The 47,574-nt window shown below is 27.0% G+C and carries 36 protein-coding genes, 1 other RNA gene and 2 pseudogenes; 28 read left to right on the forward strand and 11 right to left on the reverse strand.

Annotated elements, in window-relative coordinates; translation table 11 throughout:
• Nucleotides 1-546: 546 nt before the first annotated feature.
• The 8 genes and pseudogenes from R4K56_RS06315 (at nt 547) to R4K56_RS06350 (ending at nt 11,578) form a co-directional block, all read left to right on the forward strand.
• Nucleotides 547-3,579, forward strand: a complete 3,033-nt coding sequence (locus R4K56_RS06315; RefSeq protein ID WP_335772191.1) for an Eco57I restriction-modification methylase domain-containing protein — start codon at nt 547-549, stop codon at nt 3,577-3,579.
• A gap of 2 nt (nt 3,580-3,581) precedes the next feature.
• Nucleotides 3,582-5,030: a DUF2971 domain-containing protein gene (locus R4K56_RS06320; protein WP_047117226.1), complete on the forward strand. Its 1,449-nt coding sequence runs from the start codon at nt 3,582-3,584 to the stop codon at nt 5,028-5,030.
• A gap of 17 nt (nt 5,031-5,047) precedes the next feature.
• Complete coding sequence (locus R4K56_RS06325) at nt 5,048-5,686, forward strand: hypothetical protein (RefSeq protein WP_335772190.1); 639 nt, start codon at nt 5,048-5,050, stop codon at nt 5,684-5,686.
• Nucleotides 5,687-5,772: 86 nt separating this feature from the next.
• Nucleotides 5,773-7,278: pseudogene (locus tag R4K56_RS06330) on the forward strand (Eco57I restriction-modification methylase domain-containing protein); the annotation flags it as partial.
• Nucleotides 7,279-7,345: 67 nt separating this feature from the next.
• Nucleotides 7,346-7,624 carry a hypothetical protein gene (locus tag R4K56_RS06335; RefSeq protein WP_335772188.1) on the forward strand — a complete coding sequence of 93 codons (279 nt, stop codon included), beginning with the start codon at nt 7,346-7,348 and terminating at the stop codon, nt 7,622-7,624.
• 180 nt (nt 7,625-7,804) lie between these two features.
• Nucleotides 7,805-9,514, forward strand: a complete 1,710-nt coding sequence (locus tag R4K56_RS06340; RefSeq protein ID WP_335772187.1) for an ATP-dependent nuclease — start codon at nt 7,805-7,807, stop codon at nt 9,512-9,514.
• Complete coding sequence (locus tag R4K56_RS06345; RefSeq protein WP_157145161.1) at nt 9,501-10,625, forward strand: UvrD-helicase domain-containing protein; 1,125 nt, start codon at nt 9,501-9,503, stop codon at nt 10,623-10,625. Before R4K56_RS06340 ends, R4K56_RS06345 begins: the two co-directional genes overlap by 14 nt.
• Before the next feature lie 776 nt (nt 10,626-11,401).
• Entirely contained in the window at nt 11,402-11,578 is a 177-nt protein-coding gene (locus R4K56_RS06350) for a type II toxin-antitoxin system HicB family antitoxin (protein WP_335772186.1), read from the forward strand.
• On the opposite strand, the gene R4K56_RS06355 is transcribed toward R4K56_RS06350, so the two are convergent.
• On the reverse strand, nt 11,573-12,190 hold the full coding sequence (locus tag R4K56_RS06355) for an HD domain-containing protein (RefSeq protein ID WP_335772185.1): 618 nt from the start codon (nt 12,188-12,190) through the stop codon (nt 11,573-11,575). The two genes, R4K56_RS06350 and R4K56_RS06355, sit on opposite strands and share 6 nt — an antisense overlap.
• Before the next feature lie 121 nt (nt 12,191-12,311).
• Here R4K56_RS06355 and R4K56_RS06360 point away from each other — a divergent pair, with 121 nt between their 5' ends.
• Both R4K56_RS06360 and R4K56_RS06365 read left to right on the forward strand, forming a co-directional pair.
• Nucleotides 12,312-12,575 (forward strand): hypothetical protein, encoded by a 264-nt coding sequence (locus R4K56_RS06360; protein WP_297297251.1) that lies wholly within the window; start codon nt 12,312-12,314, stop codon nt 12,573-12,575.
• Between the two features lie 94 nt (nt 12,576-12,669).
• Nucleotides 12,670-15,787: pseudogene (locus tag R4K56_RS06365) on the forward strand (efflux RND transporter permease subunit).
• A gap of 405 nt (nt 15,788-16,192) precedes the next feature.
• Here R4K56_RS06365 and R4K56_RS06370 read toward each other — a convergent pair.
• From R4K56_RS06370 to R4K56_RS06400, 7 genes are all read right to left on the reverse strand, one after another.
• Nucleotides 16,193-17,884, reverse strand: coding sequence for a phospho-sugar mutase (locus tag R4K56_RS06370; RefSeq protein WP_335772184.1), 1,692 nt, complete (start codon nt 17,882-17,884; stop codon nt 16,193-16,195).
• A gap of 609 nt (nt 17,885-18,493) precedes the next feature.
• On the reverse strand, nt 18,494-20,080 hold the full coding sequence (locus tag R4K56_RS06375; protein ID WP_297297255.1) for a glycoside hydrolase family 57 protein: 1,587 nt from the start codon (nt 20,078-20,080) through the stop codon (nt 18,494-18,496).
• 145 nt (nt 20,081-20,225) lie between these two features.
• Nucleotides 20,226-20,612 carry a Fur family transcriptional regulator gene (locus R4K56_RS06380; RefSeq protein WP_335757318.1) on the reverse strand — a complete coding sequence of 129 codons (387 nt, stop codon included), beginning with the start codon at nt 20,610-20,612 and terminating at the stop codon, nt 20,226-20,228.
• A gap of 138 nt (nt 20,613-20,750) precedes the next feature.
• Nucleotides 20,751-21,302, reverse strand: a complete 552-nt coding sequence (locus R4K56_RS06385) for a hypothetical protein (protein ID WP_335757317.1) — start codon at nt 21,300-21,302, stop codon at nt 20,751-20,753.
• A gap of 59 nt (nt 21,303-21,361) precedes the next feature.
• Nucleotides 21,362-22,042: a late competence development ComFB family protein gene (locus R4K56_RS06390; RefSeq protein WP_335757316.1), complete on the reverse strand. Its 681-nt coding sequence runs from the start codon at nt 22,040-22,042 to the stop codon at nt 21,362-21,364.
• 317 nt (nt 22,043-22,359) lie between these two features.
• Nucleotides 22,360-23,379 (reverse strand): DNA polymerase III subunit delta, encoded by a 1,020-nt coding sequence (gene holA / locus R4K56_RS06395; protein ID WP_335772183.1) that lies wholly within the window; start codon nt 23,377-23,379, stop codon nt 22,360-22,362.
• 40 nt (nt 23,380-23,419) lie between these two features.
• Nucleotides 23,420-23,839: an HIRAN domain-containing protein gene (locus tag R4K56_RS06400; RefSeq protein ID WP_297297265.1), complete on the reverse strand. Its 420-nt coding sequence runs from the start codon at nt 23,837-23,839 to the stop codon at nt 23,420-23,422.
• 376 nt (nt 23,840-24,215) lie between these two features.
• Between R4K56_RS06400 and R4K56_RS06405 the strand changes: the two genes are divergently transcribed.
• The 7 genes from R4K56_RS06405 (at nt 24,216) to R4K56_RS06435 (ending at nt 29,650) form a co-directional block, all read left to right on the forward strand.
• Complete coding sequence (locus R4K56_RS06405) at nt 24,216-24,737, forward strand: hypothetical protein (protein WP_335772182.1); 522 nt, start codon at nt 24,216-24,218, stop codon at nt 24,735-24,737.
• A 17-nt stretch (nt 24,738-24,754) separates the two neighbouring features.
• Nucleotides 24,755-25,702 carry a hypothetical protein gene (locus R4K56_RS06410; protein WP_335757313.1) on the forward strand — a complete coding sequence of 316 codons (948 nt, stop codon included), beginning with the start codon at nt 24,755-24,757 and terminating at the stop codon, nt 25,700-25,702.
• A gap of 13 nt (nt 25,703-25,715) precedes the next feature.
• On the forward strand, nt 25,716-26,471 hold the full coding sequence (locus tag R4K56_RS06415; protein WP_335757312.1) for a hypothetical protein: 756 nt from the start codon (nt 25,716-25,718) through the stop codon (nt 26,469-26,471).
• A gap of 20 nt (nt 26,472-26,491) precedes the next feature.
• Nucleotides 26,492-27,157: an outer membrane protein gene (locus R4K56_RS06420; protein ID WP_335769808.1), complete on the forward strand. Its 666-nt coding sequence runs from the start codon at nt 26,492-26,494 to the stop codon at nt 27,155-27,157.
• A 10-nt stretch (nt 27,158-27,167) separates the two neighbouring features.
• Entirely contained in the window at nt 27,168-27,806 is a 639-nt protein-coding gene (locus R4K56_RS06425) for an invasin (protein WP_335772181.1), read from the forward strand.
• Between the two features lie 158 nt (nt 27,807-27,964).
• Nucleotides 27,965-28,963, forward strand: coding sequence for a leucine-rich repeat domain-containing protein (locus R4K56_RS06430; RefSeq protein ID WP_335772180.1), 999 nt, complete (start codon nt 27,965-27,967; stop codon nt 28,961-28,963).
• Between the two features lie 18 nt (nt 28,964-28,981).
• Nucleotides 28,982-29,650, forward strand: coding sequence for a leucine-rich repeat protein (locus R4K56_RS06435; protein ID WP_335772179.1), 669 nt, complete (start codon nt 28,982-28,984; stop codon nt 29,648-29,650).
• Between the two features lie 384 nt (nt 29,651-30,034).
• Here the strand turns inward: R4K56_RS06435 and ssrA are convergent.
• Nucleotides 30,035-30,387: a transfer-messenger RNA gene (gene ssrA / locus R4K56_RS06440) on the reverse strand.
• 200 nt (nt 30,388-30,587) lie between these two features.
• Here ssrA and R4K56_RS06445 point away from each other — a divergent pair.
• The 9 genes from R4K56_RS06445 (at nt 30,588) to R4K56_RS06485 (ending at nt 41,893) form a co-directional block, all read left to right on the forward strand.
• Entirely contained in the window at nt 30,588-32,390 is a 1,803-nt protein-coding gene (locus R4K56_RS06445) for a methyl-accepting chemotaxis protein (protein WP_335772178.1), read from the forward strand.
• 8 nt (nt 32,391-32,398) lie between these two features.
• Nucleotides 32,399-34,210 carry a methyl-accepting chemotaxis protein gene (locus tag R4K56_RS06450; protein WP_335772177.1) on the forward strand — a complete coding sequence of 604 codons (1,812 nt, stop codon included), beginning with the start codon at nt 32,399-32,401 and terminating at the stop codon, nt 34,208-34,210.
• Between the two features lie 22 nt (nt 34,211-34,232).
• The gene (gene pnuC / locus R4K56_RS06455; RefSeq protein ID WP_335772176.1) at nt 34,233-34,922 is read left to right on the forward strand and encodes a nicotinamide riboside transporter PnuC; all 690 of its coding nucleotides are present in this window, start codon (nt 34,233-34,235) and stop codon (nt 34,920-34,922) included.
• Nucleotides 34,923-34,939: 17 nt separating this feature from the next.
• Nucleotides 34,940-35,944, forward strand: a complete 1,005-nt coding sequence (locus tag R4K56_RS06460; protein ID WP_335772175.1) for an AAA family ATPase — start codon at nt 34,940-34,942, stop codon at nt 35,942-35,944.
• A gap of 476 nt (nt 35,945-36,420) precedes the next feature.
• The gene (locus R4K56_RS06465; RefSeq protein ID WP_335772174.1) at nt 36,421-37,407 is read left to right on the forward strand and encodes a vWA domain-containing protein; all 987 of its coding nucleotides are present in this window, start codon (nt 36,421-36,423) and stop codon (nt 37,405-37,407) included.
• A 151-nt stretch (nt 37,408-37,558) separates the two neighbouring features.
• On the forward strand, nt 37,559-38,743 hold the full coding sequence (gene metK, locus R4K56_RS06470; RefSeq protein WP_335772173.1) for a methionine adenosyltransferase: 1,185 nt from the start codon (nt 37,559-37,561) through the stop codon (nt 38,741-38,743).
• Between the two features lie 220 nt (nt 38,744-38,963).
• Nucleotides 38,964-39,782, forward strand: a complete 819-nt coding sequence (locus tag R4K56_RS06475; protein WP_335772172.1) for a 5'-methylthioadenosine/S-adenosylhomocysteine nucleosidase — start codon at nt 38,964-38,966, stop codon at nt 39,780-39,782.
• Nucleotides 39,783-40,257: 475 nt separating this feature from the next.
• A complete protein-coding gene (locus R4K56_RS06480; RefSeq protein ID WP_335772171.1) occupies nt 40,258-41,379 on the forward strand; it encodes a chorismate mutase in 1,122 nt (373 codons plus the stop codon).
• Nucleotides 41,369-41,893: a shikimate kinase gene (locus R4K56_RS06485; protein ID WP_418233755.1), complete on the forward strand. Its 525-nt coding sequence runs from the start codon at nt 41,369-41,371 to the stop codon at nt 41,891-41,893. Before R4K56_RS06480 ends, R4K56_RS06485 begins: the two co-directional genes overlap by 11 nt.
• Before the next feature lie 79 nt (nt 41,894-41,972).
• Here the strand turns inward: R4K56_RS06485 and R4K56_RS06490 are convergent, their stop codons facing one another.
• On the reverse strand, nt 41,973-42,842 hold the full coding sequence (locus R4K56_RS06490) for a glycine--tRNA ligase subunit alpha (protein WP_335758395.1): 870 nt from the start codon (nt 42,840-42,842) through the stop codon (nt 41,973-41,975).
• Between the two features lie 121 nt (nt 42,843-42,963).
• Nucleotides 42,964-43,491 carry a hypothetical protein gene (locus tag R4K56_RS06495; protein ID WP_335772169.1) on the reverse strand — a complete coding sequence of 176 codons (528 nt, stop codon included), beginning with the start codon at nt 43,489-43,491 and terminating at the stop codon, nt 42,964-42,966.
• A gap of 578 nt (nt 43,492-44,069) precedes the next feature.
• Here R4K56_RS06495 and leuS point away from each other — a divergent pair.
• Nucleotides 44,070-46,631, forward strand: a complete 2,562-nt coding sequence (gene leuS / locus R4K56_RS06500) for a leucine--tRNA ligase (RefSeq protein WP_335772168.1) — start codon at nt 44,070-44,072, stop codon at nt 46,629-46,631.
• A 649-nt stretch (nt 46,632-47,280) separates the two neighbouring features.
• Nucleotides 47,281-47,403: a hypothetical protein gene (locus R4K56_RS06505; RefSeq protein ID WP_335772167.1), complete on the forward strand. Its 123-nt coding sequence runs from the start codon at nt 47,281-47,283 to the stop codon at nt 47,401-47,403.
• Nucleotides 47,404-47,574: the final 171 nt, after the last annotated feature.

Raw genomic sequence — 47,574 nt, forward strand, 5'->3', positions numbered from 1 at the left:
CTTTTTCTGCTTTTCTGTATTTCCTCGCTACGCTCGGTCAGGGAGTGGGTAATAAGGTAAATTTCAAAAAAATTATTTCTGGGGTAGTTTCTGTTTGTGAGGGCGTTTTTATATTTTGGGGTTAGCTTTTTAGTTATTTTCTTTTTGTTTAATATTGGATAATAAACCGCACGTATAGTTGACTGTCTGTAAGGGGAGCGTTACCGTGCGGGGTGGTGCTACAGCTCGTAGTTGTTTGATGTTGGGGTTGATTTTTCTACTTATATTTAGTTGCAAAATGTGCGGTTTGGGTGTATTGCTGTATAAAGTTATAATGGTGGTATTTTATATTATTAAAGGCAATAGGCAGTAATTTCTATAAATTATATTTTTCAAAGATTGTAATATAAAAAATGGTATCTTTCATTGAATATTTAAGTAAAATTTTGTATACTATATAAAAGTGTATATTTATTTTATAGTTTAATGAGAGTATTGCGTTTAAAGTTTATTTTTTATATTTGAACGTTACAAAAATAAAATTATTAAAAGTAATGGGGGTACATTATGTATAGTAAAGAAGAAGTTTATAAAAAAGTTGAAGAGTTAGTTATTAAGTTTAGGAATAACAAGGATCAGTATACAAATAAAAATTATAATGAAACGGAAACTAGAAGGGATTTTTTGGATCCGTTCTTTGAGGCGTTCGGTTGGGACGTATCTAATAGGGCGGGTAAATCACAAACTTATCGTGATGTAATTCATGAGGATAAAGTAAAAGTGGGAAAGGAAACTAAAGCTCCTGATTATGCATTTCGTATTGGGGGAAATAGGGTTTTCTTTGTGGAGGCGAAAAAGCCCGGTGTTAATCTTAAAGAGGACAGTTTGCCTGCTTTTCAGCTTAGGAGGTATGGTTGGAGTGCCAAGCTTGGTATAAGTTTCCTCACTGATTTTGAGGAGCTTGCCGTTTATGACTGCACTAGAAAGCCAAATGTTAATGATAAGGCTTCTACTGCTAGAATTGAGTATATTCATTTTGAAGATTATCTTAATAGATTTGATTTTCTTTATGAGATACTTAATAAAGAGAGGATTGAACAGGGTTCGCTTGAAAAATATATTGCAGGTACTTCAAACAAAAAAGGTACTGAAAGTGTTGATATTGATTTTCTTAATTCGCTTGATAATTTGAGGACTAAGCTTGCATCTAATATTGCGAAGCTTAATAAAAATTTATCTGTACGCGATTTGAATTATGCGGTTCAGCAGATTATTGACAGGATTATATTTTTGAGGGCGGCTGAAGACAGAGGTATTGAGGAGTATGGTGATTTAAAAAGGACTTGCGAAAATAAGGGGGATAATTTTTACAGTAATCTTTTAAAAATTTTTGAACATGCTGACGGCAGGTATAATTCTGGGCTGTTTGATTTTTCTAAAGACAGTATTAGCAGCAGTATTGAGATTGATAATAAAGTAATAAAAGAGATTATTAATGAGCTTTATTATCCTTTGAGTCCTTATGAGTTTTCTGTTATATCGGTTGAGATAATAGGGAATGCTTATGAGCAGTTTTTGGGAAAGACAATCACTATAGGGAAGAATCATAGTGCGAAGATAGAATTAAAACCAGAGGTGCGTAAGGCAGGAGGAGTTTATTATACACCTGAGTATATAGTTGATTATATAGTAGCGAATACAGTTGGGGAGGCTATAAAGGGGAAGAAGCCTGAGGAGATAGCCAATATAAAAATATTGGATCCAGCTTGCGGCAGCGGAAGTTTTTTACTTGGGGCGTATAAATATTTACTTAATTATCATATTGAATATTACAACAAGATAAAGGACATGGCAAAGTTTAAGGGTTCAAAAGAAGATGTAATAAAAGAGAATGGGGATTTAACAATTTGGATAAAGAAGCAGATATTACGCAACAATATATTTGGTGTGGACATAGACAGCAATGCGGTGGAGGTAACGAAATTATCATTACTTATGAAATGTTTAGAGGGGGAGAGTCCGGCGTCAATACAGAACAATCAGGATTTATTTAATGAGCGGGCTTTACCGTCATTGGAGGACAATATCAAATGCGGTAATAGTTTAATAGGCAATGATTTTTACGAGAGCCATCTTGATTTGGACGATGACACTTTATATAAAATTAACTGTTTCGATTGGAATTCTAAGTTTAGGGATATAATGAGAGCAGGGGGATTTGATGTAGTAATTGGAAACCCTCCTTATGTAAAAATTCAAACTATGATGGAATCAAGTCCGTTATCTGTTGAAACATTGAAACAAAATTATAAAAGTGCAAGCAGCGGTAATATAGATATTTATTTATGTTTTGTTGAAAAAGCTCTCCAATTATTAAAGTCTACAGGTGAAATGGGATATATTTTACCTCATAAATTTTTTGAAGGAGATATGGGAGAAAATTTAAGAAATATTATAGCCAATAAAAAGGCTTTGAAAAAAGTTGTATATTTTGGAGCAAATCAAATATTTGATAATGCTACTACATATACATGTTTATTATTTTTAAGCGGAAGCGAAAGAGATAATTTTGAATTGTTTAGATTTTATAAAGATGAAGATATAGAAGAAGCATTGAAAAATGCAAAATTTGTACAGCTTCCAATTTCATTAACTAATGAAGAAAAATGGAATTTCCATAGTGAAGATATACTCAATATATTAAATAAATTAAAATCTATGCCTGTAAAATTAGAGGATTTGACTAGAAAAATATTTGTAGGAATTCAAACTAGTGCAGATGATATTTATATTTTGCATGGAGGAGAAGAAATTAACGGAGTTGTAAAAACTTATTCTAAGTCATTAGATAAAGAAATTGAGATAGAAAGAGAAATTATAAAACCGTTTTTATTGGGTAAAGATGCCAAAAGATATGAAACTATTATACCAAGTAAATGGGTTATATTCCCTTATAAACTTGTTAATGGTAATGCAGTTTTGTATACAGAAAATGAAATAAAATCTCAATTTCCAAAGGCTTGGGAATATTTAAAAGAGAATAAAAAAGAATTGGAAAGCAGAGAACATGAAAAATTTAAAAATACATGGTGGCAATATGGAAGAACACAGAATTTAAATGAATTTGAGTGTAAAAAGATTTCAATTCCTTATATGGCTAATAAATCACAGGCTATCTGGGATAATGATTTTACATATCATAATACAAAATTATATAGTATTTCTTTTAAAGAAAATGTAGCATATAATCCTTATTATATATTAGCTATAATTAATAGTAAATTATTTTATTATTATGTAGCTAATACAGGCACAGTTTTTAGAGGTTGGTTTTCTGTATTTACTCCAAATTTTATAGGTTCTTTTCCTATAAAAGAGTTAGATTTGGATAATAAGGAAGACAAGGAAATTCATGATAAATTAGTTAATCTCGTTGACAACATCATTGATTTAAACAAAAAACTTTCTTCCGAGAAGAACCCTAACACTATTGAAATGCTTAACACGCGTATTCAGGCGGTGGACAAGGCTATTGATAAGATTGTGTATTCATTATACAATTTGACTGATGAGGAGATTAGAGTTATTGAAAGTGAATAATTATGATTATTTTTAATGAAAATTTGGATAAAGCCCTTGATAATTATGAAAATTATTCTGAAGCTTTACAGTATTTTAATAAATATTTAGAATATTTTGATTCTATAGATGATAAGTCTGATATTGTTTATAAAAAATTTTATATTAGAGCATTATTTGAAAGAGGAAAATTTTATTCATTTCACTATAAATTTAAAAAGGCATTAAAAGATTTTTTTCAAGCTCTTAATATTTTTGAAGCTAATAATATTAATGATAACAATTTGTTATATAAGATATATTGTAAAATTGGTGCAGAATATTCATCTATATATAAAATTAATAAGGCTAATAAATATTGTAATAAAGCAATCGATTTACTATCTAATTTAGCTGAAGCTTATGATTTAAAAGGTAATTTATACTATAAAAAAAAATTATATAGAAAAGCTTTAAAATATTATGATTTAGCAATTAGTAAGGGGTATTCTAAATCATATTATGATAAATCTCTTATATATTTTTTGAAAAAAAATTATAAAAAAGCTTTAGAAATGATAGAAACGTATTTTATGAATAAAATTAATAATAATCAAATAGATTGTTTATGTTATTATCATAGAGGATTATATAAATGTTTTCTTAATAATTTTCAAGATGGATATAATGATTTTTTAGAAGGTTTAAAGATGGATAATTCATCTACAATATTATTGTTTGATATCATTATGATAATTTATGAAAACAGTAATGAAGAATTTAAAAATATGTTTGATGAATTGTTTAAAATAATATTAACAGAAGATTTTAAAGTAAAAAATAATAATTACATTATTGATAATAACTTATTATACAAATACAAAAAAATAGATATTAATTTATTAAAACTAATATCAAATAATAATAATAAAATTAATAATATTAGATTAAGTAATTTTAATTATTTTAATGATCCTGCAGACCCTTTAATAAAATTGAATAAAGAAGCTTTTGAAGCTATAGAAAAATATACAAATGATATTAAGATATACTCTTTAAGTAGTGAATATAATAATTTTCTTATGTGGAGTCATTATGCAAATGAACATAAAGGAATTTGTGTAGCTTATGATATTAGCAATATTAATGAATATGATAATATGATTTTGAAAAAAGTTAGATATACTAATAATGTTATATTAGGTGAGTATAAACATATGTTTGATAATTATGCATTAAATTTAGAAAGTTATTTTATATCATTATTTTATTTAAAGCATAAAAATTGGAAATATGAAAAGGAATATAGGATTATTGCTTATACTAAAGAGGAATATATTTATTTACCTATTAAAGCTATTTATTTTGGTATGAATGCAAGTGATGATGATATTAAATTAATAAAAAGTTTAGTTAAAGATGATACTGTGAAATTTTATAAAATGGAGTCTGATAAAAATAATTTGTTTAACTTAATAGCTGAAATAATATAAAAAGGATTTAATAGATTATGGAACATAATAAAAAAGATGTAAGTAAAATTGTATGGAGTGATATTGCAAAGATTTTGCTATCAAAATTACCTTATGGGGATATTTTATTATACTTTTTGAATTTAAATGATAGATTGAAGAAAAAACAATTAGAAGATTTTATTGAGCTATTTATAGAAAGGTTGCAAGAATTAAATATTTCAGCTGATAATATAGAAGTAAAAGAAGATTTTTTGTATTCTATGGATTTAGTATTTCAAAATGTTGTAAAAAATAAATCTGAATATAAAATGAAAATATTTAGAGATATTCTCGTTAATCAAGTTTATAAGGAAGATTCATTAGATATTGAATTATTAAATACATTTCTTGATATAATATCTAAAACTTCAGAGGTAGAAATAGCTATTTTAAATGAATTTTATTTATTTTATAAAAATATAGAACCTGATAGAAATTATATACATTCTAAAATTAGAGATAAATTTACTCAATTATCTAATGAACAATATATTTTTTATTTGCAGAATTTAACATATAAATGTTTGCTATATGATGATGGTATAAATAGATATGATACTAGACCATTTGAAATTATGAAAATAACAGATTTTGGTAAAAGTTTTATTGATTTTATAATGTCTAGTAATAATTAAATATTAAAAAGTATTCAGCCGCACGTACAGAGGTCTGTCCGTAAGGGGTTGCATTGCCGTGCGGGAAGGTGCTACAGCTCGTAGTAGGTAATGGTTTTTACGAGAGCCAGTCGGTGCTTGATTTTGACGAGGAGACGCAATATAAAATAAATTGTTTTGATTGGGAAGATGAGTTTAAAAGCGTTTTTAAAGCGGGCGGTTTCGATGTGGTGATAGGCAATCCGCCGTATGTAAGAATGCAAACGCTTTCAGATACTAACAAGGAAACTGTTAATTATTATAATAATATTTATATAGATTATGTAAAAGGAAATTATGATTTATATATTATTTTCTTATATAAAGCTTTTTCTATGTTAAATAATTATGGTAAATTAGGATATATTTTACCTCATAAATTTTTTCAATCAGAAAGCGGAGAAAAAATAAGAAAATATTTATATAATAATAATGCAGTTGATACTATAGTCAATTTTACTACAAATCAAATTTTTAGTAATGCTACAACATATACTTGTTTGCTATTTTTATCTAAAAAAGAAAAAAATAATATTTTATATAAACAATTTAATTTAAATGATGATTATACAAATTTATCTAATATAGAGTATGATAAATTTGATTATTCTATTTTAAATACTAATTCTTGGAATTTTAATAATTCAGATGTTCAAGGTATCTTAAGTAAGATTGATAATCAAGAATTATTGTTTTCAGAAATAACATACAAAATATTTAAAGGTTCTTCTACAGGTAATGATAATATTTATTTGTTTGATATTTTAGAAGAAAATCAAAATACTTGTATAGTAAAATCTAATATTTCAGAAGAAAAAGAAGAATTAGAAAAAGATTTATTAGTTCCTTTTCTTTATGGTGAATCTATAAGAAGATATCAGGATTTAAAAGCAGCTAAATATTTATTATTACCATATGTAAAAAATAAAGATGATAATAATATGTCATTAATAGATATTAAAGAATTAAAAACAAAATATCCATTAACATATAAATATCTAAATAAATATAAATCAGTTTTGTTAACTAGAAAAATCAAAATGAATGATAATGATTATTATAAATATTCTGCTTTAAGAAGCATTAACTATTATGAAAGAAAAAAGATTATGATACCAGATATGTTGGTAAGTTTAAGAATTAGTTATGATTTTGAAGGTTGTTTTTATCATGGTCCAAGTATACATAGCATAATATTTAATGAAAAAATTAATAATCTTAATGAAATGTATTTTTATGCTATTTTAAATTCAAAAATATTTTGGTTTTTTGTATCAAATACTAGTACAGCTTTGAGGGGCAATGCTTATAGATTAACTCCTGAATTTATATCTCCTTTTAAGTTTCCTAATTTAGATTTAAACAATAAACAAGACAAGGAAATGCATGACAAAATGGTTGCTTTAGTTGACAGTATCATTGCGTTAAACAAAAAGTTAGCCGTTGAGAAAAATCCTAATGCTGTTACTATGGTTAGCAGGCAAATCAATGCTGTTGACAAGCAGATTGATGCTTTAGTGTACAAGTTATATAATTTGAGCGATGAGGAAGTGAGAATTATAGAGGGGGAATAAAAGGAACTATAAGAGGTTTAAATAAAATTATTACATTATTATAATTTATATAAATTACAAAGGAGTTATGATGATTACAGTATATAATAAAATAGGAACTTCAAATGAAAATCCACCAAGTGGTTATAATACTTGGAAAGAATATTGGGAAGATAAAAAAGAAAGAAAATTTCAAAAGTGCTCTAATTTAGCTTGTAATAACGATGCTGAGGTTGGAGCTCATGTTTATCCTAATTATTCTCATGATACGACATATATAGTACCTTTATGTAAAGAATGCAATTATATTTATAATCAATCGCCTATGAATGTAGAACAAATAGATTTGCTTAGACTTAATCAGTAAATTATTGCTATATGATTAAATTATTTGTATATTAATTCTTTTATTGATAAAACCGTTTATTCTATTTATAATATATCAGAGGAAGAAAGAAAGATTATAGAAAGCTAGTAATATGAACTATAAATTGTGTAATTTTTATAAATAAGTGTTATGATTAATTATTAATTTTAAGGAAAATATATGTATATTAAAACAGTGAAAATTAAAAATTTTAAATGTTTCGAGGATTTTGAATTAAATTTAAATGAAGATATAAATATAATAGTAGGTAATAATGAAGCTGGAAAATCAACTTTGTTAGAGGCTATATATTTGGCTTTAACAGGTGTTTTAGATGGAAAATATTTAAAAAATGAAATCAATCCATATATATTTAATAAGAAAGCTGTAAAAAACTATTATTCTAATAAAAGTTCTAATTATAAGGAGTTACCAGAAATTATTATAGAATTATATTTTGAAGTTGGAAAAGATGAAGATAATGAATTTAAAGAAATGCGTGGAAACAATAATATGAAATCAGTTGATGAATGTGGTATACAGTTTAAAATATTATTTAATGAAGACTATCAGGAAGAATATAAAGAGTTTTGTGATTCATATAGTTGCAATAACAATGAATTAGAGGTATTACCTATAGAATTTTATAAAATAGAAACTAAATCTTTTGCTAGAAATCATTTAACTCGTAAAAAAATTCCAATTAAATCCGTTTTAATAGATTCATCTATTAATAAATCAAAGAATGGTTCTGATATTTATTTATCATATATAATAGAAAAATCTATAAGTAATGAAGAAAAAATACAAATTCTTAATGCCCATAGAGAAATGAAATATACATTTTCTAATGATAAAAATATAAAAAATATAAATGATAGAATATTTCAAGATAAATATAATATTTCTGAGAAAGAATTAAAATTGTCAGTAGATTTATTACATAATGATTGGCAAAATACACTTCTTACATATATTGATGATATACCATTTCAATATATAGGTAAAGGAGAACAATGTTATATAAAAACTAATTTGGCATTATTAGATAATAAAGCACAAGATGCTAGCTTAATTTTATTAGAAGAACCAGAGAGTCATTTATCACATTCTAAATTAAATAGTTTATTAGACAAGATTAAATATAATATAAGTAATGTGTCTAATAAAAATAAACAGATTATTATAACTACACATAGTAGTTTTGTAGCAAATAAAATGTTATTAAAAAATATAATAATGATAAATTATGAAAATAGTATTCATTTCACTGATTTAAAAGAAAAGACATTTAATTTTTTTGAAAAAGTTTCTGGATATGATACATTGAGATTAGTATTGTCAAAGAAAACAGTGCTAGTAGAAGGTGCTAGTGATGAATTAATTTTTCAAAGGGCATATAAAGATAAATATGGAAAACTACCTATAGAAGATGAGATAGATGTAATATCTGTTGGAACATCTTTTTTAAGATATTTAGAATTATCAGAAAAATTAAATAATAAAGTGATAGTAGTTACTGATAATGATGGAAATGTAAAACAATTAGAGAATAAATATAAAGAATATAAAAATAATAATAATATAAAAATATGTTACGAAAAAAAAGAAAATACTTTTGATGATTTAGATATAAAAATATCTGATAATAAAAATAATAAAAATAATAAAAATATTATTAATAATATTAATACACTAGAACCAAATTTATTAAAATATAACAATATAGATTTATTTAATAAAATTTTTAAAACAAATTGTAAAAATAATATTTCATTATTAGATTATATGTTAAATAATAAAGTAGAATGTGCTTTAAAAATATTTGAATACCACGATGCAATAGAATATCCAGAGTATATAAAAGAGGCTGTAAATGAGTGTGAATAAGTTATTGCTTGCCGCTGCAGGTTGTGGAAAGACTACTTATATAATAAATGAAGCATTAAAATTAAAAAATCAGAATATATTAATTACAACATATACAGATAATAACGAAATAAGTATAAAAAAAAAGATTCTTGAAATTAATGGTACTATACCTAAAAATATAAAAATTCAAACTTGGTTTTCATTTTTAATAAATCATGGAGTAAAACCATATATAACGTGTTTTTTTAGTGATGTCAATGATGTTACAGGGTTGGATTTTATACAATATTATGATAAAAAACACCCAGCATTTAATACTAATAAATATAAAAAAGAGCACTATTTTACAAAAACTAATAAAATATATTCTATATCATTATCTGAATTTATTATTGAATGTAATACTATATCCAAAAACAAAATAATTAATAGATTAGAAAACATTTTTGATACTATTTTTATAGATGAAGTTCAAGATATATCAGGGCATGATTTAAATCTAATTGAGTTATTATTTAATAGTTATATTAATATATATATGGTTGGTGATTTACGACAAAGAGTATATATAACTAATACTCGTAGACAAAATTCTCGTAAAGAAAATGACAGTTATGTAAGTAGTAATATATATAATTTTATAAAAAATAAATGTATAAATAATTGTCAAATAGATACTGTTACTTTAAATAAATCTTATAGAAATAATAAAGAAATATGTTATTTTGCATCTCAACTATATCCAAGTTATGATATTGTACAATCTTGCTCTATACATTCAGATGAACATGAAGGAATTTATTCTATTAAAACTAAGGAAGTAGATAAATACTTAGAATTATATCCAAATAATATAATACAATTAAGAAATAGTAAATCATCTGCTAATAAAATAATAAATATAAAATATCCAGTTATGAATTTTGGAGCTGTGAAAGGATTGGAATATGACAGAGTTATGATTTTTACTACTGATGAAATTATTAAGTTTCTAAAAAAAGAAAAATTAAATAATTCAGAATATAAGGCTAGATTATATGTAGCTATTACTAGAGCTAGGTATAGTGTAGTTTTTGTCACAGATGAAGATTTAACAAAATATGGAATAAAGAAGTTTATTTTTGATTAAGTTTTTTTGTTTAATATTGGATAATAAACCGCACCTACATTTTACTAGCCATAAGGTTAAGATATACGGTGCGGAATGCCCCTACGGCGAGTAGTGGGTAATCAGCCGCACTTACATTGTACTTGCTGTAAGGGTGAGCGTTGCGTGCGGGAAGGTGCCGACCGTAGGGAGTGCGTTAGCTAGGCGAGTAGGCGGAAACTAGGAAAACGGTTGATTTTATATTAAATAATTTTATAATTAAATTATGGATAAAAAAGAAATTATTAATAAACTTACAAATAATAATAAAAATATTAAATATTCTTATTTTTGTAATATTATAGAATCTTTTGGTTTTGTGTGTAAAAGACAAAGAGGAAGTCATAGAATATACTAAAAATTTTTAACTTTGTCAACTGATGCACTTTATATATTATCTACTTTTTGCCGCACAAAAAAGTAGCGAAAACGCAATTGCTAGAACTTTATATTAAAAACATGCCTATTAAATATAGGATATAACCTAAATTTAGACTAAAAATGTAGGCTTTTTGGTTCTTTGTGCCAATACCACAGGCACTCCCTACGGTCGCAAAAGAACTGGGGTGCGGGGCAAAGCCCTGCAGATATTTAAAATTCAAAAAAATTATTTATGACAAAATATAGTTGTTTAGGTATATATTCAAGAATTGGTATTTCTGAGTTAATTAATATTCAAAATGTCAATGGAGAGGTAAAACCTTATCAAGTTAAACAATTTTTATATTTAGTTAATAAATATAATTTGGAGGAATGATATGAAATATAGTATTAAAATTTTTTACAGTGAAGAAGATGAGGGCTATATAGCTTTATCAGAAGAATTAGATAATATAAGTTCTTTTGGAGCAACAGAAGAAGAAGCCTTGAAAGAAATAAAAAATGCGATATCACTTTATTTTGAAGAAAAAAATATACAATTAAAAAGATCATGAAATATTGTCTTTTATGTTCGGAAGTAAATTGTAAATTGAAGTACCTATAACACTTTCAAAATACGCTTTTATTTCAAATACCCTTTTCCACCTCAAGGCACTCTGCGGAAATGTTCCGTATCTTAAAGCAACATCTATAAATCTTTTTTCGAGCAAACAAAATCCAGAAGGCAAAGCAAGACTGTCGCATAATTGAATAAGTAAATCATAATCATCATATACAGCATTGGCAACGAAATTTTTTATGAAGTTGAAATCTTCTTCAGGCATATCAAATTTTCCTATTGCAGTATTTACATCTTGTATCATAAAAGCATGAGTTATGCATATTTGAGCCATTTTCTCCCAACCGTAATTAATGCAGTATTTGTATCCGTCTATTAAATGCCTTTCTGCACTTATACCAGTGTATCTTCCTATATCATGTAAAAGTCCGAATATGTAGGAATTGTCTTCATCTAATTTTTTATCTGTTGATTTTTTATTGTATTCAGAAGCTATTATCCTTGCAGCTTTGGCAACATATCTTGAATGTTCAGCCCAAGGAGTAGGGTTTGATTTGTATGCTTTGTTTAATTCGTATTCGGCTCTTTCTAAATCTAATATTTCCATAATTATTTCCTATTTATATTGATTATAATAATACAACTTTTTTATGAAAAATAAATATTTATTGGGAACTTTTATTATAATTTTTCGTCTAATAAAGCAAATAAAACAATGGATAACTACTATGTTAAAAAAACTTACTTTTATAATTTCTTCTATATTATCACTTTTTTTATTGAGTTCATGTTCTCCGGCATTTGACAGAATGTTTCATATGCCCCCAGCTCACCCGCATGCAAGGAATTATTTTGATTTTCCAATGTTGTTTGGGCCTCATTTCGGTATTCATGGCATACTTAGCATTATCATCAAAGTATTAATAATTATTGCATTAGTTTTCCTAGTAAAAATGCTATATAACAAAGATAAAAATAATAAAAAAGAATAGTTTTTGTTGTTTTTTTCTTAATAAATGCTATTGAATATTTTTTAGAATTTAATATCATATTTGCGAAATATTTTTATGATTTAAATTTATAAAAATGAAAAAATTTATTACTATCATAGTAAGCAGACCGACAACAGTATTTGTTACACTCGTATCCATGTTCATAATTGGATTTATAAGTATTTCAAGACTTAATATAAATTATTTGCCTGATATGGAAGTGCCTATTATCAGTATAAAAACAACTTATGAGAATGCCGGCCCAGAAGAAGTTGAGAAATCGGTTACTAGAATAGTAGAAAGTGCTGTATCTTCTGTTAATAATGTAAAAACTATTAAATCAAAATCAAAAGAGTCTGAATCTAATGTTGAAATAGAATTTAATTGGGGAACAGATTTACAAACTGCAGCTGATGATATAAGGGAAGCTATAGATATGATTAGATCTTCTTTACCAGATGAGGCAGAAAACCCTAATATATCAAAGTTTTCAAGTGATTCTACACCAATAATGAATATAGCTTTTTTTGGTACGGATAATTTATCTTCTTTGTATGATTTAGTTGATAGTCAAATACTTACAAGATTAGAACAAGTTGACGGAGTTGCTCAAACAGAAATAAGGGGCGGATTAAAAAAAAATTATTTGTGTTGATATAGATTTAAATAGACTTAATGCTTATTCCATAAATATTAATGATATAGTTCATACTTTGGCTTTAGAAAATCAGAACATTGCAGGCGGCGAAACTTATGAAGGAGTATACAAATATAATATAAGAACTACAGGAGAGTTCAGAGAGGTAGAAGATATTGAAGATGTAGTTATAGCTTTAAGAGATAGAATTTATCCTTTGAGAGTAAGAGATATAGCTTATGTTCATGAGGATTATGAAGATGATTCAGAAATAGTTCGTATAAATGGAAGCAAGGCATTAACTGTTGCTATAACTAAAGAATCAGGAGGCAATATCATACAAATATCAAGAGATATACAGAAAAGACTTGATAGTATTAATTTGCCTGCTGGTGTTTATTATCAAATATTATTTAACAGTTCAGATACAATAAAAAATTCCATACGCAATGTATTAAATACGGTTTGGCAGTGTGCTTTATTTGCAGTTATAGTTCTTATGTTTTATTTATGGGATATAAAAAGCGTATTTATTATAAGTGTTTCCATACCTATATCAGTTATAAGTACTTTTATATTAATGTATTTCTTTGATATAACAATAAACGTAATATCTCTTTCCGGTTTAGTTCTAGGTGTTGGAATGATGGTTGACAATTCTATAGTTGTTCTCGAAAATATTTTTTATTATAATAATTATTATTCAAAATATAATTATGATAAAAAAACTACTAGAATAAATAATTTAAAATCATCTATTTTAGGTACTAGTGAAGTATCTATTGCTATTACTGCTTCTACTTTAACAAGTGTATGCGTATTCCTACCGTTTCTTTTTGTTCAAGGACAAATGGGGCAGATGTTTAGTGATTTATGTATGACTGTTTCTATTTCATTAATCACTTCACTATTTGTAGCTTTAACCATAGTACCTTTATTAGCTTCAAGATTAAGAAAATTAAATAATCAAAGCAAATTGAATTTTGTATTAAATAAATTATCAGAGTTTTTTAATAAGAATTTGCATAGCAAAATAGAACAATTTTATTTAACAGCACTTTATATAGTGATAAGAAATAAAAAGAAATCATTTGCTTTAATAGGATTATCATTAAGCATATCATTATTTTTATTATTAACCAATATAGGAAAGGAAGGATATCCTGTATCCGATGAAGGAACAATAATTTCCAGATTAAGACTTCCAGTAGGTGCCAGAGTAGAGTTTACGGATATGTTTATGAAATCTATGGAGCATGATATAGAAGATGCTGTTGGAAACAATATGGAATATTATGAAACTAGAGTTAGAACTGGAAGAAACGAGCATCATGGAGAGGTTAGGGTAAAATTAGTTGATAGAGAATTAGGAAGAAAATTAGATATCAGTTATTATATAGAGATGATTAGGAACAGAGTTAATGGTTATCCCGGACGTATAGAACTTAATTCTGAGAACGTAGCTTTAGGTAAGCCTAAGGATTATAGTGCTATAGTTATAGAGCTTGTAGGTGAAGATTTAGAGAGAGGATATGATGTTGCAAGCAATATTATAGCCGCTGCATCTAAAGTTGATGGTGTGAGAAATGTTTTAGTAAAAGAAGATGATTCAAATCATGAACTTATTTTTGATATTAATAGAGATTTAGTTTCTAAAATGGGTATCAATATTAACACCATTGCTAATATTATAAGAATGTCTTTCAGCGGTACTACGGCCAGTAAAATGACTTTGAATAATTCTATATATGTAGATACTGATATTATAGTTCGTTTAGAAGATACAAACAGAGATACTATTTCTACTATTCAAAAGATGATGATACCAACTTCAAATGGTATAGTACCTATTTCTTCTGTTGTTGATATTCATAAAGCTACAGGCCCGACAGAGATAAATAGAAAAAATGATAAAAGAATAATAGAAATAAGTGCCAGTTCTTTTGGAAGACCGATAAATGAAATTATTAATGATATTAGAAAAGAGATTAATAATATATATATACCTAGCGGATTTTCTGTGAATTTTTCAGGTGATTATGAGGATATGCAGGAAGCGTTTATACAATTAATTATTTCTTTAATAATGGCTTTAGTATTTGTATATGCTATTATAGCAGGACAATTTGAATCTTATATTACGCCTTTTGTAATATCTTTGGCAGTTCCATTTGCATTATTTGGAGCATTAGTATTTTTATATTTAGGAAAGCAAACTTTAAATGTTTATAGCGGTATAGGAATAATAATGCTTGTTGGTATAGTTGTTAATAATGGCATAGTATTGATTGATTATATGAATAGGGTAGTTATTGAGAAAAAAATAAGTTGGGACAATGCCGCTTTAGAATCTTGTAAGAGAAGATTAAGACCTGTACTTATGACATCATTAACCACTATATTAGGTTTGCTTCCTATGATATTTGAGATTGGTAATGGAAGTGAAATGTATAGACCATTAGCTATAGCTGTATGCGGAGGTTTAATATTTTCTACTATGTTCACATTGATAATAATACCATCTGTTTATTCTAGTTTTAGAAATAGATTTAATATAAAAATACGTGAAGATTAATATAGTTTTAATTACATTTGCCCGCCCTTTAGGTTTATAATGCTATTCTGTCGTTTTTATATTATTTTATTTTTTATTTTAACTGTTATTTTAGCTGCCCGCCCAGAATTTTTTTAATTTATAGAATGTTAACCGCACGCAGAATAATATTAAAAATATAGATTTATTTTTAAGCCGAATTTTATTATATTATAAATTTAGTTCACCGTGCGTTAAATGCATTAAAAATCTAATCAGCACTTGGGTGGGTGCTGAAATTTCTTTTTAAGCTATAAATATAATTAATATTAAAATAAAAAAATAGTAATAAGGAATAAAGGGCGGGATTTAGAATAAATCTTTAAATATCAAAAAGCCCCATTAAAAATAATGAGGCTTTTGGTATTTATTAATTATATAAATAAATTATTCTTTAATAAACTTTTTGAAATTAGCTACTTTGTCTTTAGCAACTGCAAGTCTCTTATCTTTGCTTTCTTTTACGCAAACTTCAAAATAGAATTTGATTTTTGGTTCAGTACCAGAAGGTCTGATAGTAATTTTTGTTTTATCAGCAAGTATGTATTGAAGAACATTAGATTTAGGTAAAGTAATATCATTTATTTTTTTACCAGTATTATCATAAACTTCTTTTTTCTCATAATCGCTTATACTTACAACTTCAACACCAGAAATTTCTTTAGGTAAATTGTTTCTGTAATAAGTCATTAAATCAGCTATAGCTTTAGCACCGTCAGCACCTTTTTTAGTTATGGAAATAGTTTCTTCATAGAAGTATCCATATTTTTCATAAATGCTTTCTAAGTAATCAGCTAAAGTCATGTTATTGTCTTTACAATAAGCAAGTACTTCAGCAAGCATTAAACAAGAACTAACACCGTCTTTATCGCGTACATTAGAGTTAATACAATATCCGAAACTTTCTTCAAATCCGAATAAATATGTGCCATCTTTTGTTCTTTCTATAATATCAGCAATCCATTTGAATCCAGTAAGAACATCATAAAGTTTTACATTATTAGCATCAGCAATAGCTCTTGCAAGTTCAGTAGTAACTATAGTTTTTACTATATATGGATTTTGAACATTCTTTTTGTTTGTTATAAGATAGTATGCTATGATAGAACCGATTTGGTTTCCAGTAAGGTACATATAAGAACCATCTTTAGTAAGTAAAGCACAGCCCATTCTATCGCAGTCAGGGTCAGTACCCATAACAAGTTCAGCACCTATTTCTTTAGCTTTATCAACAGCAATTTTCAATGCTTCAGGGTTTTCTGGGTTAGGTGATTCAACAGTAGGGAAGTTTCCATTAGGCGGCTGAGATCCTTCCATAGTTGTTAAATTAGTAAATCCTGCTTTTCTTAAAGCCATAGGAACCATTTTGTATCCGGAACCGTGAATAGGAGTATAAACTATTTTTATATCATGATGTTTTTTTATGATATCAGGATTAACTAAATATCCCATTAAATCATTCATGTATTTATCTTCAATATCTTTTCCTATAAGAGTAACTTTTGAAGCATCACCCATTTTTACTTCTTCAGGCTTAACTTTCAATACTTCTTCTATTATATTTTTGTCATGAGGAGGAATAACTTGAGCACCGTCAGTCCAATAAACTTTATAACCATTATATTCTTTAGGGTTATGGCTAGCAGTAACAACTATACCAGCTATACAGCCTAAACTTCTAACAGCATAAGAAAGAAGCGAAATAGGGTGAATATCATCATATAAATAAACACTTATGCCATTTGAAGAAAGTATTTCAGCAGCAGCTTTAGAAAATACATCAGAATTATTTCTTGAGTCATATCCTATAGCAACTTTATAATCACTTCCGCCTTGTTTTAGTATATAGTTAGCTAAACCTTGAGTAGCAACACCAACAGTATATTTATTCATTCTGTTAGTACCAACTCCCATTATTCCTCTAAGTCCGCCAGTACCAAATTCTAAATCTCTATAGAATGCATCTATTAATTCTTTTTCATTACCTGCATCTAATAATGCTCTAATCTCTTTTTTGGTTTCTTCATCATAAGAACCATTTAACCAAGAATCAATTCTTGCTTTTACCTCTTGTTCCATTATACACCTCTAAATATTTATTTTTTATTTTAAAAAAATTTTTATATATAAATTATAGTATACAAAAAATATATAATCAAGTAAAATATTACTTTATACTAAAAATATAAAACTGTTTTTTATAAAACATAATTAATTGTAATTCGTAAATATTGGATAATATATACTGAAAATTTTTAAGTTTGTCAACTGATGCACTTTATATAGAATTATCAACTTTTTTGCCGCACAAAAAAGTAGCTATATCCTCAACAAGCTCGGATACGCTTCGCGAAAACGCAATTGCTAGAACTTTATATTTGAAAAATATTCATTAAATATGGAATATAACCTAAATTTAGACTAAAAATGCAGTCTTTCGCGAAGCGTATCCGAGCTTGTTGAGGATATAGGTTCTTTGTGCCAATACCACAGGCACTCCCTACGGTCGCAAAAGAACTGTGGTGCTGCGTAAGCACGCAGAGCGGTGGGCAAAGCCCTGCAGATATTTAAAATTCAAAAAAATTATTTCTGACAAAATGTAGTTGTTTAGGTATAAATACTTGATATAAAAAAGAGTATGCATATTTTGTAATATACATACTCTTGAATAAATTTCTTAATTAATCATTAGCTATATATTCTAAAGTCCATTTCTGGGAATATATCATCACGCCATTCTAATTTACTTAACCATTCTTCGTTTAAGTCCCTATTTTTAATAGCATAGTATAGGTCAGTAAATCTTTTTACATATAGTTTAGTTGTATTAACAGCATAATCAACCATAGTACCAGTATGCATAATGAAAGCCCAGTCACTGCTTTGAGCAAGTAATAATTCACGTGCTGCCTGATTCAAAGCTCTCTCATAAAGACCAGTTTCATTATAATAGTCATGTGCTAATTCTATCATACGTTCAGCAGCTTTATGTAAGTGTCTGTATATCCAGCCATTAGTACCATTAAGCCATACTTCTCCGTAACCATTAGCACCCCAGCTTGACATTGAAGGCATTGATATTTGATTTACTGGGTGTCTTTCTAAATATTCTTTTGGAGTAATAGTTTCTATTGTATTTTGATCATAATGAATTTTTCTCATTAAGAATTCTATAAACATAGGGCCTTCATACCACCAGTGTCCGAACAATTCAGCATCATAAGGAGATACTACTATTGGAGGTCTGTCCATTACAGAAGATAAATACTCAATCTGTTTTTCTCTGTTGAACATAAAGTTTCCAGCATGATCTCCGGCAGCTTCCATAGCCCATTCAGGATTATAAGGCTCTTTTGCACAATCTTTACCAGTAATTCTATAATATTTTATACCAGTGTTTTTTCTAAGTCCATTGCTTTGTATAAAGTCTTTAATATATTCAAATGGCAAATCATAACCTATATCTCTATAGAATTCTCTGTATCTGAAGTCTCCTGGATATCCAACTTCAGCACTCCATACACTTCTTGAACTTTCTATATCTCTACCAAATGCTGCAACTCTGCTTTCTCTTGAACAATATAAAGGAGCATAAACACCGTATTTAGGTACTCTGTCAGCATACATAATACCATGAGTATCAACAAAGAAATATTTAATTCCATTGTTTGCAAGATGTTTTTCAAGTCCAGGGAAGAATCCGCATTCCCCAAGCCATATACCAGTAGGTTTTCTTCCTAAATGTTTTTCATGAGTTTTTACAGCCATTTTTAGCTGAGCTTCTATTGCTTTAGGATATTCCTGCATGAATGGGAAAAATCCATGTGTAGCACCGCAGGTTATTATTTCTAAATTTCCTCTTTCCAAGAAATATCTGAAACCATTTAATATGTTTTTATTGTATTTATAAACAAAAATATCTCTAATCTTTCTAAACTTATCTCTATAAAATTCTGCAGTATGATGAAAATTAGGATCTAATGATGTTCTTTCGCACTCTAATTCTGATAATTTTATTAATTTTTCTATATAATTAACATATCTATTTTGAAGTAATTCATTAGCTAACATATTCATTAATGGTGGAGTTACACTCATAGTAATTTTGAAGTTTACTCCGTCGTTAACCATTCGATCATATGCATCTAATAAAGGGATATATGTTTCCGTAATGGCTTCATATAACCATTCTTCTTCCAAAAAGTTTTCATGTTCAGGGTGTCTCACATAAGGTAAGTGAGCATGTAGCACTAAAGCTAAATAGCCTTTTGACATAATTATTCCTTAAATTTAAAATGTTATACAAATAGTATATAAAATATAAGTACTAAAATCAAGACTTTTTGATACAGTTATTAACAAAATGAATATAATAAATTATTTTTTAATGTAAAAAAACCGATTACAATAATTAAAAAAATTAAGAATTTTTACATTCTTTACATATTCCAGTAAATACTATATCATGTTTAAAAACTTCAACATCATATTCTTTTGAAACTAATTCATCTAGCTTTTTTTGATATTCCATAGGTATATCTAATAGTTTTTTGCATTTGCTGCATTGAAAATGATAATGCTCATTTGTTATATGATCGAAACGTACAGCATCATCTATAACTGATAACTTTTGTATTTCTTTAGTTTCTGATAGTAAATTTAAATTTCTATATACTGTGCCTAAACTTATAGATGGGAAATTAGGTTTGATATAGTTGTAAACTTCTTCTGAAGTTGGGTGATTTTTTAATTCTTTAACAGCGTTTAATATAACTTGTTTTTGTATAGTGTTTCTTGTATTATTCATAATCATAATTCCCTATATATAAAAAATAATTTATAATTGATAATCAATCTTATTTAGTAATGATAATATTAAGTAAATTTTTTGTCAAGGGAAAAAAATTAATATTTTTGTAAATTTAATACAAATAAAACAAATATATCAAATAGTATTCAAATTTATATAGTCTATAGATAAATTTTTAGAATTTTCCAAATATGTTTTAGTTATAATGATTTTATAGCTTTCTGCTTGATGCATGTATATTTCAGCTAAAATATTACCATTTTCATCGTCTAAAAAATGTTTTTCCATACGTATATTATTTGATGATAGGCTATCCAATACATTATCCAAAAAAACATCAACATTTTTAGAACTGTTAATAGTTATTTGACCTATATTATTATTTTGAGTAAATACTACTAATTCCGCTTCATCTTCTCTTATTTTTATATTTTTTTTCAATATATTATTTCCAATAAATGCTGCATCTATATCAAACATTTCAGATAAACTATTTAATGAATCTTTGAAAGATAAAGAAGCTAAGGCTTTTATATCATTATTACTATAAGTTATTATATTTTTGTAAGTAAATGGACTTGTTATAGTAACAACTTCATAGGAAGTACTGTTTTTATGAATTAAATTTGCTATTACAATAAAAATAATCAAAAAACATGCAAATACAATAAATCTAATTACTCTCATTAATTTCTCTTAAAAGATTATACTAGGGTTATGATAATTATTTTTATTATATATAACAATTAATTATTATTAGGTATATTATGATTTTCTATTAATAATATATCATTAACTTCTTCTATGGAGAATAAAGGCATATCTCCAGCATTATAATATGATGGTTTTAATTTAAATGACAATACGCTTTCATATTGCATAAATTTTTCTGATTCTATAACTATATCAAGTTTAACATCAACTTCTTTATTAGAATCTACTTTTTTAGGCATAAAGCAGAACATAAATTTTCCAGGTACATTACTTGATACTATAGCAGGATTAGGGAAATTAACTCCGTAACCTTGAAGTATTTGACCTTCGCAGAATATATAAACTAAAGCATTGTCTATTTTTTCAAAATTATTTGAAGCAGTAATATTTCCCATTATACTAGGGTATGTTAAATAATAACCGCTTTCTTCTATTGAAGGTACAGATTCTAATAATGTATTTTCTTTTCTTCTGGTAACTATTTCGCAAGCATCAGCTATTATGCTTAATATTTCTGTATTGCTTTGTATAGGATCTTTATTATAGCTGTGAAGTACTCCTCTGGCACTTGTAACATACTGAGGCTGAACTCTATTCAAAGTATATGCTATAATATCCATACGCATATTAGTATTAACAGGAATATTTTTATCTTTTAAATATGAATCTGCTAGTTTTGAAACTTTCTGTTCCATAAGATTTACTAAATACATAAAACTGTCCTCCAAAACTTTCTAAAATATTATACAAAACAAACTACTATTTGTCAAAACAAATTTATATTGTAATATAATTTTTTTGTATAAATTCTTTTAAATAAATATTTAAACAATTAAAAATATAATTATTCACATATAAAAATATGTCATAGTAATAATATATAAAAAAATATAACTTTCAGATAATAAAAATTTAAATTTGCATTAAATTTATTTTTATATAAATGATTAATATGTTTAATTATAGTACTTTGTGTATTATAGATATTCTGATTAAAAGTTTTGATGATTATTCTTTTATTTTTATAAAGTTATTTTGTAATTGTAAACAAAAATAATTCAAAACGGGCTTTAAATACATTTACTGGTGTTGTAACGCTTAATGTATTCAAATATGATATTTTTGATATTATATCAGTAACTTCTTCCAATGAAAAAAGTTTCAATGAATTTTTTTTCTTTTTTAAGATGAATTCTGGAATCTTTGTTATTTTGCTTATTTCATTTAAAGTAGTTTGAGGCGGAAATATTTTCATATAGTATATTGCTAGAAAATTATTCATCATCAAAGTTAAAGAACTTGAAGCGTCTTGATCTAATCTATGCATTATACTAAAACTTTTTTTTCTGTTTCTTTCAAAAACAGCATCTAAAAAATCGAATATATTTCTGTTTTTAGATACATAAGTAAAATCCATTATATCTTCAACATTCAAATATTCTTTATCATTATAATTACAAATTTTGGCAAGCTCTGAATAAAGTGAGTCGTAATCCAAATTTATATTATTAATTAAATATTCAACAGCATCGGAAGCTATTTTTTTCCCTTGTTTTATAATATAAGCATTGATCAATCCTCTAAAATCTCGCTCATCAGGTAACGGAAAATCTATAAAATATATATTATTTGCATTTTGTTTCTTTGAAAAGTATTTATATAATGGATCTTCATCTAAATTGCTTTCAGTTTCAAGTATAACTACAGCAGTTTTAGAAGGACTAGAACAATATTCTAAAAAATCCTCCTGAAAATTATTGTATTTATAAATAACTATAAGTCTTAATTTTGAACCGAATGGTGGAGTATCAGCTACTTCTAATGGGGCAAAACCTACAGCATCATTTTTATCATAAAAAACACTGTAATTCATTTCACTGTCGCCTTCATCTGGAAACATAGCAGAATGCATAGCAGCAACAAATGCCTTTTTAAAAAGCCTTTCTTTTCCTGTTAATACATAAATACCATAATTAAAAGGTTCTTTTACAAAATTATCTTTTACTTTTTGAAATTCTATTTCTGTTTTTACTGAAACTTTACTGACCATAAATATATAATATCATATATTTTTTTATATGCAACAAATATTATATAGCTTTCTTTTTCTTGGCTATATCTATAAATACTCTGATTTCTATTTTACATTCATCAATAGCATCTAGCTTTACATTTTTTATAATAGCATGAACTTTGTTTCTTTTATCTTCTAATTTGTACGAGATTAACGGAGAAATGATACTTGGAACATAACCAAGCCTAAAGTCAAAACTTCTATCATAAATAGCTATAGCAAACCTATCATAAGGATTTGTTATTTCATGTATAAAGTTAATAGGCTCATTTTTTAGCAATAAATCTATTACATCTTTGCCGTTATTATATTTATATCCAGCTACAAAAAAATCTATAGAGTATCTTTTTGTTTTGTAATTTCTATTTATAATGATTCTTTTAAAACTTTCTTCATGATTTATGATACAAGTAGTATGTTTTGTATTTTTATTCATATAACAAAAGATTTACCTTAAATTTGATGCATGTTGTAAATTTTACTTCAATTCAAATTTTCTGTCAAGGTGTTATTTTACAGATAATACAATTTTATTAATAAAAAGTATTTATAGTTTTTGTTAAAGTATATTATATATGTGTTATTTATTATAAATTATGTTTTATATGTTGAGTTATTTTTTGTTTTAATTATATATTTTATTTTTGTGAAAATATAAAAATATAAAATAACTTTATTTAATATTTTTACAATGATAAGTAAATTAAATTTTAATGTATATATATCCGAGTTTATATAAATGATATTATAGTTGTTTTTATAAATAAAAATAGTATAATTATACAATATATTTTTATTTTAGGAGAACATTAATGAGATTTTCAAAATATGCTATTATAATATTTATTTTATTAGCAGCATTTTCTTGCAAGAAAACAAGTTTGACAATAACAGAACCTGGCCCTGATTTCTTTTTAAATAAAATAGCTAGCGGTAATTGGCAAGGTGTCACAGTAGATGGCGATAAATTAACAATAGATGGAAAAGATTATACATTTAATGATACAATATTAGGTGTAGGCGGTGTTTATCAAGGCGGAGATAAAGGCTATATAGTAGCAGTACCAGGCGGAGATAATTTGTATACAGTAGAGATGGATCAGCAGGCTAAAGAATCTATTGATGAGGTTATGAATATAGTCGGCGAAGAAAATATTACTGGTGTTATGAAAGATATTGTTAATAGCGGCGGCGATCCTAATAAAATAGATGTAGATAAAATAGCAGCAAGTTCAAATGTTACAGAAGAAGAAAAAGATAGGTTAATAGAATTATTCGGCGGATTAAGTTCCAGCAATTTTGGCAATCCTAGTCAGATAGGGCCAAAACAATAAATATATAAGGCTTTGACATGAAAAAAATCCTTACAGCTATTATAGTATTTAATGTATTTATAATTAATCTATATGCTAACGGCATACCAATGTCTACACAATCGGACACTAATACTTACAGTTGGATTAAAGGAAGACAAATAGTAAGTGTAAACTTAAATCCAGGATATGTGGCATTGTTCCCTCATTTAATTGACACAGTATTTAATAATTATCAAACATTAGCAGGATTGGCTAATTTTGAATTAGGTGATATTGGAAAATATATTGAAGCTATAGAAGCTAAAGGCAGTTTTTGGTATGTACCTAATATATCATATACTTTATTAGTTCATCCTCGTATAGGAATAGAATTAGGATTTGGTGTTCAGTCTATGACATTTAGACTTGGAATACCTAAAGATAAAGTAGGGGATTTAGCAAGTTCATTCCTTCCTGATTCAGGAAATACTGGCGGTATTATAGGAGATAATATCGGTTCTTTAATAGGTTCTGATACTTATTTACAAGCTTCTTTAATATATATGCCTGCTACGATAGGAATAAAATTCTACGGCGGTAAAAAAAGACAAGTTGTTAATACATTGAGATTTGGAATTGAAACTTTCATGTATGATATAGAAACAGAAAATGGTATTTCTGGATTAAAAACTAAACGTCATACAGTTGATGCTACAATGTATTTATCTTATGAATTAGGCTGGACTATAGAATTATTCCCTACAAGAGAATGGCCGGTAAAACCTTATATAGATATATCATTATTTGAAATAGGTTATTATGTACGTTCTGGAATGCCTGGACTTTATGAAGATATTAGAGAAGGCATAGGTTTCTTTGGAAGCGGTTTAGTTGATTTAGCTGCTATGATACCATCTTGGAATTCATTCCCTGGTGTAATTAATTATGTATCTGCTATCAAATTATCTTTGTTTCCTAGAATAGGTTTTAGTTTAAGATTTTAGTTAGGGGTATAAAATGAGAAAGAAACAATTAATAGCTTTATTTTTATTTATACTTACTAGCATATCTTTTGCTCAGAAAACAGCTAAAGAACCTACAAATAATACAGTAGAAAAGAACTTACATAATAATGAAATTGTAACAGAAGAAACAAACAATAATATTAATACAGTAACTAATACAATGTCACATAGACATTCTTTAGGTGTAAATTTTGGGCCTACCATATTTTATATGTTAACAGCCCCAACAGTATTCAATCTTATTTTTCCAAGCGGTGATTCTAGTCATCTTAAAACACAGGGAACTTTCGGATTGGGTATAACATATACATACAGAGCATCTGAGAAAATAGAGTTAAATGTAGATACAACTTTTGCCACTATGAAAACATATTATGATAATTCTAAAATTAATTATAATGGAAATGTATATGCTCTTGGTTTTTCTGTGGGAGGAAGATTCTATTGTAATAGTAAAGATAAAGCATCTGGATTTTTCTTAATGCCAAAAATAGGTACTACTATATTTATGACTGAAAATAGAGAATATATAAAAGAAAGTTCTACATATACAAATAGAATGTCATATATGTATGATTTCTATATTTCTGGAGAGCTTGGATTTAGAATAGATGTGTCCAGAGGTTTAGGAGTAAATAGCGGAATACGTCCGTTCCTTGATATATCTATTATTGATATTGGTTTATCTTATAATAATTTAATCAGACTTGTACCTTTGCCAAGATTTGCTATAGGAATATTGTTTTAATTTATGCTTGAGGAATCATTATGAAGTTTAATATAAAGAAGTTATTATTTGTTTTTGTTATTCTTGTATGTTTCAGCAGCATACTTATGCCTATTGATATAGGAGCTTATTTGGCACCTAAATTTATATTCAATGTAGGAGATTCCGGATTAAAGATACAAGGCAATACTAAAAATACTTTGAATATGTATGCTGGCGGAGGACTTGCTGTAGGTTATAACTTTGATATATTTCATAAGTATAGCACTGTAAGAGTAGAATTTGAATATCTATATAGAAATGCATTACCTGGAAATGCTTATACTGGAGATATAAAAACTGTACAGTCACATACATTTTTAGTTGGTGCTTATTATGATTTTAATTTCTTATATGTCAATTATGATAATCCGGATTCTGTAAGAAGTGAATTAAACGGCGGAAAAAGACCTATTATGTCAGTATATGCCGGATTTATATTAGGCGGAGAATTGAATAGATATATTACTTGTATGAATTATGAATATTTAGGTTTATTTAAAACAAGTAAATACTATAATAAAACACAATTTGTTTATGGTTTCGGAGGCGGTTTAGCATTTCATATAACTGAAATAGTTAGTGTTGATTTAGGATACAGATTGCTTCTTAATACAAGTTCTCAATTAAGTCATGATGTTGTAGCATCTGTAAGGCTAAATTTTTAGGAGTTGACTAATGAAAAAAAGTTATATAATAATATTTATGTTTATATTTTTATTTCATAGCACTCAAAAGCTGTTTTCAATAATTCCGGAAGGTTTATATATAACTCCTAAAGCAGCATTTGCTCATGACGGATCATATGCTTATAATAAAGATAATGGGGAAAAAGGATATTTTAATTATATGGGAGGAGGTTTTGCATTAGGATACAGCATACCTACTATAAATAAATCATCTCCTGTAAGATTTGAATTTGAGTATCTTGGAAGAAAATTAGTAAGTATGTCTGATAATTTACAGATGCATACATTATTAGGTTCTGTATATTTTGATATAAACTTTTTATTAACTAAAGAGAAATTAACAGATGAAGTTTATAAACAGACATTGCTCACTAAATATGCACCTTTTACAATATATTTAGGTCTTTCAATAGGCGGAAGAATAAACACAGGAATACCTGAAGAATTAAATGGGGTAAAATTACAAAATTCTTTAAGTACATTGGTTTTCGGATTTAGCGGCGGAATGGCATTCAATGTGCTTCCTTATATGTCAATAGATATTGGATATAGATATTTGATAGATACAAAAGCACAAGGCTATCATGAAGTTTTGGCTGGATTAAGATTTAAGGTGCCTAAAATATAATATTTGTTATATAAATACTAAGATTTTATATTATAAAAAATAATTATGGTATAAATAAAGGAGTAAAATAATTTTTATTTCTACTTGATTTTTTGTAATTTTAAATTTAATATACTAAAAAACGCTTGATTATAGTGTATTGATCGGAGGTAAATAATATGAAAAAAATGATAAATAATATTATATTTATAGTCTTAATAGCATTTGTATATTCTTGTAATAATTCTTCAACAAATCCATCAGCAAATAATCCAATAGAAACACCTATTGAAAATGTTACTGACTACATTGTAAAAGCAGATACTACTGAAGCTGATATAGAAGCTAAAATGCAGAAATATTTTGAAGACAAAGGTTCTTATGCAATATTTTTAGAAGATACAAAAGAAAACATTGATAATAATAAAACATTAGAAACGATAAATACTATAATAAAAAAAGAAACATATACAAAAGACGGAGTATATCTTGATTTAAGCAGAACAACAATTACAGAATTAGCAGATAATGCATTTAATGGAAATAGAAATTTAAATAAAGTTACATTGCCTAATACCATAACAGTTATAGGAGAATATGCATTTAGGGATTGTTCAAGTTTAAGAGAAATCAACTTTCCATCTTCTATAACAGAAATTAAAGCTGGAGCTTTTCAAAGCTGTTTGAGTTTACAAGTTGCTGATTTAAGCCAAACAAAATTAAGAATATTAGAATCTAATTTATTTCTTAACAGTTCTAGTTTAACTAAGGCTGTACTTCCTGAAACAGTTACTACCATAAAAAACAACTCATTTGGTGATTGTTATGCATTAAAAGAAATAAATTTGCCATCTAAATTATCTATAATATTGCCGGCAGCATTTGTTAAATGTAAATCATTAGAGAAAATCAGTTTGCCTAGTTCATTAGTTAATATGTATCATTATACTTTTGGTGATTGTACATCATTAAAAGATGTGGAATATTTAGGAAATAATCCTTCTGCTATAACCGTACAACGAGGAGGGGTATTTGATGGATATACTGAAAATACTACTCCTGTAAACTTATACCTTCCTAATGTTGCTGCTGATCCAAAAGACGGAAGTTGGACTAATTTCTTGAATTATGATTGGAGCAAACAAACTATACATTATGGTAAGACTATGCCAAAATAATAAGGAAAAAACATATAAATGAAAAAAGCTATAATATTATTATTCATTTTTTTCATTTTGCTTTCTTGTAAATACAAAATAACTTCTCCAAATATACAATATGAATGCGGTACAATAGACAATATAAATAATAATAATTTATATACTGTAGGGGCAAATTCTACTGAAGAAGAAATAAGAACGGCATTAGAAAATAATAAAGGAATAGCTGGTAAAAATATTATAGTTGTAACAGGGCATATAGATAATTCATCTACAATTTTTGATAATATAAAAACAGTTGTTCAAAATGAAAAAGATATAATATTAGACTTATCAGGATGTAATTTAAATACTGATCATACTTTTAAATTAAATGATATTACTTCATTAATAACTATATTGCTTCCTAATATGCAGGAAATTATTGCAGATTTTTTAAGCGGATGTACTTCATTAACAAGTATTCAAATACCTAATGGAATAACAATAATAAGGGATTCATGCTTTAATAATTGTACTTCCATAAAAAATGTTGAATATTTAGGTACTTCCGCAAATGCTGTAACGGCAAATCCATTTACTGCTTCAAAACCTACAGATTTATATTTACCTAATGTTCCTTCAGATCCGGGAGATGGAAGCTGGAATAATTTTTTGGGTGTTGCTTGGGTTAATATACATTACGGCGTTTCTATGCCTAAATAATATTTTCTTCCTTATATAATTTAATAATTGGTATATACCTAAACAAATATACTTTGCCAGAAATAATTTTTTTGAATTTTAAATATTTGCAGGGCTTTGCCCACCGCTCTGCGTGCTTACGCAACACCCCACTTCTTTTGGTGGCCCAAAGAAGCAGGCACAGCCCACCTTCGGCGAAGGACTATATTTTAGCTTAAATTAATAACCTATCTTACATATAAAACAATTTTAGTATGATTTAGTACTAATTATGTAATTGCACTTTTTGCAACGGGAAAAAGTTGAATAAAAAAAATGACAAACTTAAAAATTTTCAGTATAAACATTGATTAAAAAGAAATTTTATTTAAGAGATTAAAAAATAGGAAAAGAAAGGGAATGAATATGTGGAGATGGCGGGACTCGAACCCGCGTCCTACGAAGCGTACCATATTCGTCTACATAGCATATCTTATCTTCGGAAGTTTCGCCTTATAGGTAGAAGACAAGCAGAAAAACTATAAGACTAGCATGAGTGTACGTAATATTAGGCTCATACGGCACCTAATACAAGTTCTATGTGGTTTGGCACCGAAAAAGTAACCCATAGACAAATCACTTAATCAGCGGCAACTTCAATTAAGCTGCGAGTGCATATTCGTCTGCACTTATTCTTTGGTATGATATTAACGTGCATACACCTAGCACGACTATGCAAAATACGTTCCAACCATCGCAGTCGAAGCCGGAGCATCCCCTTTCAAAGAACTATTATAAACAATATAATATCACTAATTAATAATTTGTCAATAATTATTTGTATTATTTTTATAAAAAAATATAAAAATAATCATAATGTAATATACTTTTCTATATATAGTTAAGTTTTTTTACATTTATTAACTTGAAATTTTTAATAAATTTTATATCCTATATATAAAATATTTTGGAAATTATTATGAAAAATAGAATAAGACTTATATTGAGTTTCACAATACCATATATCGTTTTTATTGCAATATTAGGAATTATATTAGTATCAATATTTATTCCTATTAATAGAGATTTTTATTTCAATAAAGTTTTAGTAGATGTAAACACTGTTAAAAAAGATGTAGAGGGTAAAGTAGATGATATAGTAAACTCTCTTAGTTTTTTGAGTTCCTATGCTGAACTTGGTATTAATACTCCCAACATAGCTACTACTATCACTAATGTAAGACAATTTGGAAATTATTTTGATGTATTTTACTGCAATACTGTTCCGTATAGCAGAGGCGGTACTTTTATCAGTTCAAGAATAACATATTCTGCAAATTATGATCAGACTACTAGAGAATGGTATGTTAATGCATCAAAATCTTCTTTAGATTTATATATGACAGAGCCTTATCTTGATTTTACAACTGATAAATTGGTAATAACATTCATTAATAAAATAAAGATTAATAATAGATTGGCTGGATATTTCGGCATAGATTTTGATAATATGAATATGCTTATATCTGAAAAGAATAATGAAAGTATTAATGTTGTTACAAAAGAAGGTTTATATATTACACATGATGAAGAAGATTATATATTAAATAATGATAGACTTCTATTTTCTGATGAATTATTTTCTTCATATAGAAATAATATGGATAATAACAATATATATATTAAAGGAAAGTATTGGTATACTGTTGCTAAAATTAATAATGCTCCTTGGTATATATCAGTTAAAGGAGATGCTTCCTCATATTACAGCAGCATAAGATATTTAATATTATTCCTTATAGGTTTTGGTATATTATTTGTGTTTGGAGAATTAATAATAGTTTCTATATCTATAATACCTCTTTCAGACAGATTAGATGATGTTATAACTTGTTTGGAAAATATGTCTACCGGAAATTTTACTTTGAGAATTAAAGAAAGTAAAATGAACAGTACAGTTACAAAAAAACTCTCTGGGGTATTAGAAAAAATGCAGAGAAATCTTGGTAAGACAATGTATAGAATAAAAATGGGAGTTGAAGAAGTTAATAAAAATGGCGAAGCAATAGCGAATGTCAGTGTTGAATTGTCAAACAAAGCAAATGAACAGTCCAATGCTTTATCTAATTTGGTAAATGCTATTAATTCAATATCTTCTTCTATAGAATATGAATCTAAAAAAACAGATGATGCTAAATCTATGAGTGATGAGTCATTTGAAAATACAAAAGTCGGCGTTAAGATGATTAATGAAATAGAAAATAATATGAATGAAATAACTGAATCAAGTAATAAAATTTCTCATATTATAGAAACAATACAATCTATAGCATCTCAAACTAATATACTTGCTCTTAATGCTGCAGTTGAAGCTGCAAGAGCAGGAGATCAAGGAAGGGGATTTGCTGTTGTTGCTACAGAAGTTCGTTCTCTTGCACAAACAGTAACTAATTCTGCTGATAATATAACTCAAATTGTAGAAGGTGCTGTTTCTAAAATAGAGCATGGAAGTGAATTTGTAAGTAAATCTTCTGAAGTGCTTACAAGTATAGAATCATCTTCTTTGGAATCTTCAAATTCTTTATCAGAAGTTTATAGAATGTCTAATGATAAGAAATCTGGAATTAATAATATTAATAATATAGTTGCTAAAATTAATGATATAACAAAAAGCAATACTAAGTTTGCTAATGAAAGTGCTGAATCTAGTGTAAAAGCATCAAAGATAGTTAATGATATAGTAGAAGAACTTTCTTTCTTTAAGTTTAAGGCTAAGGAGTAATAGGTAATATGAAAAATAATGTGAGACTTCTTTTAAAATTAATTATTCCATACTCTTTATTTATCATTATATCAGCTATAATAGTATTTATGATTTTTAGAAATATATATAAGACTAACTATTTAGAAGTATTGAAGATGGATATAGATTCTATAGATTATTCTATAGAGAGAGAAATTTCTAATATAGGTTTAGTATTAAATATTTTGGATTCTTATGCTAAATCAGATTTGACTCCTTATGAAATGGGCTTATCTATGACAAATGTTTATAGTAAGAGATTAGATTTTTTTGATATTCTTTATGGTAATCAAACTCCATTTTATGCAGGCGGTTTATTTTTAAGTGTTACGCATCAATATCCTACTAACTATGATCAAACTTCAAGAGTATGGTATAAAGGTGCTTTAACTACTAATGGTATATATATAACAGAACCTTATATTGATTTTAATACACAAAAACTTCTTGTTACTTTTTCTAAGGCTGTTTATACAAATGGAAAATTAAAAGGCGTGCTTGGTATAGATTTTTCAAGTATTGGTTTTACAGATTCTTATAAAAATGTAAGCAGTAATAATATATTTTTAGTTACTCTTGATGGTTATTATATGAGACATAGCGATCCTAATTATGTACTTAAAGATGGAGTTACTTTATTTAATAGTGATGAAATTTTTGAAGATGCTGCACAATATATAACTAATAATAATTCTCCTGTAGTTATAAAAAATAATAATTGGTTTTGCGTAAGAAAAGTGAATGGTGCTAATTGGGCTTTGGCTGTAAAAGGCAGTTTGGATAGATATAATTCTATACTTGGTAAGATAACATTAATATTTGTATTAACAGTTATATTCTTATTAATTATGGGAGTATTTTTAACTTCTATTGTATTGCTTCCTCTTTCAAATTATTTGAATATGGCTATAACTGCTATTGATAATATGGCGGAAGGTAATTTTTCTTATAGAATAGATAAAAAGATATTAGCTAAAGGAAATAGAGCTGGTGATTTAGCAAGAGCCATAGATAATATGGAAGCTAAAATTGGTAAATTGGTATTTAAAATTAAAAAAGCTATAGAAGATATTAATAATGTTGGTGTGGAAATATCCAATTCAAGTGAAAAGCTTTTGGAAAGAGCTTATGTACAGGCTGTTAACTTGGAAAAACTTGATGAAGCTTTAAAGGATATATCAACTGCTATTAATTTATCATCTTTAAGTATTGCTTCTTCTAAAGATTCTATGGATAAAATGGAAAATACAACAGAAACAGGAGTACATACTATTTCTGAAATAGAAAGTAATATGAATGAAATACAAGCATCTAGTAAAAAGATATTTGAGATAACAAAATCTATAGAATCTATTGCATTACAAACTAATATACTTGCATTGAATGCTGCTGTAGAGGCTGCTCGTGCAGGAGAGCAGGGCAGAGGTTTTGCTGTAGTTGCCAGTGAGATAAGAAAACTTGCTACTACAGTATCACAGGCTACAAAAGATATTACTGTTATAGTAGAAGATGCTGTTAAAAAGATTAACAATGGAAGTGATTCTGTTGCAAGAGCTTCTAAAACTTTAGATATGATAGCAAAAACTTCTGTTTCTACTTCTAATATTCTTTTGGAGATATCTGCTTCTTCACAAGATGAAACAGAACGTATTAATAATATTAATAATGATATAGGTATTATTAATGAAATAATGATAAAGAATGAAGAGTTATCAAAAGAAGCTTCAGAGGCTAGTGCTAAAACTTCAAAAATGGCAGAGGATATAGTAAAAGAATTATCCTTCTTTAAGTTTAGATAATATAATTTAATTTTTATTAATTATGAAAAAATTTATACAAAATGAACTTCAAAATTGGAAATTAATAGAAATATTATGGATAATATTAGCAAGCGGTATAATATTGTCGCTTTCTATTTATTGGAAAGAAAATATTATAGGTATAGTGTCATCTATAAGCGGTATACTATGCGTTATACTTACTGGTAAAGGAAAATTATCTTCATATATATTTGGAATGGTCAATACTATTCTTTATTCTATTATAGCTTTTAATGCAAAATATTATGGTGAGTTTATGCTCAATGTATTTTATTATATACCTATGAATATAGTTGGTTTTGTATTATGGAGCAGAAATATAAATAGTGAAAGCCAAGAAGTAATAAAAACAAAATTAAATAATAAATTTAAAATAATAATATTTGCTTTATCTTTTATATCAATATTTATTTACGGACTTATATTAAAAAAATTAGGCGGTTCGCTTCCATTTGTTGATAGTGCAAGTACTGTATTTGCTGTAACTGCTCAGATACTATGTGTAAAGAGATGCACAGAACAATGGATAATGTGGATATTAGTAAACATTTTAAATATTTCTATATGGTATATTAATTTCTCAAGCGGCGGCGATAATATAGCTACTTTGCTTATGTGGAGTGTTTATTTAGTTAATGCTTTGTTTATGTTTATAAAATGGTACAAGGAATCATCTAAAAACATTAGTTAATTATTGTTGGAGTTTTTATGTATAATGTTGGAATGTATGCAGGTTCTTTTAATCCGCTTCATCTTGGGCATGTAAGATGCATAATAGAGGCTGCTAATCAATGTAAAAAGCTTTATATAATTTTATGTATTGGAAATAATAGAAACGAAATTGATAAAAAAATAAGATACCGTTGGATTTATCAATTAACAAAGCATATTGGAAATGTGAAAATTATATTTATAGAAGATAATGCAAATACAAAAGAAGAATATACAGAAGATTTTTGGGAAGAAGATTCTATAAAAATAAAAAATGCTATAGGTGAAAAAATCGATGCTGTATTTTGCGGAGATGATTATAAAAATAAAGATTCTTTTTATACAAGATATTATAAAGATTCAGAGTTAATATTTATAGAGAGAAATGAAATAAGTTCTTCAAAAATTAGAGAAAATGTTTATAAATACTGGGATTATTTGCCTAATATAGTAAAGCCTTATTATACAAAAAAAGTTTTACTATTAGGAAGCGAGAGCACAGGAAAATCCACTCTTACAATTAATCTTGCAAATTATTATAATACCAACTATATAGAAGAAGCAGGCAGAGAATTGTCTGAAAAATCCGGAACTGATTTACTTATGCTTTCAGAAGATTTTACAGAAATACTTCTTACTCATAAATTAAATGAAATAAAAGCAATAGAAAGCAGCAACAAAATATTATTTATTGATACTGATGCTATAATAACAAACTTTTATATGCATTTCTTGGAAGATGAAAATATTATTTATAATGAAAGACTTGCCAAGGCTATTATACATATAAATAAATATGATGCCATACTATTTTTAGAGCCTGATGTTGATTTTGTTCAGGACGGCGACAGAAGCGAAGTAATAAAGAATGATAGAATTAAATACAGCAATAAAATAAAAGATATACTTCATAATTTAAATATAAAGTATCATTCTATAAATGGAGATTATCAAGAAAGATTTAGAAAATCAGTTTCTATAATAGATAAATTGTTTTTATGATTAAATATATTATTAGTTTGTAATATGATTTTGTATATACTGAAAATTTTTAAGTTTGTCAACTGAAGTACTTAATATAAATTTTATGTACTTTTTTGCCGCACACGCTCTGCGGACTTCGTCAAAGTAGCTATATCCTAGACAGGCTTGGATACGCTTCGCGAAAACGCAATTGCTAGAACTTTATATTTTAAGAATATGTATTAAATATGGTATAAACCCTAGTTTTAGGTCAAAAATGCAGTTGTTTTGGTTCTTTTATACCAATAAAAGAACTGGGGTGCGGGGCAAAGCCCTGCAGATATTTAAAATTTAAAAAAATTATTTTTGACAAAGTATAGTTGTTTAGCTATAAACTTATAAAATAATTCGGTACTTTACTTTTATATATATTTTAGTATAATAATTTATCAAATATTACTTTAATTATTATATTTATGTTTTAATAATAAAATTATGATTAGGAAAATAGGTAAATGACTTTTGTATCTCCAAAATTTTTATTCTTGCTGTTAACTTTACCAATTATAATATTTGTGTATATTCAAACTAGAAAGAATCATTCATACTCAGTGAAGCACCCTAGGGTAAGTATGTCTAAAGTATTAAAATCTAGGTACTATGTTAAGGATATACCATTTTTTCTTATAATGCTTGCACTTTGCTTTTCTATTATAGGTTTGGCACGTCCGGCAAAAGTTTCACATTTATCTGATATAAATGGAGAGGGTATATATATTTCTCTTGTAGTAGATGTTTCTCCTTCTATGATGGCTGAAGATATGATACCTACAAGGCTTGAGGCTTCTAAAAAAACTATGATAGATTTTATTAAAAAAAGAAATTTTGATAAAATTAGTTTAGTTTCATTTGCTTTGAGAGCTTCTGTTCTTTCTCCTGCTACATTTGATTATACTTCATTGGAAGAAGAAATAAAAAAAATAGAAATAGATGAAGAAGGCTCTACTTCAATAGGTCTTGGAATAGCCACTGCAGTGGATATGCTTAGAAGTGTAAAAGAGGATAATGAAAAGATTATAATACTTCTTACAGACGGAGAAAATAATTCCGGAGAAATTGATCCTAAATTAGCTTCAGAAATAGCGTCAAATTTTAATATAAAAATATATACAATAGGTATAGGCGATGCTAATGGAAGTCATGCTTGGGTAACTTATGATGATCCTAATTATGGTAAAAGAAGAATAAGAGCCGATTTTACACTCAATGAAGAATCTTTGATTGATATAGCAGCAACTACAGGCGGTAAATATTTTAATGCCAGAAATGCATCTGCTTTGTATAATGTTTATAATACAATAGACAGAATAGAAAAAAAGCCTATATTAGATGATAATTTAATTCAATATGATGAGTTATATAAGCCGTTTATTATAATAGCTTTGATTTGTTTATGTTTAAGTATTGTACTGTCTACCACAAGATTCTTAATAATACCATAGTTTAAAATACTTAATATTCACAATAAAATTCTTTTTAAGATAATGTTTAATAAATATTAATACTAAATCATAATAATTATTAAATATTCTCTTGACTATTTATGTTAACTAATATAGAATAGGCTGATTATATTTAATAAGAGGTAAAACTATGGCAGAGATAAAGAATTATCACTTCTCTTCTGAATCGGTAACAGAAGGCCATCCTGATAAGATTTGTGACGCTGTAAGCGATGCAGTCTTAGACGAATGTTTAAAACAAGATCCTAATTCTAGAGTTGCATGCGAAACTTTAGCAAAAACTGGAATGCTAATAATAGCAGGTGAAATCACTACAAAAGCTAGATTGGATTATCAAAAAATCGCTAGAGATACCGTAAGGCGAATAGGATACACAAGCAGCGAAATGGGTTTTGATGCTGATACTTGTGCAGTTATGGAGGCTATTGCAGAGCAATCTCCAGATATAGATATGGGTGTTAGTGCTGGTAAAGGTTTATTCAATTCTGAATCATCAAATGTTTCTGAAGGTGCAGGCGACCAAGGTATAATGTTCGGTTATGCTATAAATGAAACTGAAACTTTTATGCCTTTAACTATACATTTAGCTCATAGATTAGCAGAACGCTTAACTAAGATTAGAAAGGACAAAGTAGTTGACTATTTAAGACCAGATGGTAAAAGTCAGGTTACTGTTGAATATAAAGACGGTAAAGCTGCTAGAATAGATGCTGTTGTTATTTCTACTCAGCATGCAGCAGGTGTTGATCACAAACAAATAGAAGCTGACATAAAAAAACATGTTATTAGTGAAATATGTCCGGCTAATATGTTAGATTCAAACACTAAATACTACATTAACCCAACAGGTTCATTTGTGGTAGGAGGACCTATGGGCGACTGCGGATTAACAGGAAGAAAGATCATTGTAGACAGTTACGGCGGACATGGTGCACATGGAGGCGGAGCTTTCTCAGGTAAAGATCCTACAAAAGTAGACAGAAGTGCATGTTATATGGCTAGATATGTTGCTAAAAATATAGTTGCTTCTGGTATAGCCGACAGAGCTTTAGTACAATTTGCTTATGCTATAGGTGTACCTGAGCCTTTATCTGTATATGTTAATACTTTCGGTACTGCAAAAGTACATGATGAAGTATTAGCTGCTATTATTACTAAGCATATTGATTTAACTCCAGCTGGTATTATTAAAAAGCTCGATTTAAGAAGACCTATTTATGAAAAAACTACAGCTTATGGACACTTCGGTAGAGAGCTTCCAGAGTTCACTTGGGAAAAAACAGATATAAAAGATTTGTTTTCTAATGCTAAATAATTAAATATTGAATATAAAAAGTTTTAAACATTCAAGGCTTGTTAATATTAAATATTAGCAAGCCTTTTATTTTGATAAAAATTAATAAAGTTATATTGAATATTAAAATATAATTTTTACTTTAACATTTAATAATTTTCATCTATTATAAAGTAGATTGAAATTATAGATGTTATATTTTATAATCGATTCTTAATTTTATATATAAAAGGAATAAAAAATGAAAAAATTGATTTTAATTATTATGAGTATAATTATTTTATCTTGTTCTAAACCTAATGATGTTAATACAGATAATGATTATAAAAATATTATATTAGTTCAAGGTGCTATGGATATAGAAGTTAATACTATAATAGAAAGTTTAAAAGATATGAAAAAAGAAAAATTTGGATCTTGGACTTTTTTTGTTGGAACTATTGAAGGTAAGAACGGAACTAATAAAGTTATAGTGTCAAGAACAGAAATAGGATTAGTTAATGCTTCTGCAGCAACTGCTATAGCAATAGAAAAATATAAGCCTACTGTTATTATTAATCAGGGTACTTCAGGCGGTCATGATATAGCATTACATACAGGAGATATAGTATTGGGAACTAATATTGTTAATATAGGTGCTTTCAGAACAGAAAGAGCAGAAAACAGTGATCAAAATAATTGGATATTCTTTGATGATGTTCAAATATTGAAAGATGAGAATGATAAGCCTGTAACTAATATGTTTTTTGCAAGCGATAATAATTTAGTTAATATTGCTAAAAATGTAAATTATACAAATGGAAAAGTGGTTGAAGGTGTTATAGGTACTGCTGATCAATGGAATAGAGAATTAGAAAGAATTAATATGATTCATAATAAATATAATACTTCTGTTGAAGAAATGGAAACTGTAGCTGCTGCACAAGTATCAAAAGCTTTTTCTATACCATTTATAGGAATAAGAATATTATCAAATACAGATTTGCATAATGAAAATTTTAATCCTGATTCAGCCGTATGGTGTAATAATTTTGTTATAGATTTTATAAAAGAATTATAATTATATACTAAGAATTTTTAACTTTGTCAATTTTTTTATTGTTCTTTTTCCCGCCGCATACGCTCTGCGGACTTCGTCAAAGAACCTTATATCCTCGATAAACTCGGATACGCTTCGCGAAAGTGCAAGGATAGAATTAGTACTAAATCATACTAATTTTGTCTTACATGTAAGATAATTTTTAAATTAAAGCCAAAATGTAGCCTTTTTGCTTCTTTGTGGCAATACCACAGGCACTCCTTTCAGTCGCAAAAGAAGTGGGGTGCGGCACGCTGTGTACTTCGTAAGGGCAAAGCCCTGCATATATTTAAAATTTAAAAAATTATTTATGACAAAGTATAGTTGTTTAGGTATATATTGTTAATTGAATTATTTTAATATATAAAATAAATTTCTTTACAAATTACATCTATTTAGTATAATCTTTATTATTATATTACTGTAATTAGAAATATTATTTTTATAAGGAATTATTATGTTAGCTGAAGAATTACAAGAATTAAGAAAAGAAATTGATAGAATAGATAAACAAATAGTAAATTTAATAGATGAAAGAATGAAAGTAAGTGTTAGGGTAGGGGAGACAAAAAAGAAATATAATGCCCCTATATTCGATCCTAAAAGAGAAAAAGAAGTTATTGCCAAAAAAATAGAACTTCTTGAAAATAAAGAATTATCTAATTTAATAACAACTGTTTATAATGATATAATGTATACTTCAAAACAGCTTCAGAAACATTTGATTGATGAAAGCTCTGAAGCTGATAATAAATTGGATAATAAAGAAAAAATAAAATATGATGAAACTATAGTTTATCAAGGCAGAGAAGGCGGAAACGGTTATGAGGCTGCTTTAAAATTTTTTGGAGAAAATGCTAAACTTATAAAGAAAGCACATTTTGAAGAAGTACTTGAAAGTATAAGAAGCGGTGAAAGTTATTATGGAGTTTTACCTTTAGAGAATTCTTCTACTGGTATGGTTAATGAAGTTTTGGATATTCTTGCTGATTATAATTGCAAAATAGTAGGTGAGATTTATTTACCGATAGAATATGGACTTATGGTAAAAAAAGGCACTGATATAAAAGATGTTAAAAAAGTTATATCTCATCATCAGGCATTAAAGCAATGTTCTAATTTTATAAAAGAAAATAATTTTGAAACTGTTACAGCATCAAATACCGCTGAAGCTGCCTTTATAGTTGCTAATGGAGATGATAAAACCATTGCTTCTATTTCAAATAAAAATGCTTGGAAGATTTATGATTTAGAAATGATTAGAGAAAATATAGAGAATATAAAAGGTAATACAACACGTTTTATAATAGTTGCAAATTATGACAATTCATTAAAAACTGGAAACAAAATGACTATAAGATTCTTGCTTCCTCATGAGAACGGAAGTTTAGCTAATTCTCTTGACAGATTAAAAAGTTTTAATTTAACTTCTATAGTAAGCCGTCCGCATAGTGAAAGAAAATGGCAATATTATTTTTATATTGATATGACTGGTGATTTTGAAAAGTATAAAAAAGAGTTTGAAGAATTTGAAAATAGTGTTGAGAATTTAATTATTTTGGGGCAGTATGATGAGTAATAATAAAGTTATATTTATAATAGGTTTGCCAGGATCAGGAAAAAGTGCTTTATCAAAACTTTTAGCAGAAAAATTAAATTATACATTATATGATTTGGATTCATTCATTGAGAAAAAAGAAAATAGAACTATTACAAATATTTTTGCTGATGATGGAGAGACTTATTTTAGAAATATTGAAAGTGAAGTTTTGGAAGAATTAAGCGATTTGGAAAATGCGGTTTTATCTACTGGCGGCGGTATAGTATTAGCTGAAAGAAACAGAAAAACTATGAAAGAAAAAGGTTTAACTATTTTTATAGATAGAAGTGTTGATATAATACTTCAAAATATAGACCCTAAAGAAAGACCATTACTTGCAAAAGATAAAAATAAATTATTAGAACTTTCAAAACAGAGAGATTCTTTATATAGGGAAGCTGCTGATATAATATTTACTCATAATACTTGGGAAGATGATATTAATAAAACTTTTTCAAAATTTTATGATGAAATAAAGTCTTATCTTGATTAATATTTTTCTTTAATAAATAAAAAGCCTCTGATAAAATAATCAGGGGCTTTTTTATTAAAAAAAGTTATAATGATTTTATTTATTTTTTAATTAATGGATATCCCATTTTTTCTCTTGATTCTATATAAGCAGCAGAAACTTTTTTCATAAGCTCTCTAACTCTTGCTATATATCCAGCACGCTCTGTTACACTTATTGCATTTCTAGCATCAAGCATATTGAATACATGTGAACTTTTCATTACCATATCATAAGCTGGAAGAACACATCCATTAGCTAAACATCTGTCGCATTCTTCTTCGTATTCTTTAAAATGTCTGAAATACATATCTATATCAGCTACTTCAAAATTATATTTAGAGAATTCTCTTTCACTTTGTAAATGTACATCGCCGTATTTAATACCATGTCCCCATTCCAAATCATAAACATTATCAACATTTTGTAAGTACATACATATTCTTTCAAGTCCGTAAGTGATTTCACCAGTTATAGGTTTTAAGTTTACTCCTCCGACAGCTTGGAAATATGTAAACTGAGTTATTTCCATACCGTCAAGCCAAACTTCCCAACCAAGTCCCCAAGCTCCAAGAGTTGGTGATTCCCAGTCATCATGTACGAAACGTATATCATGATCTTTAAAGCTTATTCCTAATGCTTCCAAACTTTGTATATATAAATCCTGAATATTTTCTGGAGATGGTTTCATTATAACTTGGTATTGATAGTAATGCTGTAATCTGTTAGGGTTTTCTCCATATCTTCCATCAGTTGGTCTTCTTGAAGGTTCTACATAAGCAACATTGAAAGGTTCTGGCCCCAATGCTCTTAATGCAGTTGCAGGGTTAAAAGTACCGGCTCCTACTTCTAAGTCATAACCTTGCTGTATAATACAATTATTCTCACTCCAGAATTTGTTTAATGTCATAATTAAATCTGTGAAAGTCATAATAAATCTCTCTCCATTTTTATATAATTAAATAATAAAAATAATTATATAATATGATGAATTAAAATGCTATAACTTTATTAAAAATATTTAATGTATAATTATAGTGTAATTATATAGCTTAATTGGATAATAAAGTCTTCATTTCATTATAAAGCTTTATTAAATTTTCAGCCTGACTTTCTTTTACTTTAAAATTTTTGAATCCGTCAGCAGTTTCTACTCTTATATCAGTTATAACTGGTAAATTTTTTATTTGGTTTTCAGCCTGTATACTGTAGCTTCTATCAACATAAGCAGTATCCATAAAATATATAGAAGTGCCGTATATTACTTCTACATCGGTTTTTGGTACAAAAGATGTGTAATATAAATTTAAGAATGTATTATCTGCAAATTTTAATACTATTTTATTTTTTTCGGAAATATTGAAAGAACCGTCTGTTATATACTGTGCTTCCAATATAATGTCATCGGTGCCGCTTATATTTCTTAATCTGAATTTAACAGTAGCTGACCAATAACTCATAGAAATATAATCAGTTTGATAGAATTTTTGTCCGTAAAAAGAATCTTCTATTACATGAACTTTTGCAGCACAAGATGATAAAGTTATAATCAATATAAATAACAGCAATATCTTTTTCAATATTATTCTCTCCATAGTTTTTATTGATATATATTATATAACCAGTGTTTATTTTGTAAATAAAAATATTTTTTAGTATATGTTTATGAAAAATATTGTATTTTGTAAATAATATATTGTAATAATTATTATGAAATATTTTTTTGTTGTAAATTAAAATATCATTTTTAAAAAAGATATGGAAGATTTAATAAAATATTATAAAAAATATCAAAAAACTGATATGATTTCTTTATCATATAAAATAATTAGAAAAATACAAGTAAAAATCTATTAATAATAAAGAAAATATTAATAGATGTTAATAATTATATATTTTATGATTTTTATATAGAATTTAAATTTATAAAAATAATGTAGTTTTTAAATCTCTTAAGTTGTAGTTTATTAATAATTCATAACATGTATATAAGTAAAATATGAATATTTAATTAATAAATTTATTTCCATTTTTAATTATCACTTGAAAAATATATGAATTTGCAATATAATTTTTGACATTAAAAATATGTAAACTAAATTTTAATATTTTAATAAAAATTAATAGTATCTATCAAACAAACTACGGAGTGTTAATCATGGAATATAATTTTACTACCATTGAAAAGAAATGGCAGAAATTCTGGAAAGATAATCAGTCTTTCAAAACAGTATCTAAACCTACAGATAAAAAATATTATGTACTAGAAATGTTTCCGTATCCATCTGGAAAAATGCATATGGGACATGTTTCTAATTATACTATAGCTGACTCTATAGCTAGATACTATAAACTGTTAGGATATGATATTTTGCACCCAATGGGCTGGGACGCTTTCGGTATGCCTGCAGAAAATGCTGCTATAGAACATAAAACTCACCCTGCTGAATGGACTTTGAAAAATATTGCTAATATGAAAGAGCAGTTAAACTTGCTTGGATATTCCTATGATTGGGATAGAGAAGTTACTACTTGTTTGCCTGATTATTATAAATGGGGACAATGGTTCATATTAAAAATGTATGAGAAAGGTCTTTTATATAGAAAAGGCGGAGATGTTAACTGGTGCGATCATTGTAATACAGTACTTGCAAATGAACAGGTTACTCCTGAAGGTACTTGCTGGAGATGTGACGGAGAAGTTACTAAAAAGAAACTTGAACAATGGTATATAAAAGTTACTGATTATGCAGAACAATTAGATGCAGATTTGAAATTATTAGAAGGTTATTGGCCTGATAATGTTATAGCTATGCAGAAAAACTGGATTGGTAAAAGTGTAGGTGCTTATATCAATTTCAATTTAGATGACGGTAAAGAGTTCCCTATATTTACAACTCGCCCAGACACTATTTATGGTGTTACTTATATGGCTATAGCTTGGAATTATGAAGGACTTTTAGATATGTGTACTCCTGAACAAAGAAGTGCTGTAGAGGAGTTCATTAAAAAGTCTGCTAAGATTGACCAAAAAACAGATTATGAGAAAGAAGGTGTATTCACTGGAAGATATGTAGTTAATCCATTTAATGGGGAGAAAGCTCCTTTATATGCTGCTAATTTCGTTTTAGCTGAGTATGGTAGCGGTGCTGTAATGGCTGTTCCTGCTCATGACCAAAGGGACTTTGAATTTGCTAAAAAATACAATATTCCTGTAAAAGTTGTTATACAAAATGCGGATAATTCTTTAAAAGCTGAAAATATGACTGAGGCTTATACTGAAGATGGCATAGTTGTTAATTCAGATATTTTAAATGGACTTTCTTCAAGAGATGCTATAAAAAGAGCTATAGAGTATGCTGCAGAAAAAGGTTTTGGTAAGCAGCAGATACAGTATAAATTAAGAGACTGGCTTATATCAAGACAAAGATATTGGGGCAATCCTTTACCATTTGTACATTGTGAGAAATGCGGTGTTGTTCCAGTACCTGAAAGCGAATTACCTATAACACTTCCTATGGATATAGAATTTACCGTAGGAGATAACCCTCTTAAAAAATCAGAATCATTCGTTAATACTACTTGTCCTAAATGCGGCGGCAAAGCTAGAAGAGAAACTGATACTATGGATACATTTACATGCAGTTCTTGGTATTATGCTAGATATACAGATGCTCATAACACTCAAAAGCCTTTCGATTCTGATATGGCAAATGCTTGGCTTGGAGTTGATCAATATATAGGCGGTATTGAACATGCTTGTATGCACCTTTTATATTCAAGATTCTGGTATAAGTTTATGAGAGATATAGGACTTGTTAAAGGAGATGAGCCTTTCAATAAACTTTTAACTCAAGGTATGGTTTTAGCAAATAGCTATGAATCAAGAGAGTTAAAGAAATTCTATACTCAGGAACAAATGAACAATAAAGAGTATGAGAAAGACGGTATTAAAAAAGAAGATATAATAGTAAAAATGGAAAAGATGTCTAAATCAAAAGCCAATGGTGTTGATCCTGCTGAGATTATAGAACTTTTCGGTGCTGATGCTGTTAGAATATTTGTTATGTTCGTTGCTCCTCCTGAAAAAGATAAAGAATGGTCTGATGAAGGTGTTAAAGGTTCTGCAAGATTCTTAAACAGAATTTGGAACTTATTCCTTAAATACAAAGATGAAGAAGCATTCAAAAATGGTAAATCATTTGACTATAATAATCTTTCAAAAGAAGGACAAAAATTATTCAGAAAATACAATAAAACTATTAAGAAAGTTACAATAGATATTAAAGACAGATTCCACTTTAATACTGCAATCGCTGCTTTAATGGAGCTTTTGAATGATATGTCTACTATAAAATTAGCTAACAATGATGATTATGCTATGTTTAAAGAAGTTATAAGAGGATATTTAATACTTCTTAATCCTATAGCTCCTCATATTACAGAAGAACTTTATCAGATATTGAACTTTGGTAAGATGATACTTGAAGAAAGCTGGGTTGAACATGATGAGCAGTATTGCAAAGATGATACTTTTGAGTTAGTATTCCAAGTTAATGGTAAGATAAGAGATAGGGTAGAAGCTGATGTTAATATAAGTGAAGATGATGCAAAAACTCAGGCATTATCAAATGATAAAGTAAAACAGTTTACAGAAGGCAAAAACATTGTTAAAGTAGTTTATGTTAAAGGAAAACTTGTAAACATAGTTGTAAAATAAAAATATAATTCCTAAAAAGAATATTAAAGAGTATGGACTTAAAAAATCTGTACTCTTTTTTATTTGGCTTTAATTACATTCCCACCCTTTATATTTTATTGTTTTATTTTCACATTTTAATTTTTATTATTTTTATAGCCTGATTACAAATTAAGGCACCTACCCAAGTTTTTGTTAGATTTTACTCAACGCACGGTGAGCCAAATTAATAATATAAATAAATTTGAATTGCAAATAAATTTATATTTGTGACTTTACTCTGCGTGCGGTATCATAAAAATTAAAATATTGTATATTCATATTTTTTAGTTCACTGATTTATAATTTTTATTCTGAATATAAAATTAATTATTAAAAAATAAACTATACTTTTTAGATTTTTATGACTTCTATAAAGTTAATAATATATCTAAAAAAATTAGAAATTTAAAAATATAATTGTGTCAGTATATGAAAAATAAGTGGTTTGTTATTACTAAAAATAATAGTGAATTTTAAAACTTATTTTAATTTTTAATTCTTTATTACCTAATTTTTATTATTTTATAATGTAATCATCTATTCTATAATTAGATAGATAATAAAAATAAATGAATATATTGAAAAATTGTGTATTTAATATATAATTTGAGTAAAAAGGAGGTAAAATATGTCAAATAATAAATCAAATGAAAATTATGGAGTAAATTTACAAATATCTGGTTTAAAGAAAGCTGATAAAACTCCAATGATTAATGCTACAGTCCCACCTCCAAAGGTTAAAAAAAAATAAATGGAATTTTCATCTATAATAATATCAATAGCCATAATAATACCAGGTTTTATCAGTTATAATATATCAGGTCTTTCAATATATACTGAAAATTTTTAAGTTTGTCAATTTTTTTAATATATTGTATAATAACAATATGGATTTTAATTTAACAGACGAAGAAATAAAATT

It is taken from the genome of Brachyspira pulli (assembly GCF_036997785.1).
In the GTDB taxonomy this organism is placed as follows: domain Bacteria; phylum Spirochaetota; class Brachyspiria; order Brachyspirales; family Brachyspiraceae; genus Brachyspira; species Brachyspira pulli.

What these genes read in the sequence shown, in the direction of transcription:
- R4K56_RS06315 (WP_335772191.1), top strand. Translation starts at nt 547, where the DNA reads ATGTATAGTAAAGAAGAAGTTTATAAAAAAGTTGAAGAGTTAGTTATT.
- R4K56_RS06320 (WP_047117226.1), top strand. Translation starts at nt 3,582, where the DNA reads ATGATTATTTTTAATGAAAATTTGGATAAAGCCCTTGATAATTATGAA.
- R4K56_RS06325 (WP_335772190.1), top strand. Translation starts at nt 5,048, where the DNA reads ATGGAACATAATAAAAAAGATGTAAGTAAAATTGTATGGAGTGATATT.
- R4K56_RS06335 (WP_335772188.1), top strand. Translation starts at nt 7,346, where the DNA reads ATGATGATTACAGTATATAATAAAATAGGAACTTCAAATGAAAATCCA.
- R4K56_RS06340 (WP_335772187.1), top strand. Translation starts at nt 7,805, where the DNA reads ATGTATATTAAAACAGTGAAAATTAAAAATTTTAAATGTTTCGAGGAT.
- R4K56_RS06345 (WP_157145161.1), top strand. Translation starts at nt 9,501, where the DNA reads ATGAGTGTGAATAAGTTATTGCTTGCCGCTGCAGGTTGTGGAAAGACT.
- R4K56_RS06350 (WP_335772186.1), top strand. Translation starts at nt 11,402, where the DNA reads ATGAAATATAGTATTAAAATTTTTTACAGTGAAGAAGATGAGGGCTAT.
- R4K56_RS06355 (WP_335772185.1), bottom strand. Translation starts at nt 12,190, where the DNA reads ATGGAAATATTAGATTTAGAAAGAGCCGAATACGAATTAAACAAAGCA.
- R4K56_RS06360 (WP_297297251.1), top strand. Translation starts at nt 12,312, where the DNA reads ATGTTAAAAAAACTTACTTTTATAATTTCTTCTATATTATCACTTTTT.
- R4K56_RS06370 (WP_335772184.1), bottom strand. Translation starts at nt 17,884, where the DNA reads ATGGAACAAGAGGTAAAAGCAAGAATTGATTCTTGGTTAAATGGTTCT.
- R4K56_RS06375 (WP_297297255.1), bottom strand. Translation starts at nt 20,080, where the DNA reads ATGTCAAAAGGCTATTTAGCTTTAGTGCTACATGCTCACTTACCTTAT.
- R4K56_RS06380 (WP_335757318.1), bottom strand. Translation starts at nt 20,612, where the DNA reads ATGAATAATACAAGAAACACTATACAAAAACAAGTTATATTAAACGCT.
- R4K56_RS06385 (WP_335757317.1), bottom strand. Translation starts at nt 21,302, where the DNA reads ATGAGAGTAATTAGATTTATTGTATTTGCATGTTTTTTGATTATTTTT.
- R4K56_RS06390 (WP_335757316.1), bottom strand. Translation starts at nt 22,042, where the DNA reads ATGTATTTAGTAAATCTTATGGAACAGAAAGTTTCAAAACTAGCAGAT.
- holA (WP_335772183.1), bottom strand. Translation starts at nt 23,379, where the DNA reads ATGGTCAGTAAAGTTTCAGTAAAAACAGAAATAGAATTTCAAAAAGTA.
- R4K56_RS06400 (WP_297297265.1), bottom strand. Translation starts at nt 23,839, where the DNA reads ATGAATAAAAATACAAAACATACTACTTGTATCATAAATCATGAAGAA.
- R4K56_RS06405 (WP_335772182.1), top strand. Translation starts at nt 24,216, where the DNA reads ATGAGATTTTCAAAATATGCTATTATAATATTTATTTTATTAGCAGCA.
- R4K56_RS06410 (WP_335757313.1), top strand. Translation starts at nt 24,755, where the DNA reads ATGAAAAAAATCCTTACAGCTATTATAGTATTTAATGTATTTATAATT.
- R4K56_RS06415 (WP_335757312.1), top strand. Translation starts at nt 25,716, where the DNA reads ATGAGAAAGAAACAATTAATAGCTTTATTTTTATTTATACTTACTAGC.
- R4K56_RS06420 (WP_335769808.1), top strand. Translation starts at nt 26,492, where the DNA reads ATGAAGTTTAATATAAAGAAGTTATTATTTGTTTTTGTTATTCTTGTA.
- R4K56_RS06425 (WP_335772181.1), top strand. Translation starts at nt 27,168, where the DNA reads ATGAAAAAAAGTTATATAATAATATTTATGTTTATATTTTTATTTCAT.
- R4K56_RS06430 (WP_335772180.1), top strand. Translation starts at nt 27,965, where the DNA reads ATGAAAAAAATGATAAATAATATTATATTTATAGTCTTAATAGCATTT.
- R4K56_RS06435 (WP_335772179.1), top strand. Translation starts at nt 28,982, where the DNA reads ATGAAAAAAGCTATAATATTATTATTCATTTTTTTCATTTTGCTTTCT.
- R4K56_RS06445 (WP_335772178.1), top strand. Translation starts at nt 30,588, where the DNA reads ATGAAAAATAGAATAAGACTTATATTGAGTTTCACAATACCATATATC.
- R4K56_RS06450 (WP_335772177.1), top strand. Translation starts at nt 32,399, where the DNA reads ATGAAAAATAATGTGAGACTTCTTTTAAAATTAATTATTCCATACTCT.
- pnuC (WP_335772176.1), top strand. Translation starts at nt 34,233, where the DNA reads ATGAAAAAATTTATACAAAATGAACTTCAAAATTGGAAATTAATAGAA.
- R4K56_RS06460 (WP_335772175.1), top strand. Translation starts at nt 34,940, where the DNA reads ATGTATAATGTTGGAATGTATGCAGGTTCTTTTAATCCGCTTCATCTT.
- R4K56_RS06465 (WP_335772174.1), top strand. Translation starts at nt 36,421, where the DNA reads ATGACTTTTGTATCTCCAAAATTTTTATTCTTGCTGTTAACTTTACCA.
- metK (WP_335772173.1), top strand. Translation starts at nt 37,559, where the DNA reads ATGGCAGAGATAAAGAATTATCACTTCTCTTCTGAATCGGTAACAGAA.
- R4K56_RS06475 (WP_335772172.1), top strand. Translation starts at nt 38,964, where the DNA reads ATGAAAAAATTGATTTTAATTATTATGAGTATAATTATTTTATCTTGT.
- R4K56_RS06480 (WP_335772171.1), top strand. Translation starts at nt 40,258, where the DNA reads ATGTTAGCTGAAGAATTACAAGAATTAAGAAAAGAAATTGATAGAATA.
- R4K56_RS06485 (WP_418233755.1), top strand. Translation starts at nt 41,369, where the DNA reads ATGATGAGTAATAATAAAGTTATATTTATAATAGGTTTGCCAGGATCA.
- R4K56_RS06490 (WP_335758395.1), bottom strand. Translation starts at nt 42,842, where the DNA reads ATGACTTTCACAGATTTAATTATGACATTAAACAAATTCTGGAGTGAG.
- leuS (WP_335772168.1), top strand. Translation starts at nt 44,070, where the DNA reads ATGGAATATAATTTTACTACCATTGAAAAGAAATGGCAGAAATTCTGG.
- R4K56_RS06505 (WP_335772167.1), top strand. Translation starts at nt 47,281, where the DNA reads ATGTCAAATAATAAATCAAATGAAAATTATGGAGTAAATTTACAAATA.